Raw genomic sequence first — 56,979 nt, 5'->3', positions numbered from 1 at the left:
GCGACCCGGATCCTGCGGGCTTGAAATCACTCCAGCCGCTCATCCGGTGCCGACCTCACTCATTTGATCATCGGGGCGATTCGCCCATCTGTCCAGAGGGCCTCACACGTGAGCGTGCGCACATTGCGGGTGATCACGCACGCTTTGCCGGGCGGACGTGAGGGTGCGCACAGACCGTCCCTGTACTTACGGTGCCGTAGGTACGATTCCTCCCATGCCGTCTTCCGCCTCGCACCCCGAATCCGGGGGCCCCGTCGAGATCGACCTGCCGCACCCTGTGAAGCCGAAGCTCCGGGGCTGGCTGCATGCCGGCATGTTCCCGGCGGTGCTGATCGCAGGTATCGCACTGATCGTCTTCACCGACTCGACGCGCGCCCGGATCGCCACCGGCGTCTTCGTGCTCACGGCCTGCCTGCTCTTCGGCACGAGCGGCCTGTACCACCGCGGCACCTGGGGGCCTCGCGGCGAGGCCATCCTGCGCCGGCTCGACCACGCGAACATCTTCCTGATCATCGCGGGCACCTACACCCCACTCGCCCTGCTCCTGCTCCCCGACTCCACAGCCCGCCCGCTCCTGTGGGCGATCTGGGTCGCGGCGCTGGCGGGCATCGCGTTCCGCGTCTTCTGGGTCGGCGCCCCGCGCTGGCTCTACACCCCGTGCTACATCGCGATGGGCTGGGCCGCGGTCTTCTTCCTGCCCGACTTCATGCGCACCGGCGGCATCGCGGTGCTCGTCTGCGTCATCGTCGGCGGCGTCCTCTACACCGTCGGCGGAGTGATCTACGGGATGAAGCGGCCGAACCCGTCACCGCGCTGGTTCGGCTTCCACGAGGTGTTCCACTCCCTCACCCTTGCGGCGTTCGTGGTGCACTACGTGGGGATTTCGCTGGTCGCCTACCAGCACGCGTGAGTCCGTCCACATCCTGAGCCCTGAGTGGCCGCGGCCTGGAGGCCGCGGCCACTTGCCATGTCAGGGCACTCACACCGGCGACGACCACGCCCACGACGGCCCATACGCCGACGGCCACGAGACCGACCACGCTGAGCGCCGCGACGGTCCAGGCGAGTCTGTCCACGCGCATCCGCAACCCCCTCCACCCCTGCGGCCCGCCCCGGTCACGAACCGTGAGATCCCGTGTACCCAGAGACCTTCGGGAAAAACTTGACAGTCACTCTCACTTGAGAGCTACTCTCATTTTTATGACACAGACTCCGCGCACGACCCGGAGCACCGCCGCCCACCCCGACCTCGACCCCCGCCGCTGGTGGGCCCTCGGGGCGATGGTCGCGAGCATGCTGGTGCTCGGCTTCGACATGACGATCCTGAACGTGGCGCTGCCGACGATGGCCGAGCAACTGGGCGCCACCACCGGCCAGCAGCAGTGGATGGCGGACGCCTACATCGTGGTCTTCGCCGCCCTGATGCTCCCCGCGGGCCTGCTCGGCGACCGGTTCGGACGGCGCTCGATGCTGATCACCGGCCTCGCGATCTTCCTCGTGGGCTCGGTGATCGGGACCCTCGCCACGAGCGTCGGGCCGGTGATCGGGGCGCGGGCCGTGATGGGGATCGGCGCCGCGTTCGTGATGCCGCTCGCCCTCGCCGTACTGCCGTCGCTGTTCCCCGAGGAGGAGCGCGGCAAGGCGGTCGCCCTCGTCACCGCCGCGTCCGCGCTCGGCATGCCGCTCGGGCCGATCATCGGCGGCTGGCTGCTCGACCACTTCTGGTGGGGCTCGGTCTTCCTGATCAATGTGCCGATGGTGGCGATCGGGGTGCTCGCCTGCGCCTTCCTGCTGCCCGAGACCCGCGATCCGTCCTCCCCCTCGGTCGACGCCGTGTCGACCGTGCTGACCGTGGGCGGGCTCGGGGCACTCACGTACGGGATCATCGAGGCGCCCGTGCGCGGCTGGGGCGACCCGCTGGTGGTGGGCGGGCTCGCCGCGAGCGTGTTGCTGATCGGCGGCCTGGTGGCGCGCGGGCGGCGGGCGGAGCGTCCGATGCTCGATCTGAAACTGCTCGGCCACCGGCCGTTCCTGCTCAACACGCTGGTGGCCACGCTCGTGATGTTCGTGCTCTCCGGGCTGCTCTTCCTGCTGCCTCCCTACCTTCAGGCGGTGCTCGGCCATGACGCGTTCGGGACCGGGCTTCGGCTGCTGCCGCTGATCGGCGGGCTCGTGGTGGCGGCGAAGGCCAGCCAGCCGCTCGTCGAGCGGGTCGGGGCACGGGCCGTGATCTGCACGGGACTTGTGGTGCTCACGTTCGCCGCACTGCTCGGGGCGCGCACCACCGTCGAGAGCGGATACGGATTCACCGCGCTGTGGCTGACCATCGCGGGCGCGGGCTTCGGCTTCGCGATGATGCCGGCCATGACCGCCGCGATCGGCGCGCTGCCCCGGGACCGGGCGGGCAGCGGCTCGGGGCTGCTGATGACCGTACGGCAGGTGGGCGGCGCGATCGGGATCGCCCTGCTCGGCTCGCTGCTCGCGGGGGTGTTCGCCGGCCGGCTCGACACGGGGCGGCTGCCCGTGGACCTCGCCGACCGCGCCGGTGAGTCGGTGGTGGCCGCGAAGGTGGTCGCACGGCAGCTCGGCGACGAGACGCTCGCCGCCTCCGCGGACGCGGGCTATGTGCACGGGATGGTGGTCGTGCTGCTCGTCTGCGCGGGCGCGGCGCTGGTGACCGCGGCGCTCGCGGCATGGCTGCTGCCCCGGCGGGCCCCGGCCGCGGACGTGGCCGAGTCCGTCGTGCATGCCTGAGAATGCCCGTATGGCCGCCCGTACGAAGACCCCTGCCGCGCCCGCCGGTTCATCCGCGGATCCGGCCGACCATCAGCCCCCCGAGGGATTCCTCGCCGAGTTCCTCGGGGCGCAGAACGCCCAGCTCGGGCTGCGCGAACGCAAGAAGCAGGCCACGCGGAACGCGATCCGCAAGGCCACGTACGCGCTGATCGAGGAGCAGGGGTACGAGGCGACCACCATCGAGCAGATCGCGCGCGACGCGGATGTGTCGCCGTCCACGGTCTTCCGGTACTTCGCGACCAAGGAGGACATCGTCCTCACCGACGAGTACGACCCGATCATGCTCGAGGTGCTGCGGGAGCGGCCCGCCGGTGAACCCCCGCTGTCCTCGCTGCGGTTCCTGCTCACCGAGGCGGTCAAGGCGGTGGCCGCGCACGAGCCCGAGGAGCTGAAACAGCGCAGCCGGCTGATCGTCGAGGTGCCGGCCGTACGGGCGCGGATGACCGAGACGATGGCGCAGACATCGCAGGCGCTCAGCGTCGTGCTCGCCGAGCGGACCGGGCGCGAGCCCGACGACCTCGACGTGCGCATGTTCACGGCGGCGGTGCTCGGGGCGCTGCGCGAGGCGATGATCTATTGGGGCGAGCACGAATTCGAGGAGGATCTCCTGACCGTGGTCCTTCGCACCTTCGACCTCTTCGAGCGCGGCCTCACCCTCTGAACTCCCGGCGACCGCCCGTCCGCCGGTCCGCAGTGCGCAGTCCGCAGTCCGCAGTCCGCAGTCCGCAGTCCGCCGAGGAAAACCCCAGGCCACCGGCGTGGGCGCGGTGGCATCCTGGTCCGGTGAACGGACCTGAGATCATCGTCGGCTTCGCGCCCGGGCTCGCGCTCTTCCTGCCGCACGAGCGCCGCGGCGCACCCAGCACGCTGACCACGGACGGCTCCTCGACACTCGGGCACACCGTCGAGTCGCTCGGCGTGCCGCTCACCGAGGTGGGGCGGCTCGTCGTCGACGGACGTGAGGTGGCGGCCTCGCACATCCCGGCGCACGGCGAGAGCGTCGACGTGTACGAGGTGGAGCGGCCGCAGTCCGTCGAGGGGGCGCCGCTGCGGTTCCTGCTCGATGTGCATCTGGGCACGCTGGCCCGGCGGTTGAGGCTGCTCGGCGTGGACGCCGCGTATCTGTCCGAGGACATCGGCGACCCCGCACTCGCCACCTACTCGGCCCGCGACCGCCGCGTGCTCCTGAGCCGCGACCGGGGGCTGCTGCGGCGGCGAGAGCTGTGGGCGGGCGCGTATGTCTACAGCGACCGGCCCGAGGAGCAACTGCGCGATGTGCTCGGCCGGTTCAGGCCCGAGCTGCGGCCGTGGACGCGCTGCACCGCCTGCAACGGAACCCTCGCCTCGGTCACCAAGGAAGACGTGGCCCACCTCCTCGAGGAAGGTACGCGGCGTACGCATGAGGTGTTCGCGCAGTGCACCGCGTGCGAGCGCCTGTACTGGAGCGGCGCCCACCACAAGCAGCTGGAGCAGGTGGTGGCGGAGGCGATGGCGGAGTTCGGCGAGGCGGCGCGTGGCTGAGGCGGGCCGCGCCGTACCGAAAGGGTGAGCAGAGCTCGAAAATACGCGCTTACCGCACAGCGACGCCGGGTAACTCCCCTTCCCTGAGGTGATGTTGCGTCACAGGAGAAGCGGAACCGGGGGCCGGTCATGTCCGAACTGATCAACACCGCAAGCCAGTTGGTGCCGTACGTGACCGGGTTCGGCGGGGCCGTGGTCCTCGCCGCACAGAACCGGGCGGCCGAGAGCGTGGTCGAACGCGGGCGGCTGTTCCTCGACCGGGTCGTGTTCCGGCGCGGGGACGACGCGGGTGAGCCGGTTCCCGACAGCCCGGCGCGACGCGAGCTCGCCGACGCACTGGACGCACTGTCCGACGACGACCGTGCGCTGATCGCCGGCGCGGTGGGCCGCTGGCTGGAGTCCGGGGCCCGGGGCGCCGGCGCACTGCGGGCCGAACTGGGCCTGCCGGAGCCGGGCGGCCATCACGCCGTGACGTACGGGCCGAACTCGATCGCGATCGGGCAGAACATCGGCGACATCCGGATGGGCAGAGCGTCGGACGAAGACGGCACGCGATGAGCACGCCGCAGGGCCCGTCGGCCACGAGCACGGGTGACAACTCGCTCTCCATAGGCCAGAACATCGGCAACGTCATCGTCAGCCTCATGGCCGGGCCGGGGGCCTGGAACTGGCCGCCCTTCTGCGTGGTCGTCGCCGTCGGCACGTACGCCTATACGCGTACGCCGGAAGCATCGACCCAACTCGCCCTGGTGCACGCCCTGTTCCTCACCGCACTGGTGCTCACGGTCGCCCGCACCCTGATCGCCCCGGCACGCAAGCAGGCGCGGGCCATGGTCACCGCGCTCGCCCTGGTGCTCACCGCGCTGGGCTTCCTGCGCGTGGAGGAGCTGCGCGAGAGCGGGGACGTCGATGTCACGGACAGTACGAGGATCACGCCCGCGGAGCCTTTGGAGACGGGTGAGATCTTCACCGTGACGGCCCCGGGTGAGCCGCACCGTGCCTGGCTGCGCCTCACCCTGAAGGTCTCCGACGGCGCTCCCGGCGTCCAGACCTGCACCCCCGACACCACTCTGGACGTGCGGCTGCTCGGCCCGGGGAACACCACGACCCCGGACGTCCGCTCCGGCGAGCCGGTGGAACTCGACCTCACGCGGAAGGCGACCACCTTCCAGGCCGAGGTCACCGTCCGCACGCCCCAGGGGTGCGAGATGAACGTGTCCGTGGCCGACGCCGTGCTGCACGACTGAGGGGACCTCATGTTCGCATTCCGCCGGACCGCGGCACTGCTGTCCGTGGGCGTGCTGCTCGCCGCCGTGAGCTGCGGCGAGGAAGAGCCGCCGACGTTCCTCGGCAAGGAACGGATCAACGTCGCCATGGTCAACGACCTGCCCGGCCTGAGCCGCACCGACAACAACAAGCGCACCGGCTTCGACCAGCTGCTCGTGCAGGAGCTGAAGAGGGCGATGGACGTCGAGACCCTCACGCAGTTCGACGTCGCCACCGGCGAGCGGCTGACGGCGATCGAGGACGGACGCGCCGATCTCACCGTGTCCGCGTTCTCCATCGTGGACGACCGGATGAAGAGGATCGACTTCGTGGGGCCGTACCTCACGACCTGGCAGGGCTTCCTCGTGCGCAAGGACACGATCGGCAAGGTCGACGACATCGAGGACTTCAAGGGCGAGACCGTCTGCGCCTGGGAGGGCTCCACCTCCGAGGAGCAGCTGCGCCGCCGGGGCATCGAGCCCCTCGTCCTCGACGACGCGTCGGACTGCTTCGAGAGACTGCTCGAGAAGCGCGCCCTCGCCATCTCGACCGACCAGCTGATCCTGCACGGCTACGCACAGCTCTACAGCAAGGAAGGCGTGCAGGTGGTCCCCGGCGTCACGTTCGGGGCGCCGCAGCACTACGGGATCGGCCTGGCCAAGAAGCACCGCAAGCACTGCGAGCGGCTGAAGAAATGGGTCAAGGAGTTCGTGGAGAGCACCGACTGGATGGCCGGCATCCAGACGAACCTGCCGCACCTCGTCGCATCCGAACCGGACTGGACGGACCGTGCGAAGCCGAACGCGGCATCGATCGACGCGCGCTCCTGCCGGGACGAGCCCGGCTCCTGAGGCCAGGCGGCCGGGCACGCGGGAGGGCCGGGACGACAAGTCCCGGCCCTCCCACGTCGGTTCAGCCCTTCCTTCGGACGTCCGCCTTCCCGCAGGCGAGCCCGTCCCCGTTGCGGTCCAGGTTCAGCGGATCGTCGCCGTGGACCTTCAGGCGGCCGTAGTCGTGGTCCTTCAACCACTCGCAGCGGGCCTTCGTCGTGTCCGGCACGTCCGGCGGGAAGTTCGTCGGGACGCAGGTGTTGACCGAGCCGTAGTGGCGGTCGCAGCCGGAGACCGTCGGGCTGACCGGGACCGAGTCACGCTTGGGCTGCTGCGCCTTCGGCGACTTCGCCAAGTCGTCCGCGAACTCGTGGACATGGGCCGCCGGAGCGTCCTTCGCCATCGCCGCGGGACCCCCCAGGTGGACCCACTCCGCGATCGACGGGACACCGTTCGCGTCCACCGCGAACAGCATGTACCAGCCGGGCGGGGCCATGTTCGGGTTGGACGTGACGTTCAGGTCGATGTTGTTGCCGTCGACCGTCAGCGGCAGGTCCACGAACCGCTGGTTCGGGTCCGAGGAGTGCGTCACGGCCGCGGGACGGATCAGCTCCGCCTTCGCGATGGGCCGGTCGACCGTGATCCGCTGCGTGTCCCCGTACGTCCACTGCTTGTCGATCAGGGACGTGATCTTCGGGCGGGGGCCCTTGAAGAGGTACGAGGGCGAGTAGATCGACACGTCGTGGTTCCACGAGCCGTTGCCCGGGTTGTCGCCCGTGGTCATGACGCGGCCGTCGGGCAGCAGGAACGCGGAGGAGTGGTAACCGCGCTCCTCCGGGTCCGTGGCGACCTGGTCGAAGGTCTCGGTCTCCGGGTCGAAGATCGAGGTCTCGTACACCGGGTCGGCGCGGTCGTGCATCGCGCCGCCGGTCTCCAGGACCTTGCCGTCGGGCAGCAGGACCGCCGAGACGTACATCTTGCCCTCGGCGCCCGTCTGTTCGCGCTTGCCCAGGCCCTGGTCGACCGTGCCGAGCGGGATGTCGGGGCCCTGCACGTACTGAGGATTGGGGTTCTTGAGGTCGATGATGTCGACGAGCCGGTTGGCGACCGGGTTCTTCTCGTTGTTGCCGCCGCCCATCGTGATGACCTTCTGGTCCTGGGCGGGCGGCAGCAGGACGGAGGCCGACTCGTCACGCTCGTCCTTGAGCCTGAGGCCCGGGACGTCCGTGATCGTGTTGGCGTCGTAGTCGTAGATCGAGGCGCCGGTGCCGGGCGTGCCGTTGCCGAAGGTGTGGCTGCCCGAGTAGAAGAGCCGGCCGTCCTGCATCAGGATCATCGCCGGGTACAGGCCCCAGTACGACCAGGTCTGGTTGACCTCGTTGATCGGCAGCCACTTCTGCTGGGCCTGGGAGAACTTCTCGGCCACGACCGCGCCGGTGGAGTCCTCCTTCAGACCGCCGAAGGAGATGACGTCACCGTTGCCGAGGACGGTCGCCGAGGGGTACCAGTGCCCCTCGTTCATGTCGTTGGTCTTGATGTACTGCTCGGTGGCGGGATCGAAGATGTACGAGTCCTTGTATCCCTGGTAGCCGATCGTGCCGTCGGCGCTCGGGAAGCCCTTGGTCCCGCTCATCACGAGGACCTTGCCGTCACTGAGCTGGACGTGACCGGCGCAGAACATGTCCTTGGGCGTGGGGATCTGCTTGTACGTGCCGTTCTTCGGGTCGTACACGGCGGAGGTGAACTTCCCCGCGGCGAAAGCGGCTTGGTCGTTCCCGGAGCCGGCGATCAGCAGGATCTTGCCGTTGTGCAGCACGACGCTGTGCATCGAGCGGACCGGGTTGGGGGTCGCGAGGACCTGCCACTTGCCGTCCTTGCACTCGGTCGCGGTGCCGGTGCAGACCGGGTCCGGGGTGGGCGGCGCGACCTCTTCCATCACATAGTCGTCTGTGGTCACCGCGCCCGTGCCGTAGACGCTGACGCCCCAGGCGATCTGGTCGGTGCCGGCCGGGACGGCGGGCGTGCGGACCTCGGTCCTCGCGTAGGCGGCCTGCACGGGAAGGGTCTTGAGGTCCGTCCAGTACTGCCAGCCGGCCGTGGTGTCGTGCCGGAAGAGCGTGATCGAGGCGTCCGGTGTCGTCGACTTGTACCAGAGGCTCAGGTCGTACTGCTTGTCCGGAGTCACCTTGGGGGCACAGGTGGCGTTCTCGGTGATCAGGGCCTTGCGGTCGCCTTCGACCCGGCGGGTGATCTCGACCTTCATCGCCTTCGTGCCGCTGTGGGCGTCCGGTGTGGTGGTGAAGGTGAAGTCGTTGTCGCCCCAGCCGGACTTGGACCAGCAGTTGGGCATGTCACCGGTGCCGGCCGTCTCGAAGCCCGGGTTCTGGATCAGGTTCGCGGCGGCGGTGGCCTGTTGCTGCGGTATCGCGAGCAGGAGCGCCGCGGTCAGGGCTCCCACCCCGGCGAGGGCCGTGCCCCGCCTGGGCAGTCTCGGTCGTCTCACTGTGTCCCCCTCGGTGCGGCTCGGTTCTTACGCGTGTAGACCAACGCCTCCGTCCCGGCGTAGCGCAGGACGAACGTCAGGATCAGGGCCGTTGCCGTGGCCGGCAGGACGGACATCCCCCAGCTGCCGACCAGGAGCGCGATCAGCGGGATGCGCAGGACCAGATCCGCGTTGGCGAGGACCGCATAGCGGCCGATGCGGTCGGAAAGGCGGCGGTGGCGGCGGGTGCGGAAGAGGAGGACCTCGATCAGGAGGAAGTTCCAGGCCACACCGAACTGGTTCGCCACGATCTCGGCCGGCAGATAGTGCATCCCGGCCGCAGTGAGCCCGTACAGGGCAAGGAGGTTGGGCACGAAGCCCGTCAGGCCGATCAGGCCGAACGCGATCATCCGCCAAAGGGGCTTGGAGGTGCGCAGCTCCACGAGGTGGCGCAGGAAGCGCAGGCCTTCGCGGGCCGTCGACTTGGACTCGCCCGCGAAGCGGTCCTGGAAGACGAACGGGACCTCACGGACACTGCGCGGGCCGCAGCGGACCGCGAGCTCCATCAGGATCTTGTAGCCGAGCGGGCGCAGATCCTCCGCCATGACGGCCGCGCGACGGATCGCGAAGAAGCCGCTCATCGGGTCGCTGATGCCGCGCAGGGCGCGCGGGAACAGGCCCTTGGTCAGCCAGGTCGAGGCACGGGAGACCGCGACGCGGTAGCCGCCGGCCAGACCCGCGCGGCTGCCGCCCTTCGTATAGCGGCTGGCCACGACCAGATCGGCGCCCGAGCTCTCGCCCGTGGCGATCAACTCCGGTACGAGGGACGGCGGATGCTGCAGATCCGCGTCCATGACCACGACCCAGTCCGAGGCCGCCGCCTTGATGCCCTCGACCACGGCGCCGCCGAGGCCGCCGGTGGGCACCTCGCGGTGGATCACCGAGACCGGGAACGGGCAGTCCTGGGCGGCCTTGGCCACCTGCTCGGGGGTGTCGTCCGTGGAGTCGTCCACGAAGATCACTTCGCAGGGGACGCGGGACGGCACGGACTCGGTGATACGGCGCAGCAACTCCCGGACGTTCCCGGACTCGTTGAAGCTCGGGATGATCACGGTGACGGCGCCGGGTTCCGGCACCGCGGTCAGTTCCCCGAGGGAGTCCTCGGCCGGTGTCTCGTAGATGCTCATCGCTTCCCCCCGCTGCCCGCCGCGATCTGGCGGATCTCGACCCGGTCCTCGCCCGTCCCGAACACCGCGACCGCCTCGGAGTGTTCGAGGGCGGCCTTGACGTTCGGCAGATCCACCGCGTCGCGCCGTACCGTCGGCGAGGCCACGATGTAGTCGACGTCGCGCCAGCCGCCCGGCATGGTCTTGGAGACGGCGGGGTCGAGGTCGGCCTTGTAGAACCAGATCGCGCCGAGGCCGGGCTCATAGCCGGCGTGCACGAGGTCGAGCCACATCGCGTCGTCCACCAGGACGCGCTTGTCGCCACGGTCGGAGACCTGGGTGGCCATCCACGAAGCGGCCGCCCGGTAGGGGCCGTTGGCGTCCTGGGTCATGGCGGTGCGGTTGCCGTCGTACCACTTCGGCACGATGTAGGTGAGCGCGGCCAGGGCCAGGACGGCGGCCGTCGCCCAGCGCAGACCGGTCACCGCCCGCGGTTCGTCCACGCGCCGGCGGGAGCGGATGAGCACCGCGTGCGAGACGCTCGCCGCGGCGCCCGCGAGCACCAGGGACAGGAAGGGCAGCGCCTGGATGATGTACATCGCCGGCAGATAGCCGGACGGGCGCATCGAGACCAGCGCGAGGATCGCGACCGCGAGCGCGGGTCCCGCGAGCGCACGGGCCGTGACCGACCAGCGCAGGACCACGAGCAGCAGGAGCGCCGCGGCGAGACCGCCGATCGGCAGCACCTTGTCGTAGTACAGCCAGGACTCGAGGACCCCGTTCGAGCCCGAGCCCGCGTCGAAGATGAAGCCCGATCCCGGACGGCTCATCTGGTACGCGATGCCGTCCCAGAGCGAGACATGGCCCGCGCCCGGGAACAACTCGCCCTTGAGCAGCGCGTAGAGCGGATAGCCGAGGCCGATCAGCGCACAGGCGGTGATCGCTCCGGTGACCGCGAACTTACGGGTGTCGCGGTGGCTGTGCCGCCACATGGTGAGCAGCACCGCCGGCAGGATGACGAGCATCGTCTCCTTGGTGAGCACGCCCACCGCGGCGGCCATGCCCGCGCCGAAGTGGTGCCACAGATGCCGCGAGGGCGAGGCCGCCAGGCAGAAGGCGAGCAGCATCCACATCACGGCGATGTTGTCAAGGAAGATCTCGCGCTGCAGGACCACCGACAGCGGGGAGAGCCCGAACAGCACCATCGCGAGACCGGCCGCCCAGCGCGGCAGCCAGAGCCGGCGCGCGAGGACGTAGAGCAGCACCGCGCTGACCGCGCTGACGAGCAGCATCGCCAGCCGCATGCTGCCGACCGTCATCGCGTCCGGGGCGACCAGGGACGGTATGTAGGTCAGGCCCGCTATCTGGATCCAGCCCAGTGGCGGGTGGTCGTACCAGTACGTGTAGTGCGCGAGGCCCTTGCCCTCCTGGACGGCCCAGGCCTGGGCGAGGTACGTGCCCTCGTCGTCGCTGAGGTTCGGGTAGCCGGCGATGTTCCAGCCCTGGACGACGAGGATCGCGGCGAGCAGCAGCGTGCACAGGATGAGGTCGGCCGGCGAGCTGCGGAAACGGACGACCGGACGGACCGTCACCCACCGCTTGTCGTGCCTGGTGGGCTTCTTCGGGGCGCTTTCGGGCGCACGGGTCTGCTGGACGGGGATCTCGGTGGTCGCCGAGTCCGCCGCCGGAAGCGTGGAGGTCACGCGCGGATCTCCTCAGGGCTCAGATGTGCGCCGACGTGGCTGGTCAGCTCCCACTCGTTGTTGCCGCGGCTCTCGCGCCACACTGCGCGGATCGCGGCGAAGGCAAGGAGCACCTGGTAGAAGGGCCCGCCGACGATGAGCTTGATGTAGTGGATCAGCCTGATCTTGAGGGCGTACTGCTTGCCGAAGTCGTGCAGTCCGACCACCTCGAAGACGAAGGTGACGAACGCCGTGATCAGCGGCAGGAAGGTGATGAAGGCGACCCCGACGGGCACGTCGAGGAAGAGGGCGACCGCCACGTTGAGCGGAATGATCAGTCCGGTGAAGGCCTGCAGGAACGGCGTCATCAGCGTGTAGCGGGCCAGCAACCGCTGCCCGAACGTGGGCAGTTGCTTCCAGTCCTTCTTGCGGTAGACCTGAAGGAAGCCCTGGTTCCAGCGGGTGCGCTGCTTGAGCAGCGACACCAGCGTGCCGGGGGTCTCCTCGCGGGTGACCATGTCGGAGTCGTACGCGACGACGACCTTCTTGCCGATGCTCGAAAGCCGCACACCCAGATCGCAGTCCTCGGCGAGGCAGTTCTGGTCCCAGCCGCCGGCGTCGCGCAGGACGTCCGTGCGCACGAAGACGGTGTTGCCGCCGAGCGGGATGAACCCCTTCTGCGCATGCAGATGCAGCCGCGAGCGGAACCAGAAGAAGTACTCCAGGCAGTTGCGCAGGCTGTACCAGCTGGAGTGGAAGTTGATCAGCTGCACCCCGCCCTGCACCACATCGGCGCCGGTCGAGCGGAACGCGTGGTCGACGTGCGCGAGCAGCTCCGGATGGACCTGGTCCTCGGCGTCGAAGACACCGACGACATCGCCGCGGCAGTGCGGCAGCGCGGTATTGAGCGCCTTCGGCTTGTTCTTGACCTCATGGGTGTCGGTGATGACCCGGACCCTTCGGTCCCGTCGGGCCGCCTCGTCGGCGACCGCGGCGGTCTCCGGATCGTCATGGCCGACGATCACGATGATCTCGAAAGCGGCATGGCTCGACTCGAGCAGCCGCTGGATCGTGTGATCCAGAACGGCCTGCTCGTGCCGCGCGGGCAGCAACAGTGAGAACGCGAGTCCGTCGTTCCCGTGCGGCGCTTCGAACCTCGTGGCGGCGAGCGTTTCCGGCGTACGCCAGGCATGCATCTGCCACCACAAGGTGAAAGCAGCCATCCAGAACAGCGCCATCGAGACAGCACTGATCACAACAGTGGACAGCAAGAGTCCCCCCAGACCCCACAGTGGGAACGACTCCCCGTCGTCCCACACCCCCAGGCAACGGCCGACGGCCGCACCATTCCCCCAAGCTACGTGGAGAGAATACGGGGGGATTGTGAAGGCCAGCAGCTCTTACAAGCAAATCCCTTGTTTCATCTCAGCCCCCAAGATGTACGACCCATCACATCTCTTTACGGTTGTACGAGCTTTTCGGACAGTTCCTGAACGCTGGTGACCGGGGCGTCGCAGGTGAAGTTTCTGCACACATACGCAGCCGGCGCAGCGTTCACCAGCGGACGTCCGGCCAGCAACGGCAGTTCCTGCTCATCTCCGTGAGCCACGACGGCACCAGGGGCGGTGGTCAAAAGCGCCGCGCGCACCAGCTCGCGCGTGTCCGGATCGTTACGATCCCCGACCACCGCGATCTCCCGCGGACCGTCGAGCAGCGCCTCGGCGACGGCGAGCCCGTGCCCGATGAACCGCGGCGCCTTCGGCCCCAGCGCCTGCACGATCCCCAACGCCCGCTCGGCAGCCGTGCGATGAGGCTCGGCGCCCGTGTGGGCGGCATACGTGAGCAGCGCACCCGCCGCGGCACTCCACCCGCTCGGGGTGGCGTTGTCCGTCGGATCCTGCGGCCGCCGGATCAGCTGCTCGGCGTCGTGCGCCGTGTCGTACAGCGCACCGTCCTCATCCGCGAACTGGTCGAGCACGATGTCGAGCAGGAACCCGGCGAACTCCAGCCAGACCCCCTCCCCCGTCACCGACGCGAGCGCGAGGAAGCCCTCGGCCACATCCGCGTAGTCCTCGAGCACCCCGTTGTTCGCACCCCGCCGGCCGTCCTTCGAAGTGCGCGCGAGCCGGGCGTCGGGTCCCATGTGCAGCCGTACGAGAAGATCCCCCGCGGCCAGCGCGGCGTTCACCAGGTCCGGCCGGTCGAAGTACGCACCGGTCTCGGCCAGCGCGGCGATCGCAAGCCCGTTCCAGGCCGCCACCACCTTGTCGTCCCGGCCGGGCTCGGGCCGCAGCGCCCGCGCCTCGAACAGCCGCTGCCGGATGGACCGGAGCTTCTCCGATTCCACCAGAGCGTCGCCCTGCGGGAGTTGAAGCACCGAGGCCCCCTCCTCGAAGGTCCCCTCCTCCGTCACCCCGTAGTGCACCGCGGCCAGTCCGGCATCCTCCTCCCCGAGCACCTCGACGAGCTGCTCCGGCGTCCATACGTAGAAGGCGCCCTCCACATGCTTCCCGGAGACCGGATCCTCCGAGTCCGCGTCGAGCGCGGAGGCGAACCCGCCCTCGTTGGTACGCAGTTCGCGCACCATGAAGTCGGCGGTCTCCAGAGCGACCCGCTTGGCGAGCTCACTGCCGGTGGCACGCCACAGATGGGCGTAGGCCCGACACAGCAGGGCGTTGTCATAGAGCATCTTCTCGAAGTGCGGGACCACCCACTTCCGGTCCACGGAGTACCGCGCGAACCCGCCCCCGAGCTGGTCGTAGATCCCGCCCCGCGCCATCCGCTCCAGCGTGTCCTGCGCCATCTGCAGCGCACCCACCGCGCCGGTGCGCGCGTGATGCCGCAGCAGGAACTCCACGACCATGGACGGCGGGAACTTGGGCGCTCCCCCGAACCCGCCGTGCGTGGCGTCGTAGTCCCTGGTCAGCCCGAGCAGCGCCTGGTTGAGCTCCTCCTCGCCCGGCAGCCCGGCCGCCCCGTACGCGAGCTCCCGCTGCGACAGATCCCGCGCGATCTTCTGCGCGACCTCGGTGACCTCGTCACGCCGGCCGCTCCACGCCTGCTGCACCCCCTCCAACACCTGCCGGAACGAGGGCATCCCGTGCCGGGGCGCGGGCGGAAAGTACGTACCGAAGTAGAACGGCTCCTTGTCCGGCGTCAAGAACACCGTCATCGGCCACCCACCCTGCCCGGTAGCCGCCTGCACGGCCTCCATATACACGGCGTCGACATCGGGCCGCTCCTCGCGGTCGACCTTGACGTTGACGAAGTGCTCGTTCATGTAGGCGGCGGTGGACTCGTCCTCGAAGGATTCGTGAGCCATCACATGGCACCAGTGGCAGCTCGCATATCCGACGCTCAGCACGACCGGCACCCCGCGCCGGCGCGACTCCTCGAAGGCTTCGGGCGACCACGGCCACCAGTCGACGGGGTTGTCGGCGTGCTGGAGGAGGTAGGGGGAGGTCTCTTGGGCCAGTCGATTCGGCATACCGCCATCCTGCCCGACACCGTGGCCCGGGCCCTTCAGCGGAACGCGGCGATGTTGCGGGACGCCCAGTCGGCGAACGTGCGGGCCGGGCGGCCCGTGACCTGTGCGACGGCGGAGCTGATGCGTTGTTCGGCCTCCGTGGGGGTGCCGAGGATGGACAAGGTGGTGTCCGCCACGGGTTCGGGGAGGAAGTGGAGCATCTGGGCGCGGGCTTCGGCGCGGGTCTGCTCGGTGAAGCGGACGGGTTCGCCGAGTGCGCGGGCGATCGCCTCGGCCTGGTCGCGCGGGGTGATGAGTTCGGGTCCTGTGAGCTCGTACACGGCCTCGTTGTGGCCCGGTTCGCGCAGAGCCACGGCGGCGACCTCGGCGATGTCCGCGGGGTCGATCACCGGGAGCCCGACGCCGGCGAAGGGGGCGGCGATCTCACGGCGGGTGCGGACCGAGTCCGCCCAGGCGAAGGCGTTGGAGGCGAAGCCGCCGGGGCGCAGGATCGTCCAGTCGAGGCCGGATTCGCGTACGGCGTCCTCGATGACGCGTGCCGTCCGCCCGTGCGAGGCCGATTCGGGCCGGGTGGCGACGCCTTGGGAGGACAGCAGGACCACGCGCCGCACGCCGGACCGTTTCACCGTGTCGAGCAGGCGCGGCGGGTCGATCAGGAAGGCGCTCGGCCCTCCGCTCTGCAGGAACAGTGCGTCGTTGCCTTCGAGTACGGGCCGGAGGGTCTCCGGGTCGGTGAGGTCGGAGGGGAGCGCCCGCACGTTCTCGGGCAGGTGTGCGTCCGCGATGCCGCGGGCCGTGGCGGTGAGGTGCCCGCCGCCGGCGGAGAGGGTTTCGACGAGGGCGCGGCCGACGTTTCCGGTGGCTCCGGTGATGGCGATGGAGGTGCTGAGGGAGGTGCTGAGGGAGGCGGTGACGGACATGCGTAACACCCGGTTCCAGTAGGGGAATTGGCCGCTTGCGAACCGATCGTTCGGCGGCAGATGGGACGCTAACACCGTGGATATAGTGGGTACCTAGGGGAAAGTGGCTATCGCTGGGGGATGTATGACTGTCGCGGATGAACGCAAGGTCCACGCGCCGGCGGCCGCCGGCACCGATCCCGAACTGGCCTGTCCCATCGGCCCGGTGGTCGACATCGTGTTCAGCCGCTGGACCACGCCGATCCTGTGGACGCTCCACACCCACGGCCGCCAGCGCTTCGTGGAGCTGGAGCGGCGCATCACCCGGATCACGCCCAAGGTGCTCACCCAGCGGCTGCGCCAGCTGGAACGGGACGGGCTCGTCGTGCGCACGTACCACCCGGAGGTGCCGCCGCGCGTCGAGTACGAGATCAGCGAGTTCGGCCGCAGCCTCGGCCCGCTCTTCGCGCAGCTCGCCGAGTGGGCCGCGCAGAACCTGCCCACCGTGGAGGAGGCCCGGCAGGCCTACGACGGCCGATAGGCGGACGAGCGCCCCGTATGCCGCACGGCCGGGCCACGTATCACGTGAGCCCCTCGCGAACCCGCGTCATCCGCAGGACACTTGGGTACGGCGATCAGCACAGGCTCCGCGAGACGCGCTCTGCGAGAGGGCGCGCCGCGGGATTGTTTGCGAGGGGGACGCGATATGCGGGACGCCCACCGGGCCGAGGCCGAGCGGCTGCTGGCGCGCGCGGTCGAGGAGGAAGTGCGCCGCTCCGGCGGGCGGACCGACGGGAACGTACTGCTCAACCGGGGGCGTTCGGCGCTCGATGCGATGGCGGCGAGTGCCGCGGAGGAGTACACGGCGTATACGCAGGCCCTCGACGAGGCGGAGGCCGGGGCGCAGTCCTTCGGGGACCGGTTCGGCAAGGAGGGCGCGACTCCCCTGTTCGTCACGGTGGTCGCCGCCGTCGCGGCCGCCGTCGCGGATCTCGCCCTCGGTACCGGGGCCGGGACGGCCGTGGGCGCGGGGGCGATCGTGGCCGTGGTCGGTGCCGCCGCGACCGTCGCGAAGATCACGGCCGGCCATATGCCCGCCGCGCACCAGGCGGCCGGGGCGCGGAATCAGCCCGGCGGCCCGGAGCAGCTGCGGCTGCAGTGGCTGACCGCTCTGGAGGTACGGGGGATCCGGCCGTACATCGATCAGCAGCGGGTGGTCGCGGGGCGCGGCTCGAGGGCCGAGGCCAAGAAGAAAGCCGCCACTTCGCTGCTGCCGCGGGACAAGAGCCAGGCGGCCCGGCGCCGCAGCGTCCTGGAGTCCTCGTTCGCCCAACTCCCGGCGCCCGACGGCCCGTTCGCGGGGCGGCGGCAGGAGCTCGGGCGGATCGCGCAGTGGGTGCACGCGGCGCGGGCCTCGACGGAGACCAAGCCGACCGTGGTGGTCCTGTACGGGGCGCCGGGCTCCGGACGGTCGACGCTGGCCGTGCACGCGGCGCACGATCTGCGGGACCAGTTCCGCGGGGCATGCGTGGTCGATCTGCGCGGGGACAGTACGACGGAGCCGCCGCGCACGACCCGCGACGCCCTGCTGCATCTGCTGAACCGGCTCGGTGCGCCGCGCGAGCAGCTCCTGTTCCGTGAACGGTCCTCGCCCGACCAGCAGTTGAGGCGTCTCAGCGAGCTGTACCACCAGCATCTGACGGGGCTGCCGGTCACCGTCGTACTGGATGACGCGAGCGATGCGGAGCAGGTGCGCACGCTGATCCCCGAGCGCTCGGACTCGCTGGTCCTCGTCACGGCCCGCAAGCCGCTGGAACTGGGCGCGGACACCCCGGCGTGGGTGCATCAGCTGCCGGTGGAGGCCCTGGACGCGGGCGGCTCGGAGGAGCTGCTCAAGGCGGCGGCCGAGGACGCGAGCGGCCCGTACGACTCCCAAGCGGCCGACAGCATCCGGGAGTTGTGCGGCGGTCTTCCGCTGGCGCTGCGGATCGCCGGGTCCTCGCTGGGGCCGCGGACGCCGCGCCAGCTGGCCGCGGACCTCGACGCGTACGGTCCCGTGGAAGCCGTCGAGCGGGTCCTGTGGCTGCGGTACACCGACCAGGGCGAGACGGGCCGGCGCCTGCTGCGCCGGCTCGCGCTCGCCGGGCGGGCCTCGCTCGGGGCGGCCGCGGCGGCGGCGCTGCTCGCGACCGACGAGCCGGAGGCGTCCCGCCATCTGACGGCGCTCGCCCGCGCCGGCCTGATCGACCACGTGCGCGGCAGCCGCTACCGGCTGCACGATCTCGTACGGGCCTTCGCGCAGGCCCGTCTGATGGACGAGGAGGAGCCGGCCGAGCGCACGGCCGCGCAGGAGCGGCTGATCGCCAACTACGCCGAGCTCGCCGACTCGGTGATCCGCCTCGTCGACGGCAAGACGTCCACGCGGGCCGGGCAGTTCGGGCCGCACGGGTTCACCTCCCTGGATGCGGCGCTGCGGTGGCTGGACGAGGAGTCGTCGTTCATCACGGCGGCGCTGCGGCACGCGGAGGGCGTCGACCAGCAGGCCGTACTGAATCTGCTCGGCGCGCTGTGCGACTACTGCCTGCTGCGCGGCGACCTCTACCGCCTGGGCGAGATCAGCGAGTTGACGGCCGCGGTCGACCAAGGGCTGCTCGGACGCTCGGTGCAGTGGCGTACGGGTATCGCGGCCCGGCAGCTCGGCGAACTGGACAAGGCGCGCACCACCCTGGCCTCCGTCGTCGACCTGTACTTCGAGGCGCACCACGAGGCGGGCGCGGCCCGGGCCCTGTGCTCGCTCGGCATCACGCTGCACCACCAGGGCCAGCTCGCGGAGGCGGCGGCGAAGCTGCGCGAGGCCCTCGACCTTCAGGCCTCACCGTCCCTGGACGCGGACCGGGCGTGGACGCTGCACGCCCTCGCCGCCGTGGAACGCGACCGCGCCCAGATCGCGGAGGCCCTCCGCCTCCTGGACCAGGCGCTCGCGCTCCACCAGGCCGGCGAGTCCGTGCACGGGCAGGCCTGGGCTCACTTCCAGCTGGGTCAGGTGTATCTGCGGATGGGTGAAGTCCCGCGCGCGGAGGGCGAGTTGACCACCGCCCTCGACCTGTACGGGCAGACCCGCGACGCCCGCGGCGAAGCCTGGGCGCTCACCCAGCTCGCACGGGCGCGCCTGGTCGACGGGGACATCTCACCGGCCGTGGACGGTCTGCGGCAGGCGATCTCGCGCCACCGGGACAACGAGGACGCGCGCGGCCAGGCGTGGACCCTGTACTACCTCGGGCAGGCGCTCGAGGAGCGCGGAGATCTCGATCAGTCGGTACGGGAGCTGGAGCGGGCGCGCACGATGTTCTCGCGGATGCGGGACGTCTACGGGCTCGCCTGCGCGCGGCACCACTCGGGCCGTGTGACCCGCGACCAGGGCGCGGCGCGCACGGGTTCGCTGCGCAACTCCGGATTCGCGCGCCAGCTGCTCGCGGATGCCCGCGCCGACTTCCACCGGATCGGGGTGGCGCACGGGGAGGCCTGGACGTGTCTGGAGCTCGCGGTCGTGGACGCGGGCAACAACCGTTCGGCCCAGGCCCTCGAGCTCTGCGACACGGCCGCCTCGCTCTTCGCCTCGTACGGCGACCGGCGCGGCGAGGACTGGGCCCGCTTCCTGCGCTGCACTCTCCTGCCGTACGCGTCACCTGGCGGCTCGGAGGTCGGCGCGGCGGTGGCCCACGAGGAGGTGCTCCAGCTGACGGGGGCCGACCATCCGACACGGGACGGGAAACTGGGCGAGTACCTGTCGGCGTACGCCCTGATGCTGGAACGCGATATAGACCTCGAGGCGGGCTGGCAGGCCTGGCGCCTGGGCATGGTCCCCGGGCGCCATGCGCGGGAGGTCATGGGGGTGGGTGTGGCCGTTTGAGGGACAGGGGGACCATTCGTTCAGCACGATGCCCGTTTCGTACGGGAATGGGCTGGACGAATGGTCCCCCTGCCGACTCGGTCAGGCCTTGGGGGCCTCGCCCGACGGGGACGGGGCCGGGGGCGCCTTCGGGTCCGGGGCTTCCTCGAAGGAGACCCTGCCCATGTGGCGGTTCATCGACTTCATCAGGAACCAGACGCCCACCGCGAGGGCGGCGAAGACGATGAAGCCCAGGACACCCGGGGTCACCTTGTCCTCGTCCAGCTCCTTCGCGAGCAGGACCGCTTGTGCCAGATTCGCGCTCATGTCAGGCATTGTCGCGTACGCCCGCGAAGAGGTCGGACTCGGGGAGCGAAACGTCGACGAGCGACTTGGCGAGCTCGTACTCCTCCGTGGGCCAGACCTCCTTCTGGATCTCCATGGGCACGCGGAACCAGCCGCCGTCGGGGTCGATCTGCGTGGCGTGCGCGATCAGGGCCTTGTCGCGGATCTCGAAGAAGTCCGCGCACGGCACGTGCGTCGTCAGCGTCCGCTCGGCGCGCTCGAACTCCTTCCAGCGCTCCAGCCACTCGCCGTACGGGGATTCGAGGCCGCGGGCCAGGAGCGCCTCGTGCAGGGCGATCGTGCGCGGCTTGTTGAAGCCCTGGTTGTAGTAGACCTTCAGCGGCTGGTACGCCTCGCCGTACTCGGACTCCGGGTACTTCTCGGTGTCCGCCGCGCCCTCGAACGCCACCATCGTGATCTTGTGGGTCATGATGTGGTCGGGGTGCGGATACCCGCCGTTCTCGTCGTACGTGGTGATGACCTGCGGGCGGAACGCGCGGATCTTGCGGACCAGTTCGCCGGCCGCCTTGTCCACGTCCTCCAGGGCGAAGCAGCCTTCGGGGAGGGGAGGCAGCGGGTCGCCCTCGGGCAGCCCGGAGTCGACAAAGCCGAGCCACTCCTGCTTCACGCCGAGGATCTCGCGCGCCTCGTCCATCTCCTTGCGGCGCACCTCGTGGATGTTCGCCTCGATGTACGCGTCGCCCTGGAGCTTCGGGTTCAGGATGGAGCCACGCTCGCCGCCCGTGCAGGTCACCACAAGGACGTCCACCCCCTCGGACACGTACTTGGCCATGGTGGCCGCGCCCTTGCTCGACTCGTCGTCGGGGTGGGCGTGCACGGCCATCAGTCGCAGCTGCTCAGTCAAGGCGGGTCCTCGGTCATCAGTCACATCGGGCGGCTTCTATAGTGACGGAAACCGGCGCGGGATAATTCCCCGGCCCCACCCCGGCCCTTCCGGAAGAGGACGATCATGAGTGCGGCACCGCAGACGCTCCCCGAGGCCCGTTACGGGACCTCGTCGGATGAGCGCGCCGACCGCAGGCTCAAGGTCATCGGTGCGGTGCTCGGGGTGCTGCTCCTCGGGATCGTCGGCTGGTTCGGCTACGACTACATCTCCGGCAAGAACGCCTTCAGCGGCGAACTCATCGCCTCCAAGGTGGTCTCCGCGGACGAGGTCGAGGTCAAGCTCGACGTCCAGAAGGACGCCGCCACGGACGGGGTCTGCACCGTGCGGGCGCTCGCCGAGAGCGGCGCCGAAGTGGGCCGCAAGGACGTCGTTTTCGCACAGCGGACCGAGCAGGTCACGAAGGTTTTCACGCTGCGGACGACAGAAAAGGCCACCGCCGCCGAGCTGGTCTCCTGCACCCAGCGCTGACCTGCGCGAACGCAGATCTCCGCGTTACGTCCTCCCCCTTTTCCGCCTGAATTGTTAGGCTCGTGGTTTCGCCCACCCAAGAAGGAACATTCTTCGGGGTAGGGCGATGCTTTGTATTCCCAGTACCTACGAGGAGCACCTGTGACCCAGACCAGCGACAACGTCACCTGGCTGACCCAGGAGGCGTACAACCAGCTCAAGGCCGAGCTGGAGTATCTGTCTGGTCCCGCACGCACCGAGATCGCGACGAAGATCGCCCTTGCGCGCGAAGAGGGCGACCTGCGGGAGAACGGCGGGTACCACGCGGCCAAGGAGGAGCAGGGCAAGCAGGAGCTCCGCGTGCGCCAGCTGACCCAGCTCCTTGAGAACGCCAAGGTGGGCGAGGCGCCCGCGGACGACGGCGTCGTGGAGCCGGGCATGGTCGTGAAGATCGCCTTCGACGGCGACGAGGACGACACCCTCACCTTCCTGCTGGCCTCGCGTGAGTACGCCTCGGCGGAGATCGACACGTACTCGCCGCAGTCGCCGCTCGGTTCGGGCGTGAACGGCAAGAAGATCGGCGAGGACGCGGAGTACGAGCTGCCGAACGGCAAGAAGGCCTCCGTGAGGATCCTCGAGGCGAAGCCCTACACGGGCTGACCTCCGCACACACACGACGAAGCCCCCGGCCGTTGGCCGGGGGCTTCGTCGTGCGCACGGGCCGGTCAGGCGGACGCGTTGCGGTACTTGCGGACGGCGAGGGTGCGGAAGACCAGGATGATCAGCACGGACCAGATGATGGAGGCCCAGATCGGGTGCTCCATCGGCCAGGCGCCGGTCACGGACTTCGGGACTCCCTCGATCGTGTTGCCGAAGAGCTGGCGGGCAGCGGCGACGGTGGCGCTGAACGGGTTCCACTCGGCGACGTGCTGCAGGAACGAGGGCATGCCGTTGACCGGCACGAACGCATTCGAGATGAACGTCAGCGGGAACAACCAGATCAGACCGCCGGAGGTCGCGGCCTCCGGGGTACGGACCGAGAGGCCGATCAGGGCGCCGATCCAGGAGAACGCGTACCCGAGCAGGAGCAGCAGCACGAAGCCGAAGAGCACCGAGCCGATGTTCTCGTGGGTGCGCCAGCCGACGAGCAGCGCGACGATCGCGAGCACGAGCAGCGTGATGGCGGTCTGCACCGAGTCGGCCAGGGTGCGGCCGGTCAGCACGGCGCCGCGGGCCATGGGCAGCGACCGGAAGCGGTCGATCAGGCCCTTGTGCATGTCGTCGGCGATGCCCGCGCCCGCACCCGCCGTGGCGAAGGTGACGGTCTGGGCGAAGATGCCGGCCATCAGGAATTCCTTGTAGGCATCGGCGCTGACGCCGGCGCCAGGGATGGCGATCGAGCCGCCGAAGACGTACGTGAACAAGACCACGAACATCACCGGCTGGATGATCCCGAACAGGATCATCTCGGGGATCCGCGCCATCCGGATCAGGTTGCGCTTGGCGACGACCAGGGAGTCCCGGACGGACCCGCTGAGGCCGCCGCCGGCCACCGGGCCTCCGCCCTTGACGGTGTCGGTCACGGCACTCACTGGTCGGCCTCCTTCTTGGCCTTCTTCGCGGCCTTCGCCGCCTTGGGGTCTTCGCCCTCGGTGTCCGTCTCCTCCTCGAGCTCGGCCTTGTGGCCGGTCAGCGAGATGAACACGTCGTCGAGGGTCGGGCGGCGCAGACCGATGTCGTCGATCTCGATGCCGCGGGCGTCGAGCTCGCGGATGACCTCGGCGAGCAGCTTGGCGCCGCCGGTCACCGGGACGGTGAGCTTGCGGGTGTGGTCGTCGACGGTGTGACCGGTCTCGGTCTTCGCGAAGCCGCGCAGCACTTCCTGGGCGACGGCGATGTGGTCGCGCTCGTGCACCACGACCTCGACGCGCTCACCGCCGGTCTGGGCCTTGAGCTGGTCCGAGGTGCCGCGGGCGATCACGCGCCCGTGGTCGATCACGCAGATGTCGTGGGCGAGGTGGTCGGCCTCTTCCAGGTACTGCGTGGTCAGCAGCAGGGTCGTACCGCCGTCGACCAGCTGCTTGATGACCTCCCACAGGGCCTGGCGGTTGGTCGGGTCCAGACCGGTGGTCGGCTCGTCCATGAACATCACCGGCGGGGACACGACCAGGGCCGCGGCGAGGTCGAGACGGCGGCGCATTCCGCCGGAGTAGGTCTTGGAGGGGCGGTCGGCCGCGTCCGTGAGGTTGAACTGCTCGAGGAGCTCGGCGGCCCGCGCCTTCGCGTCCCGCTTGTTCATCTGGTAGAGCTGGCCGACCATCTGCAGGTTCTCACGGCCCGTCAAGTACTCGTCGACGGCGGCGAACTGACCGGACAGGCCGATCGAGCGCCGTACTTCGTTGGGATTCTTGACGACGTCGATGCCTGCCACGACGGCCTTGCCGCTGTCGGGCGTGAGCAGCGTCGTCAGGCAGCGGACCGCGGTGGTCTTGCCCGCACCGTTCGGTCCGAGCAGGCCGAGGACGGTGCCTTCGGGGACATCGAGATCGACGCCGTCCAGAGCCTTTACATCGCCGAAGTGCTTGACCAGCCCCTCGGCGTAGATGGCGCCTGGCATGTGGGTTCTCCCAGTGTTTGGGTGATCTTTTACAGAAATCTTAGGTTTGCCCGAGTTGTTGCGCGCGCGGGCGGGCGAAGTGGCACGCGGGCAGCCCTCCGGGACGGGCGCCCGAGCGGACACACCATAACGCGATACATCGCGTCCCGCAGCCCCTTTGCGGGGAAGCCTCAGGCGATCACGGTGTACCCGGCCTCGCGCAGCGAGGCGGCCACCTCCGCGCAGTGCTGCGGCCCCTTGGTCTCCAGGTGCAGTTCGACCTCCACCTCCGTGAGCCCGAGCCGGGGGTCGGTCCGTACATGACTCACGTCGACCACATTGGCATCGAGCACTGACAACGCCGCGAGCAGCGAGGCCAGCGCGCCGGGCCGGTCCGCAAGGCGCAGCCGCAGGGACAGATAGCGGCCGGCCGCCGCCATGCCGTGGCGCAGGATCCGCTGCAGGAGCAGCGGGTCGACGTTGCCGCCCGACAGGACCGCGACCACCGGACCCGTGAACTGCTCCGGTGCGCTCAGCAGAGCCGCGACCGGTGCCGCGCCGGCCGGTTCGACGACCAGCTTCGCGCGTTCCAGGCACAGCAGGAGCGCGCTCGAGAGCGCGTCCTCGGAGACCGTACGGACCTCGTCCACCAGATCGCCAACGATTTTGAAGGGGACGTCTCCCGGGCGGCCCACCTTGATCCCGTCCGCCATCGTGGCCGGGTGCTCCAGGGCCACGGGGTGGCCGAGCGCGAGCGAGGGCGGATACGCGGCCGCGCCCGCCGCCTGGACGCCGATCACGCGGACGTCGGGCCGAAGCGCCTTGACCGCGACCGCGACCCCCGCGGCGAGACCTCCTCCGCCGACCCCCACGAGGATCGTGCGCACCTCGGGGCACTGTTCGAGGATCTCCAGGCCGAGGGTGCCCTGCCCGGCGATGATGTCGGCGTGGTCGAAGGGGTGGATGAACACGGCCCCCGTTGCGCGTGCGTAATCCTGCGCCGCGGCCAGGGTCTCGTCCACCACCTGTCCGTGCAGACGTACTTCGGCTCCGTACTCCCGCGTCGCCGCGACCTTCGGCAGCGGGGCGCCCTGCGGCATGAAGACGGTCGAGCGCACTCCCAGGAGCGAGGAGGCGAGGGCGACGCCCTGGGCGTGGTTGCCCGCGCTGGCGGCGACCACCCCGGCCGCGCGCTCCTCGGCGATCAGGCCGGCGATCCGCACGTAGGCGCCGCGCAGCTTGAACGAACCGGTGCGCTGCAGGTTCTCGCACTTCAAGTGGACCGGGGAGCCGACCAGTTCGGTCAGGTGCCGGCTGCCCTCCATGGCAGTGACGCGGGAGACGCCGATGAGCATCTTCTGCGCTCCCCGCACATCGTCGAGCGTGACCGGATGGCGGGGAGCGGAGAGATGCAAGGAGTCACCGGTGCGGTAGTTCATGACATCGAGTCTGGCAGTCCGGGGCACTCGTGGCCTGGGCGGGGAACGTACGGCCATGGGTTTACGCAGCGCTGGTACGACATGGGCCCGGGCCGCGTACCCTGTCCCCCAATCCGCCGACCAACCATGAAGTGAGCCCCGGCCATGCCCACAACCCCGGACATGACGACCGACCACCCCTCAGGTGGGAAAAGCGCCGAGAAGAGCGTCCTTCTCGATCATCTGCAGCACGAGGTGGCCGTCTTCGCCCGCCGTGCCGAGCAGACCCGGCTCGGCGGGGTCGGGCAGCTGCGCAACTCCATGGACCGCGCCGCGTATCTGCTGCTGAACCGCCTGGACAACGAAGGCCCGATGGGCGTCAAGGCGCTCGCCGCGGCCATGGGCATCGACTCCTCGACGGTGACCCGGCAGGTCGCCCCGCTCGTGGAGTCCGGGATGGTCAAGCGCACCTCGCACCCCGAGGACGGGCGTGCGGTGGTGCTCGCGCTCTCCCCGCGCGGCCAGTCCCGCCTCGAAGAGGTACGGGCCTCGCGGCGTGAGCTGATGGCCCAGCTGACCTCCGACTGGGCGCCGAAGGAGCGCGAGGACTTCTGCACGCTCCTCACGCGCTTCAATGACGCGCTGTCCGCACGGATGGGACAGGGAGCGACGTCGGAGGACATCCCGCCCGCATCGTGACCGTCAGGTACCTTCCGGCCTCTTGACCGGGGACCCCGTACTGGCCTGATATGAGACCAGGACCTCCTGTGATGAGGTTCCAGGAGGCGCGGTGCGTGAGCGGCAGACGGTCCAACTCGTCCGCCGGGCCCGGGATTTCGAGTCCTTCGTCGCGGGCGCGGCCGGACGGCTGCTGCATGCCGCGACGCTGCTGACCGCCGAGCCGGCCGAGGACAACCCGCGTGCCCGGCGCCTGCTGACCGCCGCGCTCGCGCGGACGTACGCGGCCTGGGACCGGCTGCACGGCGAGGACCCGTACACCTATGCGCGGCAGCAACTCGCGTACCGCTTCCTGATGATGAGCTGGCGGCTGCGCGAAGGCCGGGGCGGAGTCCTCGGGATGCTCTCGCCGCAGGAACGTCTGGTGCTCGTCCTGCGGGTCCACGAAAGCGTCGCCGAGGAGCAGACCGCGGCCCTGCTCGGGCTGCCGATGGAGCGGGTGCGGACGCTGTACTTCCGGGCGACGTCCATCGTGCTCGCCGGGGAGTCGGGGGCGCTGCGGCTCACGAGTACCCAGACCGTACGGGGGGTCGAGCGTGTCCGACCGTAAGGAGAACGAGGTCCGCCGGCTGCTCGACACCACAGGCGCGCCCGCGGTCCCCGCCGAGTTGTACGACGACGTGGTGCGCCGCGGGTCCCGGCTGCTGCGGCAGCGGATGGTCGTGCGGCGGCTCATGTGGTGGGGGGCGGTGCTCGGCTTCCTGGCGTTCATGGTGTGGGTCGCGGTGGCCGATCCGTTCGTACCGCCGCCGTCCGAGGTGACACCGCCGCTGCAGGGGTGGTGACGCTCGCGACGGTGCCGCCTGCGACGCCGACCCGTGCGGTGGGCGGCCTTGCGGGGCCGCCCACCTGGGTGCTCAGTCCCCGAGCGCCTGGCGCAGATCCGCGAGCAGATCGTCGGCCGACTCGATGCCCACCGAGAGCCGTACGAGGTCGGCCGGCACCTCCAGGGCCGAACCCGCCACCGAGGCGTGGGTCATCCGGCCCGGGTGCTCGATCAACGACTCGACGCCGCCGAGGGATTCACCGAGCGTGAAGAGCTTCGCCTTGTCGCACACGTCGACGGCCGCCTGCTCGCCGCCTTCGACGCGGAACGAGATCATGCCGCCGAAGGCCCTCATCTGCTTGGCCGCGACCTCGTGCCCGGGGTGCTCGGGCAGGCCCGGGTAGAGGACCTGGGTGACGCGCGGGTGCCGGGTGAGCATCTCGGCGATCTTCGTCGCGTTCTCGCTGTGCCGGTCCATGCGGACGGCCAGGGTCTTGATGCCGCGCAGCACCAGCCAGGCGTCGAACGGGCCCGCCACCGCGCCCATCGCGTTCTGGTGATACGCCAACTCCTCGCCCAGCGCCGGGTCGTTGGTGATCAGCGCACCGCCGACCACGTCCGAGTGTCCGCCCATGTACTTGGTCGTCGAGTGCACGATGACATCGGCGCCGAGGGCCAGCGGCTGCTGGAGGTACGGGCTCGCGAAGGTGTTGTCGACGACCAGCTTGGCGCCGGCGGTGCGGGCGAGGTCGGCGAGCGCGGCGATGTCGGTGATGCCGAGCAGGGGGTTCGAGGGCGTCTCGACCCAGATCACCTTCGTACGGTCGGTGAGGGCCGCGCGGACCGACGCGGGGTCACTTGTATCGGCGACCGAGAACTCCACGCCCCACCGCGAGACGACCTTGGCGAACAGGCGGAAGGTGCCGCCGTACGCGTCGTTGGGGATCACCACGTGGTCGCCGGGGGCGAGCAGGGTGCGCAGGAGGCAGTCCTCGGCGGCCAGGCCCGAGGCGAAGGCGAGTCCGCGGGTGCCGCCTTCGAGGGCGGCGAGGTTCTCCTCGAGGGCCGTACGGGTCGGGTTGGCGCTGCGGCTGTACTCGTAGCCGCCGCGCAGACCGCCGACGCCGTCCTGCTTGTACGTGGAGACCTGGTAGATCGGGGGGACGACCGCGCCCGTCAGAGGATCGGCGGTGTTGCCCGCGTGGATGGCCAGGGTCTCGAAACTCCGGGCCGCGCCGGGGGTGTTGTGCTCGTCGCTCATGGGGCCGAGGGTAGTCCGGCGGGGCGCCGGGTGCGGGGCGGTGCGGGTTCCGCTGGCGGGGCGGTGTGGTTTCCGCTGCGGGGCGGTGCGGTTTTCGCCTGCGCGGCGGTGCGGGTTCCGCTGCGGGGCGGTGTGGTTTCCGCCTGCGGCGCGGCCTGGACTCTCCCCCGGTGGGAGAGTCCACGATGAGGGCGTGCACGAGGAACTGCTCACCATCGGACGCTTCGCCCGGCTGTGCCGGCTCAGCGTCAAACAGCTGCGGCACTACGACGAGATCGGCCTGCTCGCGCCCGTACGGGTCGACCCCGCCACCGGTTACCGCTACTACGCGGCCGACCAGGCACGCGACGCCCTGACCATCGCGCTCCTGCGGGAACTCGACCTGCCGCTCGCGGTGATCGGCGAGACCCTGACGACCGCGGAGCCGGATGTGCGCGCGAAGATCCTCCGCTCCGAACGCGACCGGCTCGCCGCCCGGATCCGCCGCGATCAGGGACGGCTGCGGATGCTGACGCGGGTGGCCGAGGGCCTTCCTTCGTACGAGGTGACCCTGGCGCAGGAGCCCGCGCGCCGGCTCGCCGTGGTGCGGGCCACGTGCGCGTCGGCGGACGTGGGGAAGGCGGTCGGAGAGTGCGTCGGGCGGCTTGTGGGGGTGCTGGGGGCGGCCGGCGCCGGGTGGACGCCTCCGCTGTGGGGGCTGTATCCGCTGGATCTGGAGGAGCGGGTGGCACTGGCTGTGGGGGCGGAGGTTGCGGGGGTGGGTGGTGGGGGGCTCGAGGGTGCGGGGCTGAGCGATGCAGGGCTGAGCGATGCAGGGCTGCACGGTGCGGGGCTCGGGCCTGCGAGGCTCAGGGGTGCGGGGCTCAGGGGTGCGGGGCTCGATGTCGAGGTGCTGCCCGGTGGGGCGGTGCTGTCGGTGCTGCACACCGGGGCGTATGCCGAACTGCCGCTCGCGTACCACGCGTTGTTCGCCGCGGTGCAGGAGCGGGGGCTGACGGCGCGGGGGCCGGTGCGGGAGGCGTATCTGGTGGGGCCGGGGGACGAGGTGGCGGTGGAGGAGTACCGGACGCGGCTTGTCGTGGCCGTGGAGGCGGGCGAGGACGGGCAGCGGGGCAAGGACAGGAAGCTGGGCAGGGACGGCGGGACGGGCGAGAACAGGGAGCCGGGCAAGGACAGGGAGCCGGGCAGGGACAGGGGGCGGACGGCGTGAAGGTGGGCGGGATCGACACCCGGGGCGGACAGCACTGCGAGACGACGGCGCTGGGGGTGCTGCTGCGCCACGAGGGCCTCGAACTGTCCGAGCCGATGCTGTTCGGGCTCGGCTCGGGGCTCTCCTTCATCTACTGGGACGCGAAGTACCTGGACTTCCCCTTCCTCGGCGGCCGGGTCAAGCCCTTCGAGCTCACCCGCAACCTGGCCGCGACGCTGGGCCTCGCACTCGACGTACGGGAGACGTCCTCGCCGCGCAGAGCCTGGTCGAACGTGACGGAGGCCCTCGACGCCGGCCACCCCGTCGGGCTCCAGCTCGACAGCTACCACCTGGCTTACTTCACCTCGAAGGTGCACTTCGGCGGGCATGTCGTCGCGATGTACGGATACGACGAGGAGCGCGCGTATCTGGTCGACACCGCACCTCAGGGCGGCGCCGTGACCACCTCACTGGACTCGCTCGCCCAGGCGCGGGCGGCGAAGGGGCCGATGACGGCGAAGGCGCGCTCGTTCACGGTGCGGGTGCCTTCGGGCGGCGTGTCCGAACAGGACGTACGGGACGGTCTCGCCCCGGCGATCACCGCCTGCGCGACGGCCTTCCTGAACCCGCCGATCGCGAACCTCGGCCACCGGGGTATCGCGAAGGCCGCGAAGCTCGTCCCCGGCTGGCTCTCCCGCTCCGCCGATCCTGGCCGCGATCTGCCGCAGGCGGCCCTCCTGATGGAACGCGCGGGCACGGGCGGTGCGCTGTTCCGCAACCTGTACCGCGACTTCCTCGCGGAGGCGTCCACGCTGGCCGACAGCCCGGATCTACGGGCGGGGCACGCGCTGTACGCGGAGGCGGCGGAGCTATGGACCGCGATCGCGGAGCTGATCGGCAAGGGCGCTCTGGAGGAGGCGGGGGCGAGGCTGGACGAGGTGGCGCGGGTGGAACGGGAGGCTATGGGGCGACTTGTGAGGCTGGGCTGACCGCTGGGTGAAGCCTGGCCGGCCCGCTCATGCGCACCGGCCTGACCTGCGGTGGCCGCCCACCCGCCACCTGCCCCCACCGTTATGGAACCCTGGACGCATGGAGATTCTCTGGGTCCTGATGGCACTGCTCATGCTCGGCGCCGCACTGAGCCCCTTCCTGCGCCGCAGCCGTGGCGGCATCCGCCTGACCTCGCCCGGCGCCCCCGACGCCGCGGACCCGGCGAACTACGGCTTCGCCCTGCAGGAGGAGCTGGACATCCGGATGCCGGGCCCGGACCAGGACCTGCTCGACGTCCTCGACGTGGTCCAGGGCACCCAGAGCTGGAAGGCCGCGTCGCAGCTGCTCGCCGGCACCCCGGCGGAGGGTGAGCTGCGCTGGCAGCGCGTCCAGGCCTTCGCGGGCGCGGCCTCGCTCGAGCTCGCGCAGCGGCCGGGCGGGGTCAGCGAGGCGCCCGGCGGACAGTGGCTGCGGGTGTGGCGGGCCGAGGCGCCCAAGGACGCGGGGGGTGCGGCCGTGCACGCCGAGTTCCTCGTACAGCAGGCCTTCCGCACCGCCGTGCCCGGCAGCGACGAGCACCGGATCATCCTGGAGGAGGCCAAGGCGGCCTGCGCCGAGGCCGCGCTGCTCGCCCCCGGCGACCCCGTTCCGTACATCATCGAACTCGCCGTCGCGCGCGGACTCGGTTACCAGCGGCCCGAGTTCGACCAGCTGTGGCTGAAGATCCTGGACCGTGCGCCGCAGCACATGGGCGCGCACCTCGCGGCGCTGCACTACTCGACCGAGAAGTGGCACGGTTCGCGCGAGCAGTCCTACGAGTTCGCCGAGGCCGCGGCCGCCCGCGCCCCGCAGGGCTCACTGCTCGCCGCACTCCCCCTCTTCGCGGTCTACGACCACCTCCCCGAGGTGCAGACGGTCAACAGCTTCTGGCAGAGCGAAGTGGTGCGGCACGCGATCGAGGGCGCCCAGTTCGCCGTGCAGTCCGCACGGCCTGACGACCCGATGGCCTCGCACGCCCGCCACCTGCTCGTCTTCTTCCTCGTACGCTCCGAGCGCTGGGGCGAGGCGATGCAGCAGATCGTCGCCGTGGACGGGCATGTGGGCGCCCTGCCGTGGACGCAGTCGGAGGATCCGGCGGCCGCCTACGCGGTGTTCCGGGCGATGGCGGTCGCGGGGTACGAGGCGAACGGCGGCAATCCGGCGACGCTGCCGCACTGACGGGAAATCACCGACAGGAGCACCGACCGGAATCCTTACCGAACGCTGACGGGGGCGGGCGTGCGGAATCCCTCCCCCGGCGCAGGCGTTCCACCGACAGAGCGGCCCGTCCGGACGGTGCCGTCGACCTCAGGGCCCCGGCCCCGTACGGGAGGAATCACATGATCTTCGGCCGCATCCCCCAGCTCCCCACCCCGGAGGAAGCCCTCCGCGGCCGCCCGGAGCCGTCGTACAGCGTGCCCGAGCAGCACACCGTCCTCGGCACCCCGCTGCTCGGCCCGTACCCGGACGGCCTGGAGACCGCCGACTTCGCGCTGGGCTGTTTCTGGGGCGCGGAACGAAAGTTCTGGCAGACCCCGGGAGTCCGGACCACTCTGGTCGGCTACCAGGGCGGCTACACCCCGCACCCCACGTACGACGAGGTCTGCTCGGGCCGTACGGGCCACACGGAGGTCGTCCGCGTGGTCTTCGACCCGGCGGTGGTCTCGTACGCCGACCTCCTCAAGGTCTTCTGGGAGAACCACAACCCGACCCAGGGTTTCCGCCAGGGCAACGACGTCGGCACCCAGTACCGCTCCGCGATCCACACGCATTCGGACGCGCAGGCGGAGGCGGCCGAGTCATCCCGCGAGGCCTACCAGAAGGTCCTCACGGGCTCGGGCTACGGCACGATCACCACCGAGATCCTGCCGGCGTCCGACCGCCCGTTCTACCCGGCGGAGGGGTACCACCAGCAGTACCTGGACAAGAATCCGGGTGGGTACTGCGGGATCGGGGGGACGGGAGTCTCGTGCCCGATCGGTGTGGCCAAAGCGGACGGCTGAACCGCTGACCTCTAGAGCGAAGTCGTTGCGCGGCTCCGCTCAACACGCGGCAAGCACCCCTCGGGCAACCGTCACATACTGGGGCGTATACCTCGCCTGCGCTCTGGCTCTCGCCACTCCCCGCCCGGGTGGCCGGCCGGTGCCCGCCGCAGTGCGTACGCCATCGACCGCGGCTTCACCGGCCCGCTCGCCCTGCACCTGCCCACGCCGGACGGCCCGGCCGCACGCGCCCTCGACGATGCCCTGCGCCACGCCACCGAGACCCTCGCGGACACCGACCCGGAGGTGGTCGACGATCGGCTCGGGCGCCCGGGCACCCTGCGCGAACGCGTCCACCGCGCCACCCGTGTCGTCCTGTTCTCGCGTGCCTCCTGGCGCTACGGACTGCGCCTGGCCCTGTGCATCGGCCTCGCCCAGACCCTGACCTCCCTCATCGAGGTGCCACGCTCCTACTGGGTGGCGCTGGCCGTCACCTTCGTGATGAAACCGGACTTCGGTTCGGTCTTCTCCCGGGCCGTCCTGCGCGCCGTCGGTATCGCCGCCGGTCTGCTCATTGCGGCGGTCGTCCTGTCCCAGGTGCCGCGCGGCTGGTGGGACGTCGTGGCCATGGCGCTGCTCGCGCCCCTCATCCCCGCCCTCGCCCCGCGCGGTTACGGCTACCAGAACGCGGCCGTCACACCGGTGATCCTGCTGATGTCCGATGTCATCAACCACCAGGGCACCCACCTGATCGCCCCGCGCCTGTACGACACCCTCATGGGCTGCGGGATCGCGCTGGTCGCCGGCTACCTGCTGTGGCCGGAGAGCTGGAACACCCGTGTCGGCGACCGACTCGCCGACACCGTGAGCAACGCCGCCCGCTACCTCGAGTGCGCCTTCCTCGATCCCGACGCACCCGGCGCCCCGGACCGGGCCGCTCGCGCCCGTATGCGACGGCAGCTCTACCTCGATTTGTCCGACGTACGCACCGAGTTCCAGCGGGCCCTGTCCGAACCACCGCCGATGGGGACCCGGGCAGCCGCGTGGTGGCCTCTGGTCGTCGCGGTCGAGCGGGTCGTGGACGCGACCACCGCCGCCCGCATCCGGATGCGGCACGGAGCGCCCTGGCCGCCACCCGCCGACGCCGGGGAACTCGCCCGGCAACTCGACGAGCTGGCGAACACCCTGCGCGGGCCGGCCGCCCCGTCACCGGCGCCCGTCACCGTGCCCGAGGACGAGGACGGGGTACTCGAACCGGTACGGCGTGAGGTGCACGCGGCGAGGGCTGTCGCGTCCTCGGAGGCCCCGGGCTGAGCAACTGTCGTGCCCGATCGGGGTAGCGAACAGGAATTCGGCTGGGTTGGCCGACGGATGGTGCCCGTACCTCTCGGACACATAGAGACCAGGCAGTTCCGTCACCCGTTGTGCCACGGTCCCTCGGGTGACGCAACTCAGCTCGATGCGCTCAGGGACACGCGGGGGGCGAGGAGCACCTGCCCCACAAGGAAAGTCCGACACCACACCGTGGTTGGCGGCCAGCCGTTCGTAGGGTGCTTTCGGTCAATCCACCTGCGAAAAACCCCGATCAACTGGGCGAATCGCCAACATTCAGGCATGGCTGCCTCGAGGGCGAAAAGCAAGCTGTTCGGTGGGTTGGGTCAGTGGTGGGGTGTCCTTGCCGGCGCCCTGCTGATTGCGGCGTGGATCAATGCGTCCGCCGGTCCAGCGGTAGTCCTCACGCTCTCGGCTGCAGTGCTCTTGTGGTCGTCCTTCCAGGCCCCAGTCTCGTGTGGCGCACCTGTACGCGGCCACGCAGACGGTTGCCGCAACAACGCCTCTGGGGTCCTGATGGGCTGCCATTATCGGCAACACCGTTGGCAGAAACTGAAGATGCTGTTGGTGCGCCGCCAACTGCGCGCATTTTGCTCCGGCCTGTTCTCCGACGGAAAGGCAACCGTCATCACGCTGGCAGGTGTGGGCAGCTTCATCTCCGGTCTGGCCGCCCTGGTCCCTGGCGTGGTCGTCGGCTGATCAGGCTCGGATCAGAGGAGCTGACAGCCTCGGCGGCGGGATGACCTGCCCGCTCGGTGATGGAAACGGAAGAGGGAGCGTGGGCGCCGTCCAAGTCGCTCGCCTCACGGGTCGGGCACGACCAGCCGTCCGCTGGCGAAAACCGCTGGGGCGGGCGGGCCGGTTCAGGGATGATCCACGCGTGGATGCCTACCTTGAGACCGAGCGTCTGTCCCTGCGCCGCTTCACTGCCGAGGACGCGGAGCTGCTGATCGAGCTGGACAGCGATCCTGCGGTGATGCGGTACCTGAGCGGCGGTGTGCCGACCGCGCCGGAGGTCATCCGCGAGCAGCACCTGCCGAGGATCCTCGCCGGATACGAGAAGTGGGGCGGCGAGCTCGGGTTGTTCGCCGCGTATGAGAAGAACGGCGGCGCGTTCATCGGCTGGTTCATCCTGCGCCCCGAGGCGGAGGGCCCGCTGGACGAGGTCGAGCTCGGCTACCGGCTGCGGCAGGCGGCTTGGGGCAGGGGTTACGGCACCGAGGGCTCACGGGCCTTGCTGGGCAAGGCGTTCACGGAGCTCGGTATGCGTAAGGTCTGGGCCGAGACGATGACCGTGAACCGCGGTTCGCGCCACATCATGGAGAAGCTCGGGATGACGCTCGCGGCCACGATCCCCACGCCCGAGGACATGGAGCCGGTCGAGGGCTCCGAGCACGGAGGCGTCCGGTACGAGATCACCAAGGAGCAGTGGGAGCAGCAGTAGCTTCGTCTCCGGCCGCCGTTTGCGTGCCGTTGAGCTCAACCATGGGGGTGGAGAACGGTGTTGTACGCACACGAGGTGATCCTGAACGAACTGGCGCAAGGGCTCAGGCCCGTGGCCGAGGGCGTTGCGTGGTTCGAGGGCCTCTCAGAGGATGAGCGGCGCAAGGCCCTGCACGCGCTGGTGCAGTTCTGCGGACAGGCCAGAGCATGCAAGGAGGACGTGCCCGAGAGCATCGCGCGGTCCGGGATCCGCCCGACTCACACGCCGGCGGTGATGCTCACGAAGTGGCGCTTCGGGATGGAAGCACTTCCGGCCTACGAACTCACCAAGTCCTTCCGCCTGCTCATCGCCCTCTTCACCATTGCCGACACCCGCAGGCGGACGCTGTACTGCGCCGGGGGATGCGGGCACGCGTGGCACAACCTGTCGGAGCCGCTCACGGACGCAACCGGAGATGACCCCCGGTACGCTCCGCCGCGTGACGAGCACCGGTATACGTGATGCCCGACTGAACCGGTTGTGGGGTGCTGTTTGCGCCTTCGCCGGGATCTTCTTCCTGCTGTACGCGCTGTCCTGGATCAATGCGCGTGTGCTTGCCGAGGACCTGCAGAATCACTGCGACAAGGTGCACACGGCCGACTTCCCCTTCGAGAAGTCGTGCACGCATGCGGACGGCAGGGTTGAGGGCGCGAACGGCGTGCTCTTCGAAGGGGTCTTCTACGGCTCCATGGTTGCTGGAGCGGCCTGCCTGGCAGCCGCGTTGCTGATCGAGGCCGCCCGCAGGAACCCTTCGCGGGACACTCCTCAGCAGTGATAGCCGTCCGGGCACTCCCGGGGTAGGCCGGCACGTCACCGCGACGTGAGGGTGGCTAAGGCGCGCCGCTCACGAGGGTGTTGAGGTTGTCCATGGTGAACCCGTCGGGGAAGTCCTCGCCGGTGGGCCACCAAGGGGCGCTGAAGGTCGAGAGCAGTGAGGCAGAAGGACCGTCGGCATGGGCCGGTGGGCCGATGTCGGGCGGCAGCGCGACGCGCAGCCTGACCGTCCTCGCCTCGCCCGGCTCGAGCGAGAAGGTGTCCGACTGTGCGCGGCGCCGGCCCGTCAGCTCCTCCCAGCCACTGCCGCGATCGATCCACCAGCGCAACTGCGGCCGCGGACCGCCGTCACGCGGCTCGAACGCGGACAGGGAGAAGTCGATGCGCAGGCCCGAGCGTGTACGGTCGCCCTCCGCGTTGTGCATCGTCAGGGCCCAGTCCGCCGGTGGGCCGCCCGGGACGGCGATGATCGGCTCCGGTGTCCCCTGGATCTCCACGTGCGAGGGGTCGACGGGTACCCGCAACCGGGCTGCCTCCCCTCCCGGAACGAGAGGCGGGTCCTCCCCGTGGCCCAGACGGTCGACCATCGCGGTGAGCTCTCCCCGCGCCAGGTGCTTGCGGGTGGCCGCGGACCCGTACAGCTGGTCGGCGGTGTACAGGCGGATATCGATGCGGGCGAGTTGCTCGGCGTGGGGCAGCAGCGGCACGACGGCGGCGTAGCTCCCGGCGTCGCTCTTCTCGGCGGTCCAGCCGAACCCGTACACCCGCCAGACGCCCTTCTCACGGACCTCCAGATGATGGGCGGCCTCGCCGTAGATCACCAGGTTGTGCCGAGCGGCCCCGGAGGCGCTCAGGCCTTCGACGGAGGCCCGCAGGGCGAGCGGCGGGCCCCCCGGAACCGCCACCCCGTCCGCGACGAGGCGGACGACGACCCCGTCGTCGGATGCCTGGGCCGACGGTCCGGCGGCCGGTTGCTCGGTCCGGTCGCTGCACCCGGCCATGGCGACCGTCGCGACGAGCAGTACGAGCATCGCGACGAGGCGGAACACCCGCGGCGCACGCGTCACCTCACACCCCCTCGCCCGCGAGCCGTCGCCCCCGTCCCCCACGGCGGCTCACCGTCCGGCGACCCTAGAGGCAATCCCCCTTGTCGGCCAGAGCAGTTGGGAGAGGTGGCGGACCGGAACCCGGCCTTCGTCAGGTGTCGATGAGGTGGGTTCGGGTCAGGTGGGTGGTCAGCTCGGCAGGGTTGAGTTCGTCGTCGTTGGTCAGGACGAGTACGTAGGCGGAGAGCTCCGGGAACCAGGCGTTGAAGGATTTGAATCCGGCGTTGTCACCGCTGTGGCAGCGCACCGGCTGGCCGGCGATCCTGCCGAGCTGCCAGCCGTAGCCGTACCCGTCCAGCTCCCTGAGGCCCGTCGTCGCGTGGGATGTGAACATCAGGCGCCGGGACTCGTCACCGAGGAGGGCGCCCGCGGCCAGGGCCCGGTCCCAGCGGAGCAGGTCCCCGGTGGTGGACCAGATGTCGCCGGCGCCCATGCCGACCACATCCAGCTCGAACGACGGTGTCACGGCGCCTCCCGCATGCCCCGCCGCCACCTCGGACCGGTCGCCCGGCGCGCCCGCGAACGTGTCGTGCAGGCCGAGCGGTTCGAAGATCTGCCGGGTGAGGAACTCCCGGTAGGGCTCGCCTCCCACCCGTTCGACGAGGTCGGCGAGCAGGACGTACGCGGGGCTACTGTAGTACCAGCCTGAACCGGGCGGGAACTTCGGCGCGGACTCCTTGAACAGCTTCAGCAGTTCGTCGGGCGGCAGCCACACGGTCAGGTCGAGCTCGGGAAAGTCCTCCCAGTGCCCCAGTCCCGAGGTGTGCGCCAGCAGGTGGTGCACGGTGATCCCGCGCCAGCCCGGCGGGCAGTCGCCGATCCAGCGGCTCACATCGTCGTCCAGCGCGACCGCGCCGCGTTCGACGAGCAGCATGACCGCCGCGGCCGTGAACTGCTTGCTCACCGACGCGATCTGGAAGCGGGTACGGGCGGTGCATCGCATGCCGCTCCGGACGTCCGCGCTTCCCCGGCTGACGTCGTACACCGTCGACGTACCGCGCACCACCAGCGCGCTGCCACGGAAATCGGGCTGCTCGGCCACAGGTTGGCCCCCTTCGCTCAGATTCCCGACCATGCCGGATGCGGGCGTTCCCGACCGTGCCGGATGCGGGCGGGCGTGTCCAGGGGGCGCGGCACCGGCCCGCCGGACGTCGGCGCCGGCCGCGCCACTCCCTGCTCAGCGCTTCAACGCCCGGTATCTGCGCTGCAGTTCCACCAGCCGGACCGGGTCCCGGGGGCCGTTCAGCTCGGTGAGGAGGTCGTCCGGGCAGGTCTCGTACACCTCGCCCCACCAGCAGCCCGGGCGGCGGTTCCAGATGCGGTAACCGCCCGGGACGCCACGGGCGACGAAACGGCGGGACGTGCCCATCAGATGGCCGTACGGTCGTCGATCCACGAGGCCAGACGGGCCAACAGCCGCTCCCCCGTGGGGCTCTCCGGAGTCAGGGCCGTGATCTGGAACGCGTGCGTGAGGGCCTCGTACACGTCCACCGACACTTTCGTACCCGCCGTCGATGCCGCCTCGGCGAAGCGGAGCGTGTCGTCGAGGAAGGCCTCCGCGCCGCCGGCCAGCATCAAGAGCGGCGGAAGATCGGAGAGTTCTCCGTGGTACGGGGATTGAGGGGCTTCGTCGCGTGCGGCACCCGCGAGGTACTGGTCCGTGATGCGGGTCAACAGAGCGCGGTCCACGCCTTGTTCGCCGGCCGCGTCGATCGATGCGCCGGAGAGGGTGAAGTCCGTGAGGGGCGAGATGGTGATCGCGGCGGCCGGTAGCTGCCGGCCGGCCGACTTCAGGCGCAGGAGCGCCGAGAGGACCAGCGCGCCGCCGGAGGATTCGCCGAGCAGCGTGACGCGTTCGGCCGGGACGCCCGCGGCGAGCAGTCCCTCGTAGGCCCCGACCACGTCGTCGAGGGGCGCCGGATACGGGTCAGCGGGGGCCAGCCGGTAGTGCGAGACGAAGACCGGGCGGGCGGTCACCGAGGAGAGGCGGTGCGCGTAGAGCGCGATCAGCTCCGGCATACGGCTGGTGAAGCTGCCGCCGTGCGCGTACACGATCACCCCGTCCGCCGGGTCGCACGCACCGGCCGCCGCGACCCAGACTCCGGGGGCGCCGAGTCCGGGCAGATCTACGGGCGCGCCGTCCTGCGGCAGGGTGAAGTCCATCGCGGCAAGGGACTTGAGCGCGGTGGTGACTTCGGCCGCGGCGGTCGCGGTGTCGGGCAGCGCGGGGATGAGGGAGACGTCCATGATCTTGACGTATAGCTGGCGGCGGCCGCGTACCGCAACGCAATTCCCGCCGGCCGGGGCCGCGGCAGCGGGCGCCGGTGCACTCCGTTGACATCCGCGCCGGGCTGGTCCGGCACGCTCCGTTGACATCCGCGCCGGTCGGGTCCGGCACGCTCCGTGACCATCCCGGCTGGTCGAGTCCGCCGCGCCGGGCGCCGGTTCACTCCGTGAACGTCCCCAGATCCCGTACGACCCGGGCCAGCGCCCGCACCGGCTCCGTCTCGGATTCCGTGTGCCAGACCAGGGCCCAGCGCAGCGGTGGGGCGTCGGAGACGGGGAGATAGGTGAGATCGGGGCGGGCGCCGTAGCGGGCGACGTGGGCGCTGGTGATGTCGATGGCGTCGGAGGTGGCCACGATCGTCGGGACCTCCTCGCAGGCCATCACCGTATGCCTGCGCTCCACAGGGCGGCCGGAGGGAGTGGCGAACGGCATGTAGGCGTCCTCCCAGTACTCGGGCAGCGGTGTACCGGCCCCGAACAGGCCCCGGTCGCCGAAGACCTCGAGGGACACCTTCCCGTCCCCGGCCAGGGGGTGGCCGGCGGCCATCATCGCCACCATCGGCTCGGCGCAGACGACCGGTCCGACGGTGAGGTCGCTCTCCTGGACCGGCAGCCAGGCGATCAGCACGTCGATGTCGCCGCGGCGCAGGGGCTCGAAGGGGTCGACGAACGAGGAGCGGCGGACCGACAGGTCCCAGCTGGGGTGCAGGGAACGGAAGGCGCTCCAATAGGGCCCGAGGTCGTACGCGTTGTCCCCGATCATGCCGACCCTGAGCACGGCGACCTTGCCGCTCGCGGTCAGGGTGGCCCGGTCCAGGCTCCGGCGCAGGCTGCCGGGGATCGCCCGGACGTCGTCGCGGAACTGTCTGCCGAGCGGAGTGAGGCGCACCTGCCGGCTGCTGCGGTCGAAGAGCCGGGCGCCGATACGGCGCTCCTGCTTGGCGATGGACTGGCTGACCGCCGCCGGGGAGAGCCGCAGGCGTTGGGCGGTCCGGCCGAAGTGCAGTTCCTCCGCCAGCGTCAGGAAGATCTCGATGTCCCGCAGTTCCACGATGCCCCCGCGTCGGTGGTCCGGCTGCCGTGCGTCGCAGACGCGCCTGAGCGGCGGTGGACCGTCGTTCAGTCCGGGTGAACGCAGCATGCGGCAACTGGTTGTTGCCGCGGTGTGCCCGGCCCGGAAAGCTGGATCACCGGCCGGGTCACTCCGTCGCGGGGCGCCTGACGACCGGCGATTCTGGCATGCGCCGGGGCCGTCCGACCAGGCGCGTCCGGTGCGCGTACCGTGCGCGTCCGGTGCGCCCGGCCGCCTGTTGTCCCTGATCCGGGGGGACGGGGGCGAGGGCCGGGGGGCCAGAGGCCGGGGGGCGGAGGACGGCCGGGGCACCCCATCGGGGGAGGGTGCCCCGGCCGAGCCGGTCCCGCCGGACCCGTACGGGGCAGGGCCCACCGCCCCGCCGGCGGCTACTGCCCGCCACTCGCCCGGTGCTCATGCACCCGCAGCTGCAGCGTCGCCAGATCGAGCAGCGGCGTGGCCACGTCCAACGCCCGTGCCCGCGCGGTGAGATCGCCGAAGAGATGCTCGGCCTCGGTCGGCCGGCCGTCGACCACATCCCGGTACAGGGACGGGACCAGCGACGAACCCTGGGTCGTCACCACGGTCCGTGTGAAGGCCAGTTCGTCCGACGGCACCGGATGCCCCGCCGCCGCCGCGACCGCCGCCGCCTCGGCGATGAGCGCCGGGCCGAGCGAGGACCCGCCCGGGACCGCGTTCAGGTCGCCCACCGTGCCGCGCCCGAGGCAGGTGAGCGCCCCCATCGTCACGATGAAGGCCCACTTGGACCACATCGCCCCGAGCGCGTCCGCCGACGCAACGGCATCGATACCGGGTACGTCGAGGACCTCCCGTATCTCCTCCACCCTCTTCGAGAGGCCGCCCGCCTGCTCGCCGAACGTCAGCTGGGACAGCGGCGCGAGACGGACGATGTCGCCCTCGGGCGTGAGCGTCGTGACGACCTTGACCACACCGCCGAGCACCGCGTCCGCGCCGAACTCCGCGGTGAGGCGGTCGACATGGGCCAGTCCGTTGAGGAACGGCATGATCGTGGTCGAGGGTCCGACCGCCGGCCGTATCGCCTCGACGGCCGCGCCCAGGGCGGTCGCCTTCACGGCGAGCAGGATCAGGTCGTACGGCTCGGAAAGCTCCTCCGCCAGGGCCAGTTGGGGCGTCAGGGGCTCCCAGTCCTCCGTGCCCTTGCCCGTGATGCGCAGACCGCGTGAGCGCAGGACCGAGGCGCGTCCCGGGCGGACGAGGAAGGTCACGTCGCGGTCCGCCCGGGCGAGCAGCGCGCCGAAGTAGCCGCCCGTGGCGCCGGCTCCGACTACCAGGATCTTCATGGAGTTCCCCTTCGAGCTTGCGAGTTCCGCGTCCCGTGTTCCGGGATCGCGTTCCGGTCCGAGTGAATCATGGCCCTCCGATCCGCACACCGAAGGACCGGCTCCTGAGATACGTACGCCGAGGGCCCGGCTCCCTATGACAGGAACCGGGCCCAACTCACGTACGGCGCAAGAGACTCACGCACAGCAAGAGACTCACGTACGGCGCAAGAGACTCACGTAGGGCTCAAGGGCTCACGTACGGCGCAAGGACGTCAGATCGTGGCGGTGTCGATCACGAAGCGGTAGCGGACGTCCGAGGCGAGGACGCGCTCGTACGCCTCGTTGATCTTGTCCGCCGGGATGACCTCGATCTCCGCGCCGAAGCCGTGCGAGGCGCAGAAGTCCAGCATCTCCTGGGTCTCCGCGATACCGCCGATCATCGAGCCCGCCAGGGTCTTGCGGCCGCCGATGACCGAGAAGAGGTTGAGCGAGACGGGCTCCTCGGGGGCGCCGACGTTGGCGAAGACGCCGTCGACCTTCAGGAGCGACAGGTACTGGTCGAGCGGGAGCGGGGCCGAGACCGTGGAGACGATCAGGTCGAAGGTGCCGGCCAGCTCCTCGAAGGTCGCCGGGTCGCTGGTGGCGTAGTAGTGGTCGGCGCCCAGGCGCTCGCCGTCGGCCTTCTTGCGCAGCGACTGCGAGAGCACGGTGACCTCGGCGCCGAGCGCGTGGGCGATCTTGACGCCCATGTGGCCGAGCCCGCCGAGGCCGACGATGGCGACCTTCTTGCCGGGGCCCGCGTTCCAGTGCTTGAGCGGGGAGTAGAGGGTGATGCCCGCGCACAGGAGGGGCGCGGCCACGTCGAGGTCGATGCCCTCGGGGATGCGGACCGCGTAGTTCTCGTCGACGACGAGGTGCGTGGAGTAGCCGCCGTAGGTGGGCTCGCCGTTCTTGTCGAGCGCGTTGTACGTGCCGGTCATGCCGTTCACGCAGTACTGCTCCTGGCCGCGAAGGCAGTACTCGCACTCACGGCAGGAGTCCACGAAGCAGCCGACGCCCACCCGGTCGCCGACCTTGTACTTGGTGACGCCGGAGCCGACCTCGCCGACCACACCGGCGATCTCGTGGCCGGGCACCATCGGGAAGATGCCCTCGCCCCAGCCGTCGCGGGCCTGGTGGATGTCGGAGTGGCAGATGCCGGCGTACTTGATGTCGATCAGGACGTCGTGCGCACCCAGCGCCCGGCGCTCGATGGTGGTGCGCTCCAGGGGGGCGTTGGCGGCGGGGGCGGCGTAGGCGGCGACGGTGGTGCTCATGGTCGGGGGTTCCCCTCGTGGTGATCGAGTTCGTGCGTCTCGTGGTGATCGAGTCGGCGCGTCTCGTGGTGATCGAGTTGCTGCGTCGATACGAGAGTGCAGGACCCGCAGGGTGCTACCCAGCCCACTGTTGTGCCTACGTCCGGTGTTCCTACTACTGGCAGGGTCAGGATCCGTGCGTACGGCGGAGTGATACTGGATCGCATGACTGATCAGGAACCCGCCTCGGCCGACGCCCCCTCGACCGGCGCTCCCGCCGCCGACGCCGCCCTCGACCGGCGTGCTGAGCTGAGCGAGTTCCTGCGCACCCGCCGGGCCCGTATCAAGCCCTCCGACGTGGGCCTGCCGGACTACGGGAACCGGCGCCGGGTGCCGGGCCTCAGGCGCGAGGAGCTCTCGCAGCTCGCCGGGGTCTCGGTGGCGTACTACACCCGTCTCGAGCAGGGCAACGGCGCGAATGTGTCGACGGAGATCCTGGAGGCGATCTCACGGGCCCTGCGTCTCACCGACGCCGAGCACGCCCATCTGCTGCATCTGACGAAGCCGAAGCAGCACAAGAAGAAGCGCCGCGGCGGCGCCCGGCAGCAGGTGCGGCCCGCGCTGCAGCAGCTGCTCGACGCGATGGAGGGCGTGCCCGCGTACATCGTGGGGCGGCGCACCGACATCCTGGCCTGGAACCGGGCCGCGGCCGCGCTCTTCGGCGATATCGCGTCCTGGAAGCCCGAGGACCGCAACTGGTCCCGGATGATCTTTCTGAACCCGCAGGTCAAGGCCCTGTTCGTGAACCCGGAGCAGAAGGCGAGCGACGTCGTCAGCTATCTGCGGATGGACGCGGGCTGCCACCCCGACGATCCGGAACTCTCCGCGCTCGTCGGACAGCTCTCCGTGAAGAGCGAGGAGTTCCGGCGGCTGTGGGCCGCGCACGACGTCAAGGAGAAGGGCCACGGCACGAAGGTCCTGCGCCACCCGCTGGTGGGCGAGCTGACCCTCTCGTACGAGACGCTCCAGCTGGCCGATGACGGGGAGCAGTGCCTGTCCACGTATCACGCGGAGCCGGGTTCGCCCTCGGCCGAGGCGCTGCGCCTGCTGGTCAGCTGGGGCGCGGACGCGACGGCCGAGCGCACCTCCCACGCGAACGATCAGGGCTGACGGCGCACCACCAGCCCGCGCGAAGGTCAGGGCTGATACGGACCGCCCGGCACGCCCCAGCCCCAGTACGGCATCGGCTGGACGGGCGGGCAGTCCTCGTCGGAAACGTCGTTGGAGTAGTAGAGCGCCATCCGGGTGCCCCACTCGATGTAGGCGACGAACGCCGAGCGGAACTCGGGGTCGCCCGGCAGCTCCACCTCGTCGGCCGCGTCCAGGATCAGGTTCACCCAGCGCCTGCGCTGTGCCTCGGTGATGTGTTTGCCGAGGTGCTTGGTGGCCATGTGCTGGTGGCCGCCGTGCTGTTCGCTGTAGGTCTTCGGGCCGCCGAAGACCTCCGCGAGCCAGGCCCCGACATGCCGCGCGTGCTCGGCCGGCAGCTCCCGGAACAGCCCGCCGAGCAGGTCGTCCCCGACCACCCGGGCGTAGAAGGCCTCGGTCAGCCGGTCGAAGACCTTCGCGCCGCCGGCCCACGCGTACAGCGACGGCACCGCCGCGCCCTGCCCGGCCACCCCGGTCGGGGCGTAGTGCCGCATCTCGGTGATGTCCTTCACGTACGGGCTGATCTCGGCGAAGAACGCGCGGAACTCCGCGGAGGCGCGGAAGGTCTCGATGTGGTCGCCGGTGGAGGTCCAGGTGATCCGCAGGATGAAGGACTCGGGCTCCTCCTCGCAGCGCCGCAGCTCGTAGTCGACGCATTGCGGGGAGGCGGCGAGGGGCTGGGCGGCGCGCTCGTAGGCGGCGATGAAGGCTTCGGCGCCGTCCGCGGGGATGGTGTAGCGGATGTACTCGACAGTCCGGCTGCTCATGTCAGGGACAGTACGTCACGCATACGGCCCGCAGGAACCACGAAGGTCCCTGCGGGCCGCATCAACTCGCCTTGCAGGAGGCGCTGTTGGGCGATCGGCCTACTTTCCGTAGTACGCGTCGTAGACCCACATCGCCGTGGTGTTGCCCTGCTTGTCGCTGATCTTCGCGTGGAAGGAGACGGACTTGCCCTTGGCCGGGTTGGCGAACTCGACCTTTCCGCCGTTCACGGCCGGCTTCCGCCATGTCCTGCCCTGGTCGTAACTCACGTACACGGCCAGCGACTTGAGGTTCTCGCCACCCGCAGCACCCTGCACGGTCACCGGCATGCTCATCCGCCGGCCGGCGGGTGCCGTCCCGTCCAGGGCGAGCGCGGGTGCGAAACGGGCCACCGAAACGGGCAGCTGGGTGTCCTCCGCGACCTCCTTCGACCGGAAGGTGAAGGCGGTCTTCAGCCGGCTGGACACCTTGCCGCCCGCGAGGTCCCGCGACGCGTGGCTGATGAGTTTGTACGAGGCTTCGCCGGCCGGAACCTCGAAGGACCCCTCACCGGGGTAGCCGTCCCCGCCCGGGTAGCCGTCCAGCGGGTTGTCGTTCTCGCCGATCTTCGTGCCGTCGCGGTAGAGCTCCGTCCTCACCGACGCGTAACGCACAAAGCCCTCGTGGCCTTCGCCGTCGGTGTAGAGCGGCATATGGCCGTAGATCTCGTTGCCCTTGCGGAAGACGCCGAGGCGGAAGTCCGAGTCCGCTTTCGGCCCGAACACGGCGTGGTTCACCTGCGTGCGGTACGTCCTGCCCGGCTCGTACACCCGGAAGGTCGCCAGGTTGTACTGCGTGTCCGCCCTCGGGTCACCGAACTCGTCCGGCTCGCCCAGCTGCTGGAAGTCCACCTGCCACATGGTGTTGTTGTGGGTCGAGACATACACCGTGCGGATGCCCGGCAGATCCTGGCGCGGTGTGATCGCCGAGGCCGACGCGGCGCCCGGCATGAAGCCCATGGCCATCACCGCACCGCTCTTCCCTGTGGCGGACGAGCCCATTTCGATCCTCAGGGTGGCCAGTTCGCCCGGCTTCACGTGCTTGGTCCAGCCGGTCGCGAGCCGGGTGACCTCGCCGCCGTAGATCAGGGAGTAGTGGCTCGCAGCGTCCTTCACGAAGTGGCCGTCGAAGGACTGGGTGAGCCCTTCGGCCATCTCGGGTCCGAGGTGCGCCGTACGGAACCCGGTGTAGCCCCGCCCGTTGAGGAACATCCAGCCGAAGGTGTACGGGCGCAGCGCCGTCGTGACCGTGAATTCGGTGTTCGCGAACTCGGCGGGAGCCGTGACCCCGGGCGCCGTGAGGTCGACCGGCTTCGCCTGCCGGGCGTCCACGGTGACCGTGGTGTCCTCGGTGACGGAGAGCTTCGGCTGGGCGATCCAGTCGATGCCCTCGGGCTCCTCGTAACTGCCGGTCCTGATGTCCGCGTTGAGGACGTAATCCCCCTTGGGGACACGGAGGATGACGTCGCCGGCTTCGTCGACCGCGGAGAACTGCTCGCCCTCGGAGGGGCCTGAGGTGCCCACGAGCCGGTTGGAGAAGTACTGCGCCTGCTGTCCGTCGCGGCCGATGTTCCTGATCGTGACGTCGTAGGACTCCGCCTCGCGCTGCACGGCGGCCGCCGTACGCACGCTCAGGCCGCCGCCGCTCGCCGTGACGTACGCCGTGTACGCACCGTGCAGCGTGCCGCCGAGCCGGGTGTCTGCGGTCAGGCCGACCGAAGCGGTGCCGCCCGCCGGGACGGTCACCTGGTCCGCGCCCAGCGCGAAGAAGTCCGCCGGGGCCGCTTCGCCCCCGGGGGCGAGGCCACTGACCGAGAGGTCGAGGGTGACGTCGGTGGCGCCCGGATTCCGGTACGTGAGCTTCTCCGTGAGCAGCGGATCATCCGCGTGCGGATACTCGGCCACCCCGAAGGACAGCGACACGGGGTCGGCGAACACGCTCTGCCGCATGGCCTGTTCGACTTGGATCCGTCCCGCGCCCTGCTCGAACGGCGTGTACGCGCCGCCCTTCGCCGAACCCGTGAGCACGCCCTTGAGCTCCGTGTACGTCCAGTCCGGGTGCTGCTGCTTGAGCAGGGCCGCGGCGCCGGCGACATGCGGAGTCGCCATCGACGTACCGGAGATCGTGAGGTATCCGGGTGCGGGGTGGGTGGCCTCCGGGTCGGAGTCGAGGACGCTGCCGGGCGCGGCGGCCGCCGTGATGCCGACACCGGGCGCCGTCACATCTGGTTTGACCGCGCCGTCGCCGACGCGCGGTCCCGTGGAGGAGAAGCCGGCCAGCTGCTCGTCCCCGTCGACGGCGCCGACGGTGAGCGCGGCGTCCGCGCTGCCCGGGGAGCCGAGCGTCCGCGGGCCCGCATTGCCCGAGGCGATGGCGAACAGGACGCCCCGCTCCTTCGCGTACGTGTTCACGGCCGCTTCGAGCGGGTCGGTTCCGGGGCTGTCCGGGCCGCCCAGACTGAGGTTGATGATGTCGGCGCCCTCGCCGACGGCCCACTCGATACCGGCGAGGATGGCGGAGTCCGTACCGTAGCCGTCGTCGTCGAGGACCTTGCCGCTCAGGAGCTCGGCGCCCGGGGCGACGCCCTTGTACGTGCCGCCGGACGCGGCACCGGTACCGGCCGCGATGGAGGCCACATGCGTACCGTGCCCGTGTTTGTCGGTGGCATCCGGTGCGGCCGAGAAGTTCTTCGCGGCGAAGACCTTGCCCTGGAGGTCCGCGTGCGTGGCGTCGACGCCGGTGTCAAGGACGGCGATCTTCACGCCCTTGCCGTCGTAGCCGGCCGCCGAGGCCTTGTCGGCTCCGATCTGCCGCACGCTCGTGTCGAGGCTCGCCTTGCGCACCCCGTCGAGCCAGATGCCGTCGATGCCGGAGGAGATGGCTCGGCCCCCGGGCCGCTCATCGGTCAGCGCGGCCCACAGTGCGGCCGCGTCGTCCTTCGGTGTGCTCAGGGCGTGGGCGTTCAGGGACTTCAGGGTCCTGCGGACCTTGGTCGCGCCCGCCTCCCGTACCTCCGACTTCGCGGCCGACGCCGCGCCCCGGTAGCCGACGATCAGCTCGAGGTCCTCGGTGTGCGCGCGCCCGGTCCGGGCCCTTGCCAACTCGGTGACGTCGAAGAGCCTGCTGTCGAGCTTGCCCCCGGCAATCAGACGCTCGGTGTCCACCGGCACGACGAGCGTGTGGCCGTCGACGCGCCGCACCTGGACCGGGATCTTCTCCCGGCCCTTCGCCGGCTCCATGCCGATCACGTCGCCCTTGTCGTCGACGGTCACACGGTCGCCCGTGATCAGCTGGATACGCCGGGTGGGTACGGGTTGCCGCTTGTCGCTCGAGTTCTGGACGCTCGCGGCCGAGGGCTCTGCCTGCGCGGGTGGAACCGCCGTCGCCGGCGGGCCGGTCAGGCCCACCACACAGACGACCGTCGCCGCGACGGCGATCGTGGACATGCCCGCCGACTTCACCTGTCTTCGCACGTCTCCCCCTGGAGATCAGTGGGCGGCGCCGCAGGTGGCGCACCCCCTTGCCCAGGGGTCGACGACCTCAACAGCAGTCTCGTCGTGCACGTGCTCCCCCCGGGGCTGGGGAGTATGGCGGGGGGAGCATACGTACTCAATAGCGGTGCATGGACGAGGAGTTGTCCCCTGTCCGGAGCCTGGCGTCCGACCCGGGCGGACCCGGTTCGTCCGGTCGGGGCGGACCCGGTTCGTCCGGTCGGGGGCCTCGGGCATCGGCCAGGATGCACCCGGTCATCGGCCAGGCGCCCTCACGCCCGCGCGTTCTCCGTCACGGTGAGCCGCCCCTTCCTGATCGTCGCGAGCCGTGGTGCACGCCGGGCGATCGCGCTGTCGTGCGTGACCATCACGAAGGTCAGACCGTGCTCCTTCCACAGCCCTTCGAGCAGCTCCATGATCTCGTCGCGCATCGACTCGTCGAGGTTTCCGGTGGGTTCGTCGGCGAGCAGGACCTTCGGGCGCTTCACCAACGCCCTTGCGATCGCGACGCGTTGCTGCTGGCCGCCGGACATCTCGCCGGGCAGATGGCCGAGCCGCTCCCCCAGGCCCACCGACTCCAGCGCCTCGGCGGCCCGTTCGCGGCGGTCCCTGGCCCTCAGCTTGAGGGGGACGAGGGCGGTCTCGACGTTCTCCTGTGCGGTGAGCGTCGGGATGAGGTTGAAGGACTGGAAGACGAAGCCGATGTTCTCGCTGCGCACCCGTGTCAGACGCGCTTCGGGGAGCGTGGCGAGATCGGTGCCGTCGAGTGCGACCTGCCCGGACGTGGGACGGTCGAGCCCGCCGAGCATCTGCAGGAGCGTGGACTTGCCGCCGCCGGTGGGGCCCTGGATGACCAGGCGGCCGCCGTCCTCGATGGTCAGATCGACGTCGGCGAGCGCCTGGACGGTGGCTTTGCCGCGGCGATAGGTCTTGGTGACGCCTCTGAGGTCGTACATGGTGGATGACTCCTGGAACTTTCGTCAGGCGTACGGGAGTTGGGGGCCGGTGCAGTCAGGGCCGGGGCCTACTCGACGCGGCGCAGGGCGTCAGCGGGGCGCAGCCGCGAGGCGCGCCAGCCGCCGAAGCCGCCCGCGATCAGACCGCCGCCGATGGCGAGAGCGGCCGCGAGCGCGATGGTCGCGAAGCTGACGGGGGCACTGAGCGCGATGTCGAGGGTGCGTTCGGCCGCGTCCTGCACCGGGCCGCCGCCACCGGGTCCCGCCACCCTGAGTCCGCCTCCGCCGCCGGGACCGCCCCCGCCCATGAGCCCGCCGCCGAGTTCGGCGGTCAGGGTCGGCGAGACGGCCGTGACCGCGTAGGCGCCCGCGAGGCCGGCGGCGATGCCGAGCGCGCCGCCGATCAGCCCGTTGACCAGGGCCTCGCCCACCACCTGCCGGGTGACACGGCCCGACTTCCAGCCGAGCGCCTTGAGCGTGCCGAACTCGCGGACGCGCCGGCTCACCGCCGAGGAGGTCAGCAGCCCGGCGACCAGGAAGGCCGCCGCGAGCACCGCGTACGAGAGCCACTTGCCGACGGTGGAGGCGAGACCCGCCGCCGTGTCCAGGGAGCCCGAGACGGTCTTGGCGAGGTCGGCCGAGGTGGTCACGGTGGTGTCCGGGACGTTGGTCTGGATCGCGTCCTTGACCGCGGAGATCGCCTGCGAGTCCGCGGCCTTCACGTACACCGTGGTGATCTTGTCCTTGGCGTCGGCGAGCGTCTGAGCCTGCTTCAGCGGGATGTAGACGTTGGCCGCGGGCTGGCCCTTGTCGGCCGTGGCGATCCCGACGACCTCGAACTTCTTGCCCTTGACCTTGACTTGGTCGCCGGTCGAGAGGTCTTCCTTCTTGGCGTACGCGGAGTCGAGCACTGCCACCTTCGCGTCGGTCTCGGACGACTTGAACGTACGGCCCTTCGTCAGCGTCGACGTGGTCAGCGGTCCGAGCTCCGGCTGGGTGACATCCGTACCGAAGACGGTGAAGGAGTTCACGCCGAAGTCGGCGCCGCCGCCGCGGACTTCACCGCTGCCGCCACTGCCCGGCTTGCCCGTCCCCGGCTGGGCCGGCTTCATCTCGCCGGGTTTGAAGTCGCCGCTCACCGAGATGCTGGTCAGGCTGAGTCCGCCGACCGCGTCCGCGACGCCGTCCTGCCGCGCGACCGTGTCGACGGTGGACATGCCGAGGGTCTCGAAGCCCTGCACCATCAGCATGTCGTCGGACTGCTCGCCGCCGTCCTTGCTCGCGTCGAACTTGAAGCGCGGCCGCGCGGCCGCCCCGCCCTCCTCCGGCTCCTCCTGCGCCTTGGTGACGGTCATGTCCGTACCGAGTCCGTAGAGCGATTCGAGGACCTCGCCCTGGGCCTGCTTCATGCCCGCGGAGACGGAGTTGACCACGATGACCAGAGCGATGCCGAGCGCGAGCCCGGAGGCGACGACGAGCGCCGCCTTTCTGCGACGGCGCAGCTCACGCCGCAAATAGGTGAAGAACATGCGGCTGAAGGTAGGAACGGCGCGTGATGGCGGGATAAGGGGCGCGTGAGAGCGCGATGAGAAGCCGTACACCGCTCAAATGCCCTGTCCCGTACGGACGGTGGCCCGCACCTCTCGCAAGAGGTGCGGGCCACCGGGGGTCCCTGGGGTGTGCTGCGGCAGGCGGGCCGATCAGGCCTGCGAGCCCGCCGTCCACTCGGACCAGCTCAGGTTCCAGCCGTTGAGACCGTTGTCCGGGGCGATGGTCTTGTCGCCGGTGTTCTTGACGATCACCACATCGCCGACCATCGAGTTGTCGTAGAACCAGGAGCCCGGAGTGCCCTTGTCGTTCGCACCCTTGGCGTCCGCCAGACCCACGCAGCCGTGGCTGGTGTTGGCGGAGCCGAAGATGGACTTGGCGCCCCAGTAGTTGCCGTGGATGAAGGTGCCGGAGGTCGACAGACGCATCGCGTGCGGCACGTCCTTGATGTCGTACTCGCCCTTGCCGTCGTCATCCGTGAAGCCGACCGTCGCACCGTTCATCCGGGTCTCCTTGAACTTCTCGGAGATCACCATCTGGCCTTCGTACGTCTTGTTGTCGGGCGCACCGGCGGAGATCGGGATGGTCTTGATGACCTTGCCGTCGCGGGTGACGGTCATCTGCTTGGTCTTGGCGTCGACCGTGGAGACCTGCGAGCGGCCGACCTTGAAGGTGATCGACTTCTGCTGCACGCCGTAGACACCGTCGGCGCCCTCGACGCCGTCCAGCTTCAGGTCGAGCGTGACGGTCGAGTTGGCCTTCCAGTAGTCCTCGGGACGGAAGTCGATCCGGGTCGAGTTGAACCAGTGGCCGACGACCTCCTGACCACTGCTGGAGGTGACCTTGATGCCCTTCTGGACATCGGCCTTGTTCTCGATCGCCTTGTCGAAGTTGATCGAGACCGGCATGCCCACACCGACGGTGGAGCCGTCCTCGGGCGTGAAGTTGCCGATGAAGCTGTTGGTGGGCGCGACCGTGGTGAACGTGGAGTTCTCGTGCGCCTCGCGGCCCTCGGAGTCCTTCGCGGCGACGCTGACCTTGTAGGTGGTCGCGCGCTCCAGCTGCGCGTCCGGCTTCCAGGTCTTCTTGTCGGCGGAGATCGAGCCCGCGACCTCGTCGCCCTCGCCGGTCGTCATGGTGACGCTGGTGAGGGTGCCGTCCTTGACGGTGACCTGGCCGGCGTTGTTGATCGACGCGTTCTTCTCGCCGTTCTTCGGCGACACGGATATTCGGGCGGCGGAGGTGTCCTTCGCGGCGGCCTCGTCGGCCTTCTCCTGCTGGGTCTCCTTGCCCTTGGCACCCTCGTCCCCGCTGCTGCAGGCCGAGAGTACAAGGACGCCGCCGAGCAGTGCGGACATGGCCACAAGGCCCCTGCGCCGCTTGCTGTCCGTCATCACACGCTTCTCCATCGTTGCCGAATCCCCGGATGCCCCGAAAGTCCCCGTTTGTCCCCGCGCGGAGTCAGACCCCGCACACCCTTACAACACGCGTACCACTTCGAGCGGTTCCAAATCCGGTGCGGATGTGGTCCAGGACACGTGCTCCCCGGCCGTTCCAGCAGGGACGACGCAGACGACGAAACCCCGGTCGGCGGGGTCCGCCGACCGGGGTTTCTACGCCACTTCGAGGTTACGCGCCCACCGGCGCCGCTCCATGGGCCCGGGTGTGATTCTCGTCCCCTTCGCCCTCTTCGAGCTCTTCGAACCCTTCGGACTCTTCCGCTCCGTATGCGGCTTCTTCCTCTCCGTACGCGAGGTCGTCCTCGTCGTGGTGAAGCTCGCCGTCCTCGTCCTCCCCGTGGTGAAGCTCGCCGTCCTCGTCCTCGTCGTACGGAAGCTCGCCGTCCTCGTACGCGAGGTCCCCGTCGAGGTCCTCCTCGTCCCACTCGGGGTCGTCGGGATCGTGGTCCACCGCCTCGCTGCTCCAGGAGGCCTGGGTCAGTTCGACGCCGGGGACCTCGGCGACCAGGTCGAAGGGATCGACGAGATAGGCCAGCGCCTCGGCCGCCTCCTCGCGCACGGCGGACTCGGCGTGCGTGCGCTCCTCCTCCGGCATGTACGCGTCCTCGCCGATCCGGTCGAGCGCTGCGCCGGTCAGGGAATCTTCGTCGGTGACCTCGAGGACGAGTTCCACGCGTAGCCGTACGAAACGGGATGTCTCAGGGGTGCTCATGAGCCGGAGCGTAAGCCGGAAGACGTCCTCCACTTTCGCGCGACCCGCTGTGTTCACTAGCATCGCCGCACACGGTGGGAGCCGGTCTTCGGAAGGCTCCCAAACCACCGGCACCACAAGGGGATCCACTCCGTGTCATCCGCACGCCGTTCACTGCTCACCGCCACCGCTGCCGGGTCCCTGCTCGGCGCCCTGTGGTTCGTCCCCTCGGCGACGGCCAGTGGGGAGCAGAAGGAGCGGGCCGCCGCGGACAGACACGAGACGTCGGCGCGTCCGGGTTCCGCTTCCGCACCCGGTTCCGGTTCCGCTTCCGGCGTGGAGGGGTTTTCGGCCACTTCCGCGGGCGACGCGACGCGGCTCGCGGAGACGGGGTCGACGGACACGACCCCGTATCTCGCGGGCGGGCTGACCTTTCTGATCTCCGGCGTGGGGATCTTCGCGCTCAGCAAGCGGCGGTTCGTCGGGGCCTGAGGGCCCCTTCAGCCCGCCCCACTCCCCCGGCCCCGCGAGCCCCCGGCGCCTTCAGCCCCCTCACTCCCCCGGCCACTGCGGCGTGCGCTTCTCGTTGAACGCCGCGACGCCCTCGGCCCGGTCGCCCGAGAAGGCGACGCTGCGCCAGGCCGCGTCCTCGACCTCGAGACCGGCCCGCAGATCGAGCCCGTGCCCGAGCCGCAGCGCGCGCTTGGCGGCGCGCAGTCCGACCGGCGAGTTGGCGGCGATACGGGAGGCGAGGGCGAGCGCCTCCGTACGGTCCCGGCCGGCCTCCACCAGCTGGTCGACCAGGCCCAACTCCCGTGCCTCCGCGGCCTCCAGGCGCCGCGCCGAGAAGATCAGCTCGGCGGCCCGTGCGGCACCCACACGGCGCGGGAGCAGCTGCGTACCGCCGCCGCCGGGGATGACGCCGACGGAGACCTCGGGCAGGCCGACGACGGCGGTGGAGTCGGCGACGATCAGGTCGCAGGACAGGGCGAGTTCGAACCCGCCGCCCAGGGCGAAGCCGTGCACGGCGGCGATGGTGGGCATCGGCAGCTCGAGTACGCCGGTGTAGGCGGCGCGGGCGACGGGGCGCTGGCGCAGCAGTTCGGCGTCGGTGAAGGAGTTGCGCTCCTTGAGGTCGGCACCGACGCAGAAGGCCCGCTCGTGCGAGGACGTGAGCACCACGACGCGGACGTCGCGGTCGGCGGACAGCGCGGCACAGGCCTCGCCGATCGCGCCGGCCATGGCGCTGGACACCGCGTTCATGGCCTTGGGCCGGTCGAGCACGAACTCGGCGACATACCCGTGCCGGCGTACGGCCACGAACTCGCCGTACCGCTCTTCCTGCGCCGCTGCTTCCGCCATGGGGGCCTCCTGGTTAACGTGCGTTCACCGACTTCGGCATCATGGCAGCAAGGCCGGTGAAATCAACCCCTGCCCCCGTAGGTAATGGGTGCTCCTCGAACTGACCAGTGACACATCCCGATTCAATCCGTAGGCTGCTGAATATGACTATGCACACCGTGGTGCTCGGGACGTCCGGCACGACCCCCGCCGACGTCATCGCCGTGGCACGTGAGAACGCCCGCGTCGAGCTGTCCCCCGAGGCCCTCACCGCCCTCGCCAAGGCCCGCGAGATCGTCGACGCGCTCGCCGCCAGGCCCGAGCCGGTCTACGGCGTCTCGACGGGCTTCGGCGCGCTCGCCACCCGCCACATCAGCACCGAACTCCGCGCGCAGCTCCAGCGCAACATCGTCCGCTCGCACGCGGCCGGCATGGGCCCGCACGTCGAGCGCGAGGTGGTCCGCGCGCTGATGTTCCTGCGTCTGAAGACGGTCTGCTCGGGCCACACCGGCGTACGCCCCGAGGTCGCGCAGACCATGGCGGACCTGCTGAACGCGGGCATCACCCCGGTCGTGCACGAGTACGGCTCCCTCGGCTGCTCCGGCGACCTCGCCCCGCTCTCGCACTGCGCACTCGCGTTGATGGGAGAGGGTGACGCGGAGGGCCCGGACGGTGTGGTCAAGCCCGCCGGCGAGCTGCTCGCCGCCCACGGCATCAAGCCCGTCGAACTGCGCGAGAAGGAGGGCCTCGCGCTCCTCAACGGCACCGACGGCATGCTCGGCATGCTGCTCATGGCCATCGACGACCTCGAGCGGCTCTACAAGAGCGCCGACGTCACGGCCGCCCTCTCCCTCGAGGCGCTGCTCGGCACCGACAAGGTGCTCGCGCCCGAGCTGCACGCGATCCGCCCGCACCCGGGCCAGGGCGCCTCGGCCGCCAACATGGCGGCGGTGCTTGCCGGTTCGGGCCTCACCGGCCACCACCAGGACGACGCCCCGCGGGTCCAGGACGCGTACTCGGTGCGCTGTGCCCCGCAGGTCGCGGGCGCGGGCCGCGACACCCTCGCGCACGCCGCCCTGGTCGCCTCGCGCGAGCTGGCCTCGGCCGTCGACAACCCGGTGGTCCTGCCCGACGGCCGCGTCGAGTCCAACGGCAACTTCCACGGCGCCCCCGTCGCGTACGTCCTCGACTTCCTCGCCATCGCCGCAGCCGACCTGGCGTCGATCGCCGAGCGCCGCACGGACCGCCTCCTCGACAAGAACCGCTCGCACGGTCTGCCGCCGTTCCTCGCGGACGACGCGGGCGTCGACTCGGGCCTGATGATCGCCCAGTACACGCAGGCCGCCCTGGTCAGCGAGATGAAGCGGCTCGCGGTGCCCGCATCGGCGGACTCGATCCCGTCCTCGGCGATGCAGGAGGACCACGTCTCCATGGGCTGGTCGGCGGCGCGCAAGCTCCGTACGGCGGTCGGGAATCTCGCGCGCGTCGTGGCCATCGAGCTGTACGCGGCGACCCGGGCGATCGAACTGCGCACCGGTCTGACCCCGGCGCCCGCCTCGGCCGCGGCGATCGCGGGCGCGCGGGCTGCGGGCGTCGAGGGCCCGGGTCCGGACCGCTACCTCTCGCCGGACCTGGCGGCGGCGGAGTCGTTCGTACGCGACGGTGCGCTGCTCGCCGCGGTGGAGAAGGTCACCGGACCGCTGGCGTAACCACCCGCCAACGCCCTAAAAGTCAGCAAACTTCCCATACCTCCCTAACCTAGGGAGATGGGACAGGAAGACCGGCTCGCCGGGGTCGTACGCGTGGCGCAGGCCATGGCCGCCGCGCACAGCCCGCGGGAGTCATGGCTGGCCGCCGCGCACGGCGCACAGCGCGCGCTCGGCGGCAGCTTCGCGGCCCTCTCCGTCTGGGAGCGGGAGCGCGGTCGCCTGAGGGTGCTGGTCAACGCGGGTGAACGGGCCGCCGGCGAGGAGGAGTTCCCGGACAACGAGACCTATCCGGTGCACCAGTTCCCGGAGATCACCGAGTTCCTGCACGAACGCTGGGCCGGCGGCGGCGAACCCAACGCCTGGGTGGAGACCGCCGAGGGCCCGGCCGGCGGGGCGGCCGGCTACTGCCACCAGCGCGTGGC

The 56,979-nt window shown here is 70.3% G+C and carries 52 protein-coding genes and 1 pseudogene; 27 read left to right on the top strand and 26 right to left on the bottom strand.

What is annotated here, in order from left to right:
• The first annotated feature begins 214 nt into the window (after positions 1–214).
• The 7 genes from trhA (at position 215) to ABT367_RS16625 (ending at position 6,434) form a co-directional block, all read left to right on the top strand.
• Positions 215–910: a PAQR family membrane homeostasis protein TrhA gene (gene trhA, locus ABT367_RS16655; protein ID WP_352253823.1), complete on the top strand. Its 696-nt coding sequence runs from the start codon at positions 215–217 to the stop codon at positions 908–910.
• Between the two features lie 290 nt (positions 911–1,200).
• Positions 1,201–2,754, top strand: a complete 1,554-nt coding sequence (locus ABT367_RS16650; protein ID WP_352253822.1) for an MFS transporter — start codon at positions 1,201–1,203, stop codon at positions 2,752–2,754.
• Positions 2,755–2,764: 10 nt separating this feature from the next.
• The gene (locus ABT367_RS16645) at positions 2,765–3,457 is read left to right on the top strand and encodes a TetR/AcrR family transcriptional regulator (protein WP_352253821.1); all 693 of its coding nucleotides are present in this window, start codon (positions 2,765–2,767) and stop codon (positions 3,455–3,457) included.
• 122 nt (positions 3,458–3,579) lie between these two features.
• Positions 3,580–4,317 (top strand): Mut7-C RNAse domain-containing protein, encoded by a 738-nt coding sequence (locus tag ABT367_RS16640; RefSeq protein ID WP_352253820.1) that lies wholly within the window; start codon positions 3,580–3,582, stop codon positions 4,315–4,317.
• A gap of 129 nt (positions 4,318–4,446) precedes the next feature.
• The gene (locus ABT367_RS16635; protein WP_352253819.1) at positions 4,447–4,875 is read left to right on the top strand and encodes a hypothetical protein; all 429 of its coding nucleotides are present in this window, start codon (positions 4,447–4,449) and stop codon (positions 4,873–4,875) included.
• Complete coding sequence (locus ABT367_RS16630; protein WP_352253818.1) at positions 4,872–5,564, top strand: hypothetical protein; 693 nt, start codon at positions 4,872–4,874, stop codon at positions 5,562–5,564. The genes ABT367_RS16635 and ABT367_RS16630 overlap by 4 nt, the downstream gene beginning before the upstream one ends.
• A gap of 9 nt (positions 5,565–5,573) precedes the next feature.
• Positions 5,574–6,434: a transporter substrate-binding domain-containing protein gene (locus ABT367_RS16625; RefSeq protein ID WP_352253817.1), complete on the top strand. Its 861-nt coding sequence runs from the start codon at positions 5,574–5,576 to the stop codon at positions 6,432–6,434.
• 61 nt (positions 6,435–6,495) lie between these two features.
• On the opposite strand, the gene ABT367_RS16620 is transcribed toward ABT367_RS16625, so the two are convergent.
• From ABT367_RS16620 to ABT367_RS16595, 6 genes are all read right to left on the bottom strand, one after another.
• On the bottom strand, positions 6,496–8,916 hold the full coding sequence (locus ABT367_RS16620; RefSeq protein ID WP_352253816.1) for a galactose oxidase-like domain-containing protein: 2,421 nt from the start codon (positions 8,914–8,916) through the stop codon (positions 6,496–6,498).
• Positions 8,913–10,082, bottom strand: coding sequence for a glycosyltransferase family 2 protein (locus ABT367_RS16615; RefSeq protein WP_352253815.1), 1,170 nt, complete (start codon positions 10,080–10,082; stop codon positions 8,913–8,915). Before ABT367_RS16615 ends, ABT367_RS16620 begins: the two co-directional genes overlap by 4 nt.
• Positions 10,079–11,764, bottom strand: a complete 1,686-nt coding sequence (locus tag ABT367_RS16610; protein ID WP_352253814.1) for an ArnT family glycosyltransferase — start codon at positions 11,762–11,764, stop codon at positions 10,079–10,081. Before ABT367_RS16610 ends, ABT367_RS16615 begins: the two co-directional genes overlap by 4 nt.
• On the bottom strand, positions 11,761–12,981 hold the full coding sequence (locus ABT367_RS16605) for a glycosyltransferase (protein WP_434975476.1): 1,221 nt from the start codon (positions 12,979–12,981) through the stop codon (positions 11,761–11,763). Before ABT367_RS16605 ends, ABT367_RS16610 begins: the two co-directional genes overlap by 4 nt.
• 221 nt (positions 12,982–13,202) lie before the next feature.
• Positions 13,203–15,230 (bottom strand): thioredoxin domain-containing protein, encoded by a 2,028-nt coding sequence (locus tag ABT367_RS16600; RefSeq protein ID WP_352253812.1) that lies wholly within the window; start codon positions 15,228–15,230, stop codon positions 13,203–13,205.
• 35 nt (positions 15,231–15,265) lie between these two features.
• Positions 15,266–16,150 carry an NAD(P)H-binding protein gene (locus ABT367_RS16595; protein ID WP_352253811.1) on the bottom strand — a complete coding sequence of 295 codons (885 nt, stop codon included), beginning with the start codon at positions 16,148–16,150 and terminating at the stop codon, positions 15,266–15,268.
• Between the two features lie 124 nt (positions 16,151–16,274).
• Between ABT367_RS16595 and ABT367_RS16590 the strand changes: the two genes are divergently transcribed.
• Both ABT367_RS16590 and ABT367_RS16585 read left to right on the top strand, forming a co-directional pair.
• Positions 16,275–16,670, top strand: a complete 396-nt coding sequence (locus tag ABT367_RS16590; protein ID WP_352253810.1) for a winged helix-turn-helix transcriptional regulator — start codon at positions 16,275–16,277, stop codon at positions 16,668–16,670.
• Between the two features lie 165 nt (positions 16,671–16,835).
• Entirely contained in the window at positions 16,836–20,039 is a 3,204-nt protein-coding gene (locus ABT367_RS16585; protein WP_352253809.1) for a tetratricopeptide repeat protein, read from the top strand.
• Positions 20,040–20,120: 81 nt separating this feature from the next.
• Here ABT367_RS16585 and ABT367_RS16580 read toward each other — a convergent pair whose 3' ends face one another.
• On the bottom strand, positions 20,121–20,354 hold the full coding sequence (locus ABT367_RS16580; protein WP_352253808.1) for a hypothetical protein: 234 nt from the start codon (positions 20,352–20,354) through the stop codon (positions 20,121–20,123).
• Positions 20,347–21,228 carry a mycothiol conjugate amidase Mca gene (gene mca, locus ABT367_RS16575; protein WP_352253807.1) on the bottom strand — a complete coding sequence of 294 codons (882 nt, stop codon included), beginning with the start codon at positions 21,226–21,228 and terminating at the stop codon, positions 20,347–20,349. Before mca ends, ABT367_RS16580 begins: the two co-directional genes overlap by 8 nt.
• A 105-nt stretch (positions 21,229–21,333) precedes the next feature.
• Here mca and ABT367_RS16570 point away from each other — a divergent pair, with 105 nt between their 5' ends.
• Positions 21,334–21,738 carry a DUF4307 domain-containing protein gene (locus ABT367_RS16570; protein WP_352253806.1) on the top strand — a complete coding sequence of 135 codons (405 nt, stop codon included), beginning with the start codon at positions 21,334–21,336 and terminating at the stop codon, positions 21,736–21,738.
• A 141-nt stretch (positions 21,739–21,879) separates the two neighbouring features.
• Positions 21,880–22,377: a transcription elongation factor GreA gene (greA, locus tag ABT367_RS16565; protein ID WP_352253805.1), complete on the top strand. Its 498-nt coding sequence runs from the start codon at positions 21,880–21,882 to the stop codon at positions 22,375–22,377.
• 65 nt (positions 22,378–22,442) lie between these two features.
• On the opposite strand, the gene ABT367_RS16560 is transcribed toward greA, so the two are convergent.
• The 3 genes from ABT367_RS16560 to ilvA form a co-directional block, all read right to left on the bottom strand.
• Positions 22,443–23,309 carry an ABC transporter permease gene (locus ABT367_RS16560; protein WP_352253804.1) on the bottom strand — a complete coding sequence of 289 codons (867 nt, stop codon included), beginning with the start codon at positions 23,307–23,309 and terminating at the stop codon, positions 22,443–22,445.
• Entirely contained in the window at positions 23,306–24,334 is a 1,029-nt protein-coding gene (locus ABT367_RS16555) for an ATP-binding cassette domain-containing protein (RefSeq protein WP_352253803.1), read from the bottom strand. The genes ABT367_RS16560 and ABT367_RS16555 overlap by 4 nt, the downstream gene beginning before the upstream one ends.
• A gap of 170 nt (positions 24,335–24,504) precedes the next feature.
• Complete coding sequence (gene ilvA, locus ABT367_RS16550) at positions 24,505–25,752, bottom strand: threonine ammonia-lyase (protein ID WP_352253802.1); 1,248 nt, start codon at positions 25,750–25,752, stop codon at positions 24,505–24,507.
• Positions 25,753–25,896: 144 nt separating this feature from the next.
• Here ilvA and ABT367_RS16545 point away from each other — a divergent pair, with 144 nt between their 5' ends.
• The 3 genes from ABT367_RS16545 to ABT367_RS16535 all read left to right on the top strand — a co-directional run bounded on the left by ABT367_RS16545 (position 25,897) and on the right by ABT367_RS16535 (position 27,254).
• Positions 25,897–26,430 carry a MarR family winged helix-turn-helix transcriptional regulator gene (locus ABT367_RS16545; protein ID WP_165336581.1) on the top strand — a complete coding sequence of 178 codons (534 nt, stop codon included), beginning with the start codon at positions 25,897–25,899 and terminating at the stop codon, positions 26,428–26,430.
• Positions 26,431–26,521: 91 nt separating this feature from the next.
• On the top strand, positions 26,522–27,019 hold the full coding sequence (locus ABT367_RS16540) for a sigma factor-like helix-turn-helix DNA-binding protein (RefSeq protein ID WP_352253801.1): 498 nt from the start codon (positions 26,522–26,524) through the stop codon (positions 27,017–27,019).
• Positions 27,006–27,254, top strand: coding sequence for a hypothetical protein (locus ABT367_RS16535; protein WP_352253800.1), 249 nt, complete (start codon positions 27,006–27,008; stop codon positions 27,252–27,254). The genes ABT367_RS16540 and ABT367_RS16535 overlap by 14 nt, the downstream gene beginning before the upstream one ends.
• 72 nt (positions 27,255–27,326) lie before the next feature.
• Here the strand turns inward: ABT367_RS16535 and ABT367_RS16530 are convergent, their stop codons facing one another.
• Positions 27,327–28,496, bottom strand: a complete 1,170-nt coding sequence (locus tag ABT367_RS16530) for a cystathionine gamma-synthase (RefSeq protein WP_352253799.1) — start codon at positions 28,494–28,496, stop codon at positions 27,327–27,329.
• A gap of 193 nt (positions 28,497–28,689) precedes the next feature.
• On the opposite strand from ABT367_RS16530, the gene ABT367_RS16525 reads away from it, so the two are divergent.
• The 9 genes from ABT367_RS16525 to ABT367_RS16485 all read left to right on the top strand — a co-directional run bounded on the left by ABT367_RS16525 (position 28,690) and on the right by ABT367_RS16485 (position 36,286).
• Entirely contained in the window at positions 28,690–29,706 is a 1,017-nt protein-coding gene (locus ABT367_RS16525; RefSeq protein ID WP_352253798.1) for a MerR family transcriptional regulator, read from the top strand.
• Positions 29,703–30,674 (top strand): BtrH N-terminal domain-containing protein, encoded by a 972-nt coding sequence (locus tag ABT367_RS16520; protein WP_352253797.1) that lies wholly within the window; start codon positions 29,703–29,705, stop codon positions 30,672–30,674. The genes ABT367_RS16525 and ABT367_RS16520 overlap by 4 nt, the downstream gene beginning before the upstream one ends.
• A gap of 100 nt (positions 30,675–30,774) precedes the next feature.
• Positions 30,775–31,893: a hypothetical protein gene (locus ABT367_RS16515; RefSeq protein ID WP_352253796.1), complete on the top strand. Its 1,119-nt coding sequence runs from the start codon at positions 30,775–30,777 to the stop codon at positions 31,891–31,893.
• A gap of 161 nt (positions 31,894–32,054) precedes the next feature.
• Positions 32,055–32,717, top strand: a complete 663-nt coding sequence (msrA, locus tag ABT367_RS16510; RefSeq protein WP_352253795.1) for a peptide-methionine (S)-S-oxide reductase MsrA — start codon at positions 32,055–32,057, stop codon at positions 32,715–32,717.
• Between the two features lie 285 nt (positions 32,718–33,002).
• Positions 33,003–34,010: an FUSC family protein gene (locus ABT367_RS16505; RefSeq protein ID WP_434975475.1), complete on the top strand. Its 1,008-nt coding sequence runs from the start codon at positions 33,003–33,005 to the stop codon at positions 34,008–34,010.
• 300 nt (positions 34,011–34,310) lie between these two features.
• Positions 34,311–34,727 carry a hypothetical protein gene (locus tag ABT367_RS16500; RefSeq protein ID WP_352253794.1) on the top strand — a complete coding sequence of 139 codons (417 nt, stop codon included), beginning with the start codon at positions 34,311–34,313 and terminating at the stop codon, positions 34,725–34,727.
• Between the two features lie 181 nt (positions 34,728–34,908).
• Positions 34,909–35,472, top strand: a complete 564-nt coding sequence (locus ABT367_RS16495) for a GNAT family N-acetyltransferase (RefSeq protein ID WP_352253793.1) — start codon at positions 34,909–34,911, stop codon at positions 35,470–35,472.
• A gap of 75 nt (positions 35,473–35,547) precedes the next feature.
• Positions 35,548–35,973, top strand: coding sequence for a DUF5958 family protein (locus ABT367_RS16490; RefSeq protein ID WP_352253792.1), 426 nt, complete (start codon positions 35,548–35,550; stop codon positions 35,971–35,973).
• Complete coding sequence (locus tag ABT367_RS16485; RefSeq protein WP_352253791.1) at positions 35,951–36,286, top strand: hypothetical protein; 336 nt, start codon at positions 35,951–35,953, stop codon at positions 36,284–36,286. Before ABT367_RS16490 ends, ABT367_RS16485 begins: the two co-directional genes overlap by 23 nt.
• 55 nt (positions 36,287–36,341) lie before the next feature.
• Here ABT367_RS16485 and ABT367_RS16480 read toward each other — a convergent pair whose 3' ends face one another.
• The 7 genes from ABT367_RS16480 to ABT367_RS16450 form a co-directional block, all read right to left on the bottom strand.
• Positions 36,342–37,352, bottom strand: coding sequence for a hypothetical protein (locus tag ABT367_RS16480; RefSeq protein WP_352253790.1), 1,011 nt, complete (start codon positions 37,350–37,352; stop codon positions 36,342–36,344).
• A gap of 130 nt (positions 37,353–37,482) precedes the next feature.
• Entirely contained in the window at positions 37,483–38,433 is a 951-nt protein-coding gene (locus ABT367_RS16475) for a serine hydrolase domain-containing protein (protein WP_352253789.1), read from the bottom strand.
• A gap of 135 nt (positions 38,434–38,568) precedes the next feature.
• Positions 38,569–38,760, bottom strand: a complete 192-nt coding sequence (locus ABT367_RS16470; protein WP_352253788.1) for a hypothetical protein — start codon at positions 38,758–38,760, stop codon at positions 38,569–38,571.
• Positions 38,760–39,638 carry an alpha/beta hydrolase gene (locus tag ABT367_RS16465; protein ID WP_352253787.1) on the bottom strand — a complete coding sequence of 293 codons (879 nt, stop codon included), beginning with the start codon at positions 39,636–39,638 and terminating at the stop codon, positions 38,760–38,762. Before ABT367_RS16465 ends, ABT367_RS16470 begins: the two co-directional genes overlap by 1 nt.
• Before the next feature lie 199 nt (positions 39,639–39,837).
• The gene (locus ABT367_RS16460) at positions 39,838–40,818 is read right to left on the bottom strand and encodes a LysR family transcriptional regulator (protein ID WP_352253786.1); all 981 of its coding nucleotides are present in this window, start codon (positions 40,816–40,818) and stop codon (positions 39,838–39,840) included.
• Positions 40,819–41,138: 320 nt separating this feature from the next.
• Entirely contained in the window at positions 41,139–42,071 is a 933-nt protein-coding gene (locus ABT367_RS16455; RefSeq protein ID WP_352253785.1) for a ketopantoate reductase family protein, read from the bottom strand.
• 254 nt (positions 42,072–42,325) lie between these two features.
• Positions 42,326–43,369 (bottom strand): NAD(P)-dependent alcohol dehydrogenase, encoded by a 1,044-nt coding sequence (locus tag ABT367_RS16450; protein WP_352253784.1) that lies wholly within the window; start codon positions 43,367–43,369, stop codon positions 42,326–42,328.
• Positions 43,370–43,573: 204 nt separating this feature from the next.
• Here ABT367_RS16450 and ABT367_RS16445 point away from each other — a divergent pair, with 204 nt between their 5' ends.
• Positions 43,574–44,518 (top strand): helix-turn-helix transcriptional regulator, encoded by a 945-nt coding sequence (locus ABT367_RS16445; protein WP_352253783.1) that lies wholly within the window; start codon positions 43,574–43,576, stop codon positions 44,516–44,518.
• Between the two features lie 26 nt (positions 44,519–44,544).
• Here the strand turns inward: ABT367_RS16445 and ABT367_RS16440 are convergent, their stop codons facing one another.
• The 6 genes from ABT367_RS16440 to ABT367_RS16415 all read right to left on the bottom strand — a co-directional run bounded on the left by ABT367_RS16440 (position 44,545) and on the right by ABT367_RS16415 (position 53,528).
• Positions 44,545–45,324, bottom strand: coding sequence for a group II truncated hemoglobin (locus ABT367_RS16440; RefSeq protein ID WP_352253782.1), 780 nt, complete (start codon positions 45,322–45,324; stop codon positions 44,545–44,547).
• Between the two features lie 99 nt (positions 45,325–45,423).
• Positions 45,424–48,834 carry a S8 family peptidase gene (locus ABT367_RS16435; RefSeq protein WP_352253781.1) on the bottom strand — a complete coding sequence of 1,137 codons (3,411 nt, stop codon included), beginning with the start codon at positions 48,832–48,834 and terminating at the stop codon, positions 45,424–45,426.
• Positions 48,835–49,124: 290 nt separating this feature from the next.
• Positions 49,125–49,808 carry an ABC transporter ATP-binding protein gene (locus ABT367_RS16430; RefSeq protein WP_352253780.1) on the bottom strand — a complete coding sequence of 228 codons (684 nt, stop codon included), beginning with the start codon at positions 49,806–49,808 and terminating at the stop codon, positions 49,125–49,127.
• 68 nt (positions 49,809–49,876) lie between these two features.
• Positions 49,877–51,337: an ABC transporter permease gene (locus ABT367_RS16425; protein ID WP_352253779.1), complete on the bottom strand. Its 1,461-nt coding sequence runs from the start codon at positions 51,335–51,337 to the stop codon at positions 49,877–49,879.
• A 171-nt stretch (positions 51,338–51,508) separates the two neighbouring features.
• Positions 51,509–52,765: a L,D-transpeptidase gene (locus ABT367_RS16420; RefSeq protein ID WP_352253778.1), complete on the bottom strand. Its 1,257-nt coding sequence runs from the start codon at positions 52,763–52,765 to the stop codon at positions 51,509–51,511.
• Between the two features lie 220 nt (positions 52,766–52,985).
• On the bottom strand, positions 52,986–53,528 hold the full coding sequence (locus ABT367_RS16415) for a hypothetical protein (RefSeq protein ID WP_352253777.1): 543 nt from the start codon (positions 53,526–53,528) through the stop codon (positions 52,986–52,988).
• Between the two features lie 132 nt (positions 53,529–53,660).
• Between ABT367_RS16415 and ABT367_RS16410 the strand changes: the two genes are divergently transcribed.
• Entirely contained in the window at positions 53,661–53,999 is a 339-nt protein-coding gene (locus ABT367_RS16410; protein WP_352253776.1) for an LAETG motif-containing sortase-dependent surface protein, read from the top strand.
• Positions 54,000–54,059: 60 nt separating this feature from the next.
• On the opposite strand, the gene ABT367_RS16405 is transcribed toward ABT367_RS16410, so the two are convergent.
• Positions 54,060–54,869 carry an enoyl-CoA hydratase/isomerase family protein gene (locus ABT367_RS16405; RefSeq protein WP_352253775.1) on the bottom strand — a complete coding sequence of 270 codons (810 nt, stop codon included), beginning with the start codon at positions 54,867–54,869 and terminating at the stop codon, positions 54,060–54,062.
• A 149-nt stretch (positions 54,870–55,018) separates the two neighbouring features.
• Here ABT367_RS16405 and hutH point away from each other — a divergent pair, with 149 nt between their 5' ends.
• Together hutH and ABT367_RS16395 are read left to right on the top strand one after the other, a co-directional pair.
• On the top strand, positions 55,019–56,557 hold the full coding sequence (hutH, locus tag ABT367_RS16400; RefSeq protein WP_352253828.1) for a histidine ammonia-lyase: 1,539 nt from the start codon (positions 55,019–55,021) through the stop codon (positions 56,555–56,557).
• 57 nt (positions 56,558–56,614) lie between these two features.
• Positions 56,615–56,979, top strand: a pseudogene (locus ABT367_RS16395) (diguanylate cyclase); the annotation flags it as partial.

It is taken from the genome of Streptomyces mesophilus (assembly GCF_040300965.1).
GTDB classification, from domain to species: domain Bacteria; phylum Actinomycetota; class Actinomycetes; order Streptomycetales; family Streptomycetaceae; genus Streptomyces; species Streptomyces mesophilus_A.
Note: the sequence above shows the minus strand (reverse complement) of the source record. Positions and strands in the feature narration are given on the sequence as shown.

Coding starts and splice junctions, on each gene's coding strand:
- trhA (WP_352253823.1), top strand. CDS start 215: ATGCCGTCTTCCGCCTCGCACCCCGAATCCGGGGGCCCCGTCGAGATC.
- ABT367_RS16650 (WP_352253822.1), top strand. CDS start 1,201: ATGACACAGACTCCGCGCACGACCCGGAGCACCGCCGCCCACCCCGAC.
- ABT367_RS16645 (WP_352253821.1), top strand. CDS start 2,765: ATGGCCGCCCGTACGAAGACCCCTGCCGCGCCCGCCGGTTCATCCGCG.
- ABT367_RS16635 (WP_352253819.1), top strand. CDS start 4,447: ATGTCCGAACTGATCAACACCGCAAGCCAGTTGGTGCCGTACGTGACC.
- ABT367_RS16630 (WP_352253818.1), top strand. CDS start 4,872: ATGAGCACGCCGCAGGGCCCGTCGGCCACGAGCACGGGTGACAACTCG.
- ABT367_RS16625 (WP_352253817.1), top strand. CDS start 5,574: ATGTTCGCATTCCGCCGGACCGCGGCACTGCTGTCCGTGGGCGTGCTG.
- ABT367_RS16615 (WP_352253815.1), bottom strand. CDS start 10,082: ATGAGCATCTACGAGACACCGGCCGAGGACTCCCTCGGGGAACTGACC.
- ABT367_RS16605 (WP_434975476.1), bottom strand. CDS start 12,981: ATGGCGCTGTTCTGGATGGCTGCTTTCACCTTGTGGTGGCAGATGCAT.
- ABT367_RS16600 (WP_352253812.1), bottom strand. CDS start 15,230: ATGCCGAATCGACTGGCCCAAGAGACCTCCCCCTACCTCCTCCAGCAC.
- ABT367_RS16595 (WP_352253811.1), bottom strand. CDS start 16,150: ATGTCCGTCACCGCCTCCCTCAGCACCTCCCTCAGCACCTCCATCGCC.
- ABT367_RS16590 (WP_352253810.1), top strand. CDS start 16,275: ATGACTGTCGCGGATGAACGCAAGGTCCACGCGCCGGCGGCCGCCGGC.
- ABT367_RS16585 (WP_352253809.1), top strand. CDS start 16,836: ATGCGGGACGCCCACCGGGCCGAGGCCGAGCGGCTGCTGGCGCGCGCG.
- ABT367_RS16580 (WP_352253808.1), bottom strand. CDS start 20,354: ATGCCTGACATGAGCGCGAATCTGGCACAAGCGGTCCTGCTCGCGAAG.
- ABT367_RS16570 (WP_352253806.1), top strand. CDS start 21,334: ATGAGTGCGGCACCGCAGACGCTCCCCGAGGCCCGTTACGGGACCTCG.
- ABT367_RS16555 (WP_352253803.1), bottom strand. CDS start 24,334: ATGCCAGGCGCCATCTACGCCGAGGGGCTGGTCAAGCACTTCGGCGAT.
- ilvA (WP_352253802.1), bottom strand. CDS start 25,752: ATGAACTACCGCACCGGTGACTCCTTGCATCTCTCCGCTCCCCGCCAT.
- ABT367_RS16545 (WP_165336581.1), top strand. CDS start 25,897: ATGCCCACAACCCCGGACATGACGACCGACCACCCCTCAGGTGGGAAA.
- ABT367_RS16530 (WP_352253799.1), bottom strand. CDS start 28,496: ATGAGCGACGAGCACAACACCCCCGGCGCGGCCCGGAGTTTCGAGACC.
- ABT367_RS16515 (WP_352253796.1), top strand. CDS start 30,775: ATGGAGATTCTCTGGGTCCTGATGGCACTGCTCATGCTCGGCGCCGCA.
- msrA (WP_352253795.1), top strand. CDS start 32,055: ATGATCTTCGGCCGCATCCCCCAGCTCCCCACCCCGGAGGAAGCCCTC.
- ABT367_RS16500 (WP_352253794.1), top strand. CDS start 34,311: ATGGCTGCCTCGAGGGCGAAAAGCAAGCTGTTCGGTGGGTTGGGTCAG.
- ABT367_RS16470 (WP_352253788.1), bottom strand. CDS start 38,760: ATGGGCACGTCCCGCCGTTTCGTCGCCCGTGGCGTCCCGGGCGGTTAC.
- ABT367_RS16465 (WP_352253787.1), bottom strand. CDS start 39,638: ATGGACGTCTCCCTCATCCCCGCGCTGCCCGACACCGCGACCGCCGCG.
- ABT367_RS16460 (WP_352253786.1), bottom strand. CDS start 40,818: ATGCTGCGTTCACCCGGACTGAACGACGGTCCACCGCCGCTCAGGCGC.
- ABT367_RS16455 (WP_352253785.1), bottom strand. CDS start 42,071: ATGAAGATCCTGGTAGTCGGAGCCGGCGCCACGGGCGGCTACTTCGGC.
- ABT367_RS16450 (WP_352253784.1), bottom strand. CDS start 43,369: ATGAGCACCACCGTCGCCGCCTACGCCGCCCCCGCCGCCAACGCCCCC.
- ABT367_RS16445 (WP_352253783.1), top strand. CDS start 43,574: ATGACTGATCAGGAACCCGCCTCGGCCGACGCCCCCTCGACCGGCGCT.
- ABT367_RS16440 (WP_352253782.1), bottom strand. CDS start 45,324: ATGAGCAGCCGGACTGTCGAGTACATCCGCTACACCATCCCCGCGGAC.
- ABT367_RS16430 (WP_352253780.1), bottom strand. CDS start 49,808: ATGTACGACCTCAGAGGCGTCACCAAGACCTATCGCCGCGGCAAAGCC.
- ABT367_RS16425 (WP_352253779.1), bottom strand. CDS start 51,337: ATGTTCTTCACCTATTTGCGGCGTGAGCTGCGCCGTCGCAGAAAGGCG.
- ABT367_RS16420 (WP_352253778.1), bottom strand. CDS start 52,765: ATGGAGAAGCGTGTGATGACGGACAGCAAGCGGCGCAGGGGCCTTGTG.
- ABT367_RS16415 (WP_352253777.1), bottom strand. CDS start 53,528: ATGAGCACCCCTGAGACATCCCGTTTCGTACGGCTACGCGTGGAACTC.
- ABT367_RS16405 (WP_352253775.1), bottom strand. CDS start 54,869: ATGGCGGAAGCAGCGGCGCAGGAAGAGCGGTACGGCGAGTTCGTGGCC.
- hutH (WP_352253828.1), top strand. CDS start 55,019: ATGCACACCGTGGTGCTCGGGACGTCCGGCACGACCCCCGCCGACGTC.